Annotated in this window: 43 protein-coding genes (2 of these 43 only partly in view); 28 read left to right on the forward strand and 15 right to left on the reverse strand. The window is 55.8% G+C overall.

Annotation, left to right across the window (positions count from 1 at the left end; genetic code table 11):
• The 3 genes from H6G53_RS12635 to H6G53_RS12645 form a co-directional block, all read left to right on the forward strand.
• Positions 1–2013, forward strand: partial view of an ATP-binding protein gene (locus tag H6G53_RS12635; protein WP_190533429.1) — the 3' portion only. 450 nt of this gene lie to the left of the window's left edge; the window shows 2013 of its 2463 coding nt (coding positions 451–2463); its start codon lies beyond the left edge, outside the window; it ends in the stop codon at positions 2011–2013.
• A 240-nt stretch (positions 2014–2253) separates the two neighbouring features.
• A complete protein-coding gene (locus tag H6G53_RS12640) occupies positions 2254–3273 on the forward strand; it encodes a diguanylate cyclase (protein WP_190533432.1) in 1020 nt (339 codons plus the stop codon).
• A gap of 202 nt (positions 3274–3475) precedes the next feature.
• Positions 3476–4450, forward strand: a complete 975-nt coding sequence (locus H6G53_RS12645) for a deoxyhypusine synthase family protein (RefSeq protein ID WP_099532056.1) — start codon at positions 3476–3478, stop codon at positions 4448–4450.
• Positions 4451–4604: 154 nt separating this feature from the next.
• Here H6G53_RS12645 and H6G53_RS12650 read toward each other — a convergent pair whose 3' ends face one another.
• Positions 4605–4841 carry a hypothetical protein gene (locus tag H6G53_RS12650; protein WP_190533435.1) on the reverse strand — a complete coding sequence of 79 codons (237 nt, stop codon included), beginning with the start codon at positions 4839–4841 and terminating at the stop codon, positions 4605–4607.
• On the opposite strand from H6G53_RS12650, the gene H6G53_RS12655 reads away from it, so the two are divergent.
• From H6G53_RS12655 to grxC, 5 genes are all read left to right on the forward strand, one after another.
• Positions 4816–5217: a fasciclin domain-containing protein gene (locus H6G53_RS12655; RefSeq protein ID WP_099532054.1), complete on the forward strand. Its 402-nt coding sequence runs from the start codon at positions 4816–4818 to the stop codon at positions 5215–5217. The genes H6G53_RS12650 and H6G53_RS12655 overlap by 26 nt on opposite strands.
• 750 nt (positions 5218–5967) lie before the next feature.
• A complete protein-coding gene (locus tag H6G53_RS12660; protein ID WP_190355403.1) occupies positions 5968–6738 on the forward strand; it encodes a DUF928 domain-containing protein in 771 nt (256 codons plus the stop codon).
• Between the two features lie 150 nt (positions 6739–6888).
• Positions 6889–7410 carry a hypothetical protein gene (locus H6G53_RS12665; RefSeq protein ID WP_190533438.1) on the forward strand — a complete coding sequence of 174 codons (522 nt, stop codon included), beginning with the start codon at positions 6889–6891 and terminating at the stop codon, positions 7408–7410.
• Positions 7411–7618: 208 nt separating this feature from the next.
• Positions 7619–10705 (forward strand): phosphoenolpyruvate carboxylase, encoded by a 3087-nt coding sequence (gene ppc / locus H6G53_RS12670; RefSeq protein WP_099532051.1) that lies wholly within the window; start codon positions 7619–7621, stop codon positions 10703–10705.
• Between the two features lie 193 nt (positions 10706–10898).
• Positions 10899–11162: a glutaredoxin 3 gene (gene grxC / locus H6G53_RS12675; protein WP_099532050.1), complete on the forward strand. Its 264-nt coding sequence runs from the start codon at positions 10899–10901 to the stop codon at positions 11160–11162.
• A gap of 34 nt (positions 11163–11196) precedes the next feature.
• Here the strand turns inward: grxC and H6G53_RS12680 are convergent, their stop codons facing one another.
• Entirely contained in the window at positions 11197–12111 is a 915-nt protein-coding gene (locus H6G53_RS12680) for a CoA-binding protein (protein ID WP_190533441.1), read from the reverse strand.
• An 86-nt stretch (positions 12112–12197) separates the two neighbouring features.
• The gene (gene hpsL, locus H6G53_RS12685; RefSeq protein ID WP_190533445.1) at positions 12198–13943 is read right to left on the reverse strand and encodes a hormogonium polysaccharide biosynthesis protein HpsL; all 1746 of its coding nucleotides are present in this window, start codon (positions 13941–13943) and stop codon (positions 12198–12200) included.
• A gap of 305 nt (positions 13944–14248) precedes the next feature.
• Between hpsL and H6G53_RS12690 the strand changes: the two genes are divergently transcribed.
• From H6G53_RS12690 to H6G53_RS12700, 3 genes are all read left to right on the forward strand, one after another.
• Entirely contained in the window at positions 14249–14872 is a 624-nt protein-coding gene (locus tag H6G53_RS12690) for a tRNA-(ms[2]io[6]A)-hydroxylase (RefSeq protein WP_190533448.1), read from the forward strand.
• A 183-nt stretch (positions 14873–15055) separates the two neighbouring features.
• Positions 15056–15307, forward strand: coding sequence for a hypothetical protein (locus H6G53_RS12695; protein WP_190355451.1), 252 nt, complete (start codon positions 15056–15058; stop codon positions 15305–15307).
• 306 nt (positions 15308–15613) lie between these two features.
• A complete protein-coding gene (locus tag H6G53_RS12700; RefSeq protein WP_099534240.1) occupies positions 15614–16906 on the forward strand; it encodes a homoserine dehydrogenase in 1293 nt (430 codons plus the stop codon).
• Positions 16907–16999: 93 nt separating this feature from the next.
• On the opposite strand, the gene H6G53_RS12705 is transcribed toward H6G53_RS12700, so the two are convergent.
• On the reverse strand, positions 17000–17431 hold the full coding sequence (locus H6G53_RS12705; protein ID WP_099534239.1) for a DUF4332 domain-containing protein: 432 nt from the start codon (positions 17429–17431) through the stop codon (positions 17000–17002).
• 1139 nt (positions 17432–18570) lie between these two features.
• On the opposite strand from H6G53_RS12705, the gene H6G53_RS12710 reads away from it, so the two are divergent.
• From H6G53_RS12710 to H6G53_RS12725, 4 genes are all read left to right on the forward strand, one after another.
• A complete protein-coding gene (locus H6G53_RS12710) occupies positions 18571–23043 on the forward strand; it encodes a PAS domain-containing protein (protein ID WP_190533451.1) in 4473 nt (1490 codons plus the stop codon).
• A gap of 220 nt (positions 23044–23263) precedes the next feature.
• Positions 23264–24193, forward strand: coding sequence for a gamma-carotene 1'-hydroxylase CruF (gene cruF / locus H6G53_RS12715; protein ID WP_199309230.1), 930 nt, complete (start codon positions 23264–23266; stop codon positions 24191–24193).
• 305 nt (positions 24194–24498) lie between these two features.
• A complete protein-coding gene (gene cruG / locus H6G53_RS12720; protein WP_190355407.1) occupies positions 24499–25725 on the forward strand; it encodes a 2'-O-glycosyltransferase CruG in 1227 nt (408 codons plus the stop codon).
• A 102-nt stretch (positions 25726–25827) separates the two neighbouring features.
• A complete protein-coding gene (locus H6G53_RS12725) occupies positions 25828–26793 on the forward strand; it encodes an Hpt domain-containing protein (RefSeq protein WP_190533453.1) in 966 nt (321 codons plus the stop codon).
• Between the two features lie 45 nt (positions 26794–26838).
• Here the strand turns inward: H6G53_RS12725 and H6G53_RS12730 are convergent, their stop codons facing one another.
• Positions 26839–32109, reverse strand: a complete 5271-nt coding sequence (locus tag H6G53_RS12730) for a translocation/assembly module TamB domain-containing protein (protein ID WP_190533456.1) — start codon at positions 32107–32109, stop codon at positions 26839–26841.
• Between the two features lie 500 nt (positions 32110–32609).
• Between H6G53_RS12730 and H6G53_RS12735 the strand changes: the two genes are divergently transcribed.
• From H6G53_RS12735 to H6G53_RS12745, 3 genes are all read left to right on the forward strand, one after another.
• Entirely contained in the window at positions 32610–33227 is a 618-nt protein-coding gene (locus H6G53_RS12735) for a LysE family translocator (RefSeq protein ID WP_199309231.1), read from the forward strand.
• A gap of 353 nt (positions 33228–33580) precedes the next feature.
• The gene (locus H6G53_RS12740) at positions 33581–34504 is read left to right on the forward strand and encodes a tyrosine-type recombinase/integrase (protein WP_190533462.1); all 924 of its coding nucleotides are present in this window, start codon (positions 33581–33583) and stop codon (positions 34502–34504) included.
• A 107-nt stretch (positions 34505–34611) separates the two neighbouring features.
• On the forward strand, positions 34612–35157 hold the full coding sequence (locus H6G53_RS12745) for a hypothetical protein (protein ID WP_190355411.1): 546 nt from the start codon (positions 34612–34614) through the stop codon (positions 35155–35157).
• Between the two features lie 18 nt (positions 35158–35175).
• Here H6G53_RS12745 and H6G53_RS12750 read toward each other — a convergent pair whose 3' ends face one another.
• Both H6G53_RS12750 and H6G53_RS12755 read right to left on the reverse strand, forming a co-directional pair.
• Positions 35176–36999, reverse strand: a complete 1824-nt coding sequence (locus H6G53_RS12750; RefSeq protein ID WP_190533465.1) for a hypothetical protein — start codon at positions 36997–36999, stop codon at positions 35176–35178.
• 11 nt (positions 37000–37010) lie between these two features.
• Positions 37011–37250 (reverse strand): 2TM domain-containing protein, encoded by a 240-nt coding sequence (locus H6G53_RS12755; protein WP_099534230.1) that lies wholly within the window; start codon positions 37248–37250, stop codon positions 37011–37013.
• A gap of 209 nt (positions 37251–37459) precedes the next feature.
• Between H6G53_RS12755 and H6G53_RS12760 the strand changes: the two genes are divergently transcribed.
• Positions 37460–38095 (forward strand): hypothetical protein, encoded by a 636-nt coding sequence (locus tag H6G53_RS12760; protein ID WP_190355414.1) that lies wholly within the window; start codon positions 37460–37462, stop codon positions 38093–38095.
• Positions 38096–38253: 158 nt separating this feature from the next.
• Positions 38254–40986: a tetratricopeptide repeat protein gene (locus tag H6G53_RS12765; RefSeq protein WP_190533468.1), complete on the forward strand. Its 2733-nt coding sequence runs from the start codon at positions 38254–38256 to the stop codon at positions 40984–40986.
• Positions 40987–41022: 36 nt separating this feature from the next.
• Here the strand turns inward: H6G53_RS12765 and H6G53_RS12770 are convergent, their stop codons facing one another.
• The gene (locus H6G53_RS12770) at positions 41023–41412 is read right to left on the reverse strand and encodes a hypothetical protein (protein WP_190533471.1); all 390 of its coding nucleotides are present in this window, start codon (positions 41410–41412) and stop codon (positions 41023–41025) included.
• A 108-nt stretch (positions 41413–41520) separates the two neighbouring features.
• Between H6G53_RS12770 and glyA the strand changes: the two genes are divergently transcribed.
• From glyA to H6G53_RS12790, 4 genes are all read left to right on the forward strand, one after another.
• The gene (glyA, locus tag H6G53_RS12775) at positions 41521–42804 is read left to right on the forward strand and encodes a serine hydroxymethyltransferase (protein WP_190533473.1); all 1284 of its coding nucleotides are present in this window, start codon (positions 41521–41523) and stop codon (positions 42802–42804) included.
• Between the two features lie 545 nt (positions 42805–43349).
• Positions 43350–43892 carry a hypothetical protein gene (locus tag H6G53_RS12780; RefSeq protein WP_190355420.1) on the forward strand — a complete coding sequence of 181 codons (543 nt, stop codon included), beginning with the start codon at positions 43350–43352 and terminating at the stop codon, positions 43890–43892.
• 80 nt (positions 43893–43972) lie between these two features.
• A complete protein-coding gene (locus tag H6G53_RS12785; RefSeq protein ID WP_190533476.1) occupies positions 43973–45886 on the forward strand; it encodes an alkaline phosphatase PhoX in 1914 nt (637 codons plus the stop codon).
• 216 nt (positions 45887–46102) lie between these two features.
• Positions 46103–46813: a hypothetical protein gene (locus H6G53_RS12790; RefSeq protein WP_190355422.1), complete on the forward strand. Its 711-nt coding sequence runs from the start codon at positions 46103–46105 to the stop codon at positions 46811–46813.
• 35 nt (positions 46814–46848) lie between these two features.
• Here H6G53_RS12790 and H6G53_RS12795 read toward each other — a convergent pair whose 3' ends face one another.
• Both H6G53_RS12795 and H6G53_RS12800 read right to left on the reverse strand, forming a co-directional pair.
• Positions 46849–47316 (reverse strand): helix-turn-helix domain-containing protein, encoded by a 468-nt coding sequence (locus H6G53_RS12795; RefSeq protein WP_099534218.1) that lies wholly within the window; start codon positions 47314–47316, stop codon positions 46849–46851.
• Between the two features lie 205 nt (positions 47317–47521).
• The gene (locus H6G53_RS12800) at positions 47522–48415 is read right to left on the reverse strand and encodes an ROK family protein (RefSeq protein ID WP_190533479.1); all 894 of its coding nucleotides are present in this window, start codon (positions 48413–48415) and stop codon (positions 47522–47524) included.
• Between the two features lie 196 nt (positions 48416–48611).
• Between H6G53_RS12800 and H6G53_RS12805 the strand changes: the two genes are divergently transcribed.
• Positions 48612–49076 carry a DUF2809 domain-containing protein gene (locus H6G53_RS12805; protein ID WP_190533482.1) on the forward strand — a complete coding sequence of 155 codons (465 nt, stop codon included), beginning with the start codon at positions 48612–48614 and terminating at the stop codon, positions 49074–49076.
• Positions 49077–49088: 12 nt separating this feature from the next.
• Here H6G53_RS12805 and H6G53_RS12810 read toward each other — a convergent pair whose 3' ends face one another.
• The 3 genes from H6G53_RS12810 to H6G53_RS12820 all read right to left on the reverse strand — a co-directional run bounded on the left by H6G53_RS12810 (position 49089) and on the right by H6G53_RS12820 (position 51578).
• Positions 49089–49418, reverse strand: coding sequence for a hypothetical protein (locus H6G53_RS12810; protein ID WP_190533485.1), 330 nt, complete (start codon positions 49416–49418; stop codon positions 49089–49091).
• Between the two features lie 152 nt (positions 49419–49570).
• Positions 49571–50434, reverse strand: coding sequence for a ParA family protein (locus H6G53_RS12815; RefSeq protein WP_190533488.1), 864 nt, complete (start codon positions 50432–50434; stop codon positions 49571–49573).
• 550 nt (positions 50435–50984) lie between these two features.
• A complete protein-coding gene (locus tag H6G53_RS12820; RefSeq protein ID WP_099534213.1) occupies positions 50985–51578 on the reverse strand; it encodes a cytochrome b/b6 domain-containing protein in 594 nt (197 codons plus the stop codon).
• Positions 51579–52318: 740 nt separating this feature from the next.
• Between H6G53_RS12820 and H6G53_RS12825 the strand changes: the two genes are divergently transcribed.
• On the forward strand, positions 52319–52891 hold the full coding sequence (locus H6G53_RS12825) for a manganese efflux pump MntP family protein (RefSeq protein ID WP_190533491.1): 573 nt from the start codon (positions 52319–52321) through the stop codon (positions 52889–52891).
• Positions 52892–53330: 439 nt separating this feature from the next.
• On the opposite strand, the gene H6G53_RS19295 is transcribed toward H6G53_RS12825, so the two are convergent.
• Positions 53331–55433, reverse strand: coding sequence for a mechanosensitive ion channel family protein (locus H6G53_RS19295; RefSeq protein ID WP_190533494.1), 2103 nt, complete (start codon positions 55431–55433; stop codon positions 53331–53333).
• A 138-nt stretch (positions 55434–55571) separates the two neighbouring features.
• Positions 55572–56132 (reverse strand): NUDIX domain-containing protein, encoded by a 561-nt coding sequence (locus tag H6G53_RS12835; protein ID WP_190533496.1) that lies wholly within the window; start codon positions 56130–56132, stop codon positions 55572–55574.
• Positions 56133–56319: 187 nt separating this feature from the next.
• Between H6G53_RS12835 and H6G53_RS12840 the strand changes: the two genes are divergently transcribed.
• Both H6G53_RS12840 and H6G53_RS12845 read left to right on the forward strand, forming a co-directional pair.
• Entirely contained in the window at positions 56320–56952 is a 633-nt protein-coding gene (locus H6G53_RS12840) for a DedA family protein (RefSeq protein ID WP_190355983.1), read from the forward strand.
• A 17-nt stretch (positions 56953–56969) separates the two neighbouring features.
• On the forward strand, positions 56970–57671 hold the 5' portion of the coding sequence (locus H6G53_RS12845; RefSeq protein WP_190533549.1) for an NAD-dependent epimerase/dehydratase family protein. 264 nt of this gene lie beyond the right edge of the window; the window shows 702 of its 966 coding nt (coding positions 1–702); its start codon is at positions 56970–56972; its stop codon lies off the right edge, out of view.

The following is a 57671-nucleotide window of genomic DNA, read 5'->3' on the forward strand; positions in this document are numbered from 1 at the left end:
CCAGAAGATCCAGCAACGATTCCTGGCCGGTTCCCACCTCCCAAGCCAGGACAAACCAGAACCGACCAGCGAGCCTGGCCCCCCAGCCGCCCGCTGTTTTCCGTGGTGGACTCAGCAGGCAACTATATCCTGCCGCCTGAGCGGGCCGCGCGGGGCGATCGCGTCCCATTTTTCGACTTGCAACGTTGGTGGTCTCAAGTATGGTCACAGCGCATTTCTGAGCTGCAATTAGATGAGCAAATTATTGGTTTCATTGTATTTGAAAATGATTCGGAAGTAGATGACAGCTTCCTAGCCTATGAACAAAGTGTGCGAGTTAGTTTTTTGTTGGCTTTTTTGGTCACAGCGCTTCCCATTGGGATGATGGGTTATTTTTGGGGAAATACGATCGCGCAGCCTTTGGAGCAATTAACAGAAGCCATTCGTTTGATGAAGCAAGGTAATTTAGACCGCGCGATCGAGGTTAAGGCGAATGGTGAAATTGGCCAACTGGCGACTGAGTTTGTGGCCATGCGACACCAACGCCAACTGGCAGAACAAAAATTAGCCCGCCAAAAGCAACAGGCCGAAGCAGCCAAGCACCAAGCGGAACTAGCTAATCAGGCTAAGAGTGAATTCTTGTCGAATATGAGCCATGAGTTGCGAACGCCGCTGAATGCTGTCATTGGATTTTCGCAACTGATGAAGCGCGATATTGGCTTAACTGAGGAGCAAAAAACTAACCTGGCCGTGATTCAGATGAGCGGCGAGCATTTATTGAGACTCATTGATAACTTCCTATCAATGGCCAAGATTGAAGCGGGCAAGGCGGAACTCGTTACACAGTCGATCGAGGTGCGATCGCTCTTTAAAGAAGTCATGGCCATGTTCGAGTTGGCTACCCATCAAAAGGGATTACGCCTCGATTTTGAACTGGATTCCACCTTGCCTGCCTATGTGGTGATGGATGATGGAAAATTGCGCCAAGTGTTGGTCAATCTCTTAGGCAATGCTATTAAGTTTACGCCGGAAGGGGGCATTTCTGTGCAAGTGCAATATGCACCGCCCGATCGCCTGATGGTGGAGGTGATTGATTCCGGGGTGGGCATTGAACCGGCTGAGTTACCCAAGTTATTCCAGTCTTTTGAGCAAACCGCATCGGGGCGATCGAGCCGCGCAGGAACCGGATTGGGATTAGCCCTCAGTCGCTCTTTTATACAACTCATGGGGGGTGAAATTACGGTCAAAAGCCAGCCCAATCAGGGCACTGCTTTTCACTTTTCGATCAGTGCACCCATTGGGGAACCGAACAGCGCCAATCCCGATCCCAGACAAATTATTGGGTTAGCGCCCGATTCCCCAATTCCTCGAATTTTGATTGCTGACGATCGCCCGGAAAATTGCACCCTTTTGAGTCAATTGCTCAAGCGTGTGGGGTTTGCTGTTCGGGAAGTTCATGACGGCTATCAGGCGATTGAGGAGTGGTCTAAATGGCAGCCCCACCTAATTTGGATGGATTTACGGATGCCGCAACTTGATGGCATTTCGGCCATGAGACAAATTAAAAAACTAGCCCGCTCAAAACAGCAGTTTGTGGCTATTCTGGCCCTGACGGCCAGTGCTTTTCAGGAAGATGAAGAAGAGGTTTTAGCAACCGGTTTTGATGGATTTGTGCGCAAACCCTTCCGAGAGCAAACGATTTTGGATGCGATCGCCCATCATCTCCAGGTTCGCTATCTGTATGCCAACTTATCCACCGGTTTGGAAAGCGAGATTAGCAGCAGCTTCAGCGGGCGATCGCCCGTGGCCAGCCCTGAACTCACTGATCGCGTGAGTCAAAAACTACGGAATTTGCCAGAACCTTGGCGTAAGCAAATGCTGAAAGCCGCCCAAGAAGCGGACTTTTTTGAACTGGAATATTTAATTCATAAGTTGCCCCCGGAAGAGGCCTTAGTCATTGCTCAACTGAATCGTATTTTGCATGATTATGATTATGATCAATTACAGTCATTGTTAAGTATCAATCTGTCATGAAACCGTTACAAAATTGCCATGAGACTGTCACGAAATTTGATTGACAGCTAATTGATATTTGATTGATATTTTTAATTAGTGCTTAGTGAATTTTTTAAGTATTGTGCTTGTATTTTGCTCCTTCGCTTCATTGGCAATTAGGATAAATTCACGAATTTCATGATTCGAGTTTCACAATTCGTGAATTAAATTTGCAAATTTTCAGAAACTCGAAACCACAATCTTCAGGATGCAGAGCCGATGAACTATTCAATGATCGATCGTGTCCCCCCAGCAGACGGCCAGCACGAAGCCATCCATGAACTGGAGCACCCGCCCTGCACAATCCCGACAGTGCAAGGCAACATCCTGTTGGTGGATGATAATTTGGTGAACCTGCGAGTCTTGAGCCAGTTGCTGGTGCGGGAGGGTCACAAGGTGCGGCCGGTCAACAGCGGAGAACAGGCGCTGAAGGCGATCGCGGCCCATCGCCCAGACCTGATCTTGTTAGATATTCGGATGCCAAACCTAGATGGTTATGAAGTTTGTCAACGCTTGAAGGCTGATCGTCGATTGCAGTCTATCCCGATCATTTTTATCAGCGCGGCCAACGCTGTTCACGACAAGGTTAAGGGGTTTGAGGTGGGCGGTGTGGACTATATCGCCAAGCCCTTTCAAGAGTTGGAAGTGTTGGCAAGGGTCAACACCCATTTACAGATTTATCGACTGCAACAGGCCCTAAGTCAAAAAATCTTGGATTTGGAAAAGGCGAACGCCAAAATCACAGAGTTGAGCATTCGAGATGAGCTGACGGGACTGTTTAATCGCCGTCACTTTAATGGGCAAATGAGCCAATTATTTGAGCAGGCTCAGCGCTATCGTTCTCCCTTGAGTGTTGCGATCGGGGATGTGGATTTCTTTAAGCGAATCAACGATCGGTTTTCGCACGCGGTGGGCGATCGGGTCTTGAAAGGGGTGGCGCAAATTCTGCAAAAAAATCTGCGATCGAGCGATCTTTGTGCTCGCTATGGGGGCGAAGAGTTTGTGATTGCACTGCCGGGCATCGGCTCAGCAGATGCGGTGGCGGCTTGCAACAAAGTTCGCCAGGCGATCGAACAAGCGCCTTGGCCCAAAATTCACCCAGAACTCAGCGTCACCCTCAGCATTGGTGTTTCTGACCATTTAGCCCTGGGAGATTATGAGGCGATGATTGCAGAAGCCGATCGCTATCTCTATGCCGCCAAACATGGGGGACGAAACCGGGTTTGTGCCGCTTCTTAATGTTTCGTTGAGGCCAAGGCGGTAGGATGATCGTTTTGGATTGCAGCCCCGTTTTTTTGATCGCGCGCGATCGCCCCCTGGGCTGAAGGATGCTGGGCTTGAATCATCCTCGGTCAACGCTGGGGCAGCGCGATCGACCCTTGAACGCAAATTCCGGGGCTGCTGGTTGTGTCGCACTCTTTTGTTGAAAGGCAAGTAACCTATGGGCCCCGTCAGTCAGTTCATCAAACACCACTACCGCCACTTCAACGCAGCGGCCTTGGTGGATGCCGCTGAAGCATTTAAGGTGCATGTGGAAGCCGGAAATCCGATGTTGCTGGCCATGGCCGGAGCCATGAGCACGGCAGAATTGGGCCTGTCGCTGGCGGAAATGATTCGCCAAGGCAAAATCAACGCGATTTCTTGCACGGGGGCCAACCTGGAAGAAGATATCTTTAACCTGGTGGCCCACGATTACTATGTGCGGATTCCGAACTATCGGGACTTGACCCCAGAAGATGAACAAAAACTGCTGGACAAGCATCTGAACCGGGTCACCGATACCTGCATTCCGGAAGAAGAAGCCATTCGCCGCATGGAAAAAGCCGTGCTGGATGTGTGGAAGGCGGCCGATGCAACTGGGCAACGGAAGTTCCCCCACGAATTTTTCTATGAAGTGCTGCTGAATGGCTCCTTGAAGGAGTATTACCAAATCGATCCCAAAAATTCCTGGATGTTGGCGGCGGCTGAACGGAATTTGCCGATCTTTGTGCCCGGCTGGGAAGATTCGACCCTGGGGAACATTTTTGCGGCTCGCTGCATTGAGGGCGACATCAAAAATGTCCACACGGTGCGCACGGGCATTGAATACATGATGGCTCTGGCGGACTACTACACGAAGGTTTCGATCGAGAGCGGCCAGTCGATCGGGTTCTTCCAAATTGCGGGCGGCATTGCGGGCGACTTCCCCATTTGCGTTGTGCCCATGTTGCAGCAAGACCTGCTGCGCGAAACGCCGCTGTGGGGCTATTTCTGCCAAATCAGCGATTCCACCACCAGCTATGGTTCCTATTCGGGAGCCGTGCCCAACGAGAAAATCACCTGGGGCAAGCTGTCGATCGACACGCCCCGGTTTGTGATTGAAAGTGACGCAACGATCGTGGCTCCGTTGGTGTTTGCCTACGTGTTGGGCTGGTAACGAAGCGGCGATCGGTTACCCAATCGATCGCTCAGGTCACTTTCAGATCAATCTCCGGCCAATCTCAGATTGCTGATTGCTAAATGTCAATTGCTGATTGACAAGCAATTGGCAATCGATGTAGCTCATTCGATGTAGCCCATTGTTGCTAGATCTAGCCCTGCTCTGCTGTCTGGGGATGGCTGCCATTTCCCAAGGACAGCGGGGTGGGCCAACCATGCCCAATCGGAGGTATTAAAACTCCAAAATTGCCCACCGCCAATCGATCGGGCGATCGACGGTAGGATGATTGGGATTTAGCGGCAACCTTGGGCCCCAGCGGCTCTGCATTGCCCTGTACCTGGACTTCACCCCCATCCTTGACCATGCCCGACATTGTTGACATTGCCATTAATGCCGGTTCCTTTGAAACCCTCGTAACCGCCGTCAAGGTGGCTGGATTGGTCGAAGCCCTGAAAAGTCCAGGCCCCTTCACCGTATTTGCGCCCAACGACCAGGCCTTTGCTCAGCTCCCACCCGGCACGGTGCAAACCCTGGTGCAAAACCCCCCACAACTGGCTCGCATCCTGAAATATCACGTGGTGGCTGGTAAATACACCCAAGCAGATTTGGCCCAGATGACCCAACTGGAATCGCTCGAAGGTGCTCCGATTCCGGTGCGGGTTGGCAAAAACTTCGAGGTGAAAAATGCCACGGTGGTGGCGGCCGACATCGAAGCGGCCAATGGCGTGATCCATGTGCTCGATCGGGTAATTCTGATGGGTTAATGGGTTAGGGAGCCAGTGGGTTAATCAATGGCAAAAACAATGGCAAAAACGCGGTTTTCCGATTTCAGAATCGGCCGGAAAGGGACTGCCCCGCTCACCAAAATTCAGTTGAGTCTAAGTTGAGTCTGCCAAGCTGAATCCATCAAGTTGAGTCAAATTCGATCCAACTTTTCGATCCCGCTTGAGGCAGTCCAACTCAAGCTTGCGATTGTTTGCGACTCTTTACATTTCTTCAAAATTCCCAATAGGGGACTGCTTTCGCCAAGCTTCCCCCAAGCTCGCTTTGTGAATCGTGCTCCGCAAGGGGCGTTCCGCGCTCAGCGTAGGATTTAGCGCGATCGCTTTGGTTCCTGTTTCGCGCCCGCCCGCCGGTAAGATCAGTCAGCTCACCGTGAACTGAGTGTTGATCGGTACATAGCTGGTTTGGGGGAATGCCATACACTGAGAGACAGTTTGTTAACTGTCTAGACGGACTCGGCTTCCAGGGGCATCTATTGACTGAACGGGAATTCGCTTCCGTCCTCGCCTGGTGTTGAGTTTGCGGTTCGCAGGGCACAGCTATGGTCATGATCAATCCAGACCATGGCCCAACCGAAGCCGCGATCGGAACATGGTTCACTACTTTTTCCCGAGTATCGTTTTTAATAGAGTCTCAGGGGTAGGGAACAGCAGCCGCGAGGACAGATAACATCCAGCCCTTGTAGGTCGCTACTGCTTTTGCTTGTATCAGTCTCATAAGGGGTAGTTCTTATGGTGCCCAATCGCATGCTCTCCCGATTCTTTGTTTCCTCGGTTTTGACGGCCGGGGCGATCGCCCTTTCAAGTTTCACCGCTTCGGCAGGAATGCCTTTGGTTAACGGTCAAGCTGGCTCAGAAGGGCCCGCCGTTAGCTTTAATTCGCTCCCGAGCCAAGAAGCTGGGTTCGCTCCCCGGGGTAACCGCACCCTTCGCCACACGGTCAGTGGAGGCCGGCGCGGTGCTTGTGGTTCCTCGGCCTTGGCCCTCATGCCCTTAGTTCCAGGCCAACAGGGTGCGCTGACGGCCAGTGCTCATCCTTCGCTGTGGGTCTATGTGCCCGCTGGGATGGGCAGCACGGCTCGTTTCCGGTTGACGGACGCAACGGAAGCCGACTTGGACGAGCAAACCATCGCTCTTCCCCAGGAAGGCGGCTTGGTGCAGGTGAAGCTGCGGGATAAGGGCCAAGGCCTGACCGCTGGCAAGGCCTATCAATGGTACGTTTCGGTCACTTGCGAAACGGCCAACGGCGAAGAACCGCGCAACACCTTCGCTAGCGGCTGGATTCAACGGGTGGAAGCCAGCTCTGCGGTGGCGGAAGCAACGGCAGCTCCCGATCGGCTGACGGCGGCGGCGGCCTATGCTCGTGCGGGCATTTGGTACGACGCGGTGAGCAGCGTGATTGAAGCCGATCGCTCGGGCGATCGAGCAGCCGCTTGGCAAGCGCTGGCCACTTCGGCGGGTTTGGATCGATCGCTGATGGCCATTAACCTGCCCAGCAACTAGACCAGCAACCGGCCCCGTAACTCGTCAGATTGCCGGGTGGCAATCCTCAAGACAGTGCGTAGGCTATGATGCCTGTCGAGTCAGAATCAGGATGGAGTGTAAGCTCAATCCTGATTTTGGTTTTTAGGGCTTGTTTCTTGGAGTTGGTTGATGAACTACCTAATTGCTGTCTTTGCCGATCGCATGGGCGTGGAAGCGGCTTACACGGCCCTGGAAGCGGCAGGCTTTGACCTCAAGCAAATGGCCATTTTGGGCAAGGGCTACAAAACCGCCGATGAATTTGGCTTCATTGACCCCAGCCAGCAGGCTCGTCGCCAAATTAAGATGATGGCTTTTTGGACGATTCCCTTTGGCTTTTTGGCCGGCGTGGGATTCAGCTTGGCGACGGGGTTGCAAACCTTCACGGAATGGGCTGGCCCGGTGGGCAACCATTTGGTAGGTGGTCTGTTGGGGGCGATCGGGGGAGCCATGGGCAGCGTGACCGTTGGAGGCGGCCTGGGCCTGACGGGAGGTAACGGCGATGTGCTGGCCTATCGCAATCGACTTGATCAAGATCAATACCTGTTGGTGATCAAAAATCTTGATCTGATGCAAACCCGCCAAGCAAATGATTTAATTCGGCTGCAAAACCCGGAAACCGTACAGGGCTATACCGATTCTGGGGCCGTTTAAACGCACAATCCATCCGGGATTTCATGCACCATGTTGGCTCCTTGGGGGGAAACTGCCCACCCCCAGACCCAAACAGGATTCAGGTTTCCCGTCCCTCATCAACAACCCACCCGCTGGCGAGCTGGCGGGATGAGGATGGGTTTCTAAAGCCCCGCCTTCCTATAATCTAGGGAGCATGACCAACCTTACCGAGCCAGCCGATCGCTCTATGAGTTCGACCATCCATTCGCTCGATCGAGAAGTTGCCGCAGCCTCGGCATCAGACTTGTTTTTGCGGCATCGTCTCAAGGTGATGGAAGACCTGTGGCGGCAGGTGTTGCAACAGGAGTGCGGTCAGGAATTGGTATCCCTGCTAGATCGACTGTTGGATCTCTGCGCGCCGGACGGCCAAGCCGCTGATTTTTGCGAAGCTGATGTTTTGAAGCTGGTTGAAAACCTAGACCTTAATTCGGCAATTCGGGCTGCGCGTGCCTTTGCCCTTTATTTTCAACTGATTAATATCGTTGAGCAACATTACGAACAACGCGATCAACAACGGCAATACGAAACTGCCAGCAGTCAGCCCATTTTGACGAAGCTTTTTAGCAACCATAGCCCCTTTGACAATCCTGAATCGAAGGGTGGAATTGAAGCAAAGGTGCTGGAGCGGAGCATTCCCAAACCGGATCAGATTCCGGATAATTGCGGTACGTTCTATTGGCTATTTCCCTATTTGCAACAACTGAATGTGCCGCCTCGGCAAATTCAAAAGTTGATTGATCAATTGGATATTCAGTTGGTCTTTACGGCTCACCCAACGGAAATTGTGCGCCACACGATTCGCGATAAACAGCGGCGGTTGGTGAAGATTTTGCGGGAGCTGGATTTGGTGGAGGAAGATTTGCGCGATCGGGGGCTGAGCACCTCGATCGAGGCCCAAACCCTGCGCCAAAAACTCACGGAAGAAATTCGCCTTTGGTGGCGCACCGATGAATTACACCAATTCAAACCGACAGTGCTGGATGAGGTGGACTATGCCTTGCACTATTTTGAAGAAGTGCTGTTTGAGGTGATTCCCCAGCTCTATCACCGGTTTGATCGGGCGTTGAAATCGTCATTTCCGGGCCTGACTCCGCCCCGTTTCGATTTTTGTCGGTTTGGATCTTGGGTAGGTTCCGATCGCGATGGCAACCCTTCCGTCACGCCAGAAGTGACCTGGAAAACCGCCTGCTATCAGCGCAACTTGGTGCTGAAAAAATATCTGCAATCGGTGAAAAGTCTCAGCAGTTTGTTGAGCCTTTCTTTGCACTGGAGCGATGTGCTGCCGGAGCTGCTGGAATCCTTGGAGCAGGAGCAGGCTCGACTGCCGGATATTTACGAAAAATATGCGGTGCGTTTCCGCCAAGAACCCTATCGCCTGAAGCTGGCTTACATTGAACAGCGGCTGATTAACACCCTGGCGCGATCGAACCGGCTCTACGAAGGAGATGAATTGCACTCGGATATGTTGGAAAACAATCCGGTCAGCATCTATCGATCGGGCACGGAATTTTTGGCGGAATTGAATCTCATCCGGCGCAGTTTGCAACAAACGGGCTTAGTTTGCTCGGATTTGGAAGATCTGATCTGTCGGGTGGAAATCTTTGGGTTTAGTTTGGCCCATTTGGATATTCGCCAAGAGAGTGGCCGTCACTCAGCTGCGATCGATGAAATTACGGAATATCTGCAACTGTTGCCCAAGCCTTATCGGGAAATGGACGAGGCAGAACGAACGGCCTGGCTGGTGCAGGAATTAAGCACCCGTCGTCCTTTGATTCCGGCGGAGTTGCCCTTTTCCGACAAAACCCGCGAGGCGATCGAAACCCTGCGGGTGGTGCGACAGCTACAGCACGAGTTTGGCCCCGGAGTCTGCCAAACCTACATCATCAGCATGAGCCACAACGCCAGCGATCTGCTGGAAGTGCTGTTGCTGGCCAAGGAAGCAGGCCTCTATGACCCCGCCACCGGGTCAGGAACCCTGCGCGTTGTGCCGCTGTTTGAGACGGTGGAAGACTTGAAATGTGCGCCGTCGGTGATGGAGGGGCTGTTCTCCATGCGGCTTTACCGCGCATTGTTGGCGGGTGGCTACGATCGCCTCGATGCTGTTTTGGAAGCGGCCACCGAAGGGCAAACGGGCGCAGAATTCGCCAAAATGCGTCCCCACACCCCCACCAGCAATCAGCAAGAGGTGATGCTCGGTTATTCGGACAGTAACAAGGATTCGGGCTTCCTCAGCAGTAATTGGGAAATTCACAAGGCCCAAAAGGCGCTGCAAGGGGTGGCCGATCGCTTTGGGGTGGCCCTCAAGATTTTCCACGGGCGCGGTGGATCCGTGGGACGCGGCGGCGGCCCGGCCTACGAAGCCATCTTGGCCCAACCGGGCCGCAGCATCCAAGGCCGCATCAAAATCACGGAGCAGGGGGAAGTGCTGGCTTCCAAATATTCCTTGCCCGAGTTGGCGCTCTATAACCTGGAGAAGGTGGCTGCCGCCACGATTCAATCGAGCCTGTTGGGCACGGGGTTTGATGACATCGAGGCTTGGAATGAGATTGTGGAGTCCCTGTCGGCGCGATCGCGGGAACATTACCGATCGCTGATTTACGAACAACCGGATTTCATTGACTTTTTCCATGAGGTCACCCCGATCGAGGAAATTAGTCAATTGCAAATCTCTTCGCGACCGGCCCGCCGGGGCGGCAAGAAGGATCTCAGCAGCCTGCGGGCCATTCCTTGGGTGTTTAGCTGGACCCAAAGCCGCTTCCTGTTGCCCGCCTGGTATGGGGTGGGCACGGCCCTGCAAGACTTTGTGGATCAGGAACCGGAAGAACACCTGAAGCTGCTGCAATATTTCTACTTCAAGTGGCCGTTCTTCAAGATGGCGATCTCGAAGGTGGAAATGACGTTGGCGAAGGTGGATCTACAAATTGCCCGCCACTACACTAATGAGTTGACGCAGCCAGCCAACCGAGACCGGTTTGAGGCTCTGTTTGAGCAAATTGCCCATGAGTACATGACGACTCGGGATCTGGTGCTGAAAATTACGGGCCACGATCGCCTGTTGGATGGAGACCCGGCGTTGCAGCGGTCGGTGCAGTTGCGCAACGGCACGATCGTGCCCTTGGGCTTCCTGCAAGCGTCGTTGCTCAAGCGGTTACGCCAACACAAGCAACAGTCAGCGACTGGCATGGCGCGATCGCGCTATAGCCGCAGCGAGCTGTTGCGCGGGGCCCTGCTGACCATTAACGGAATTGCGGCCGGAATGCGGAACACTGGCTGATCGCGGCGGCTCATTCGGGTGCTGATCCCGATGCGCCTTGGCCCAATGGGGTCTGAATGGAAGGGCGATCGACCGACGGGGCGATCGCCCTTCTGGTGTCTGAAGGTGGGCTGGAGCCTGGGCTAGGTCACAAGCGATCGAGAAACTAGATACAATCCTTCATAAATCTTGAACACCACCGCGATCGCATCCTATGGCTGCCAACGTTGAAATTTATCTCTGGACAACTTGCCCCTTTTGCATTCGGGCCAAGCGATTGCTCGACCACAAAGGGGTGAAATATACGGAATATGTTCTAGACGGCGATGAGCCAGGGCGGGCCAAGATGGCGGAACGGGCTAATGGTCGGCGATCGGTTCCCCAAATTTTTATCAATAACCACCATGTGGGCGGCTGTGATGACATCCACGCCCTGGAGCAGGAAGGCAAGCTAGATGAGTTGCTGGCTGCTTCTTAGGTTGGCCGACAATCAGATCTAGCTCCACCGGTTATCACTTGGCGCTAGGGGCCTTGGCTTTGGTGTTCAGGGCCCTTTGCAATAGCTCGGGGATTTTGGAGGGGCGATCGGCCACTCTCACCTTGGCGGCCTTGAGCGCGGCGACCTTGGTGGCAACATCGGTTTTGCCCCGTTTGCCCAACTCCGTGCGCGAGGCCACGATCTGGTTGGCATGGCCGATCGAGCGGTTCACGGGGGCAAAGTGTCCGGCAATGTAGGCAATCACGGGCTTATCGATCGTTTCGGCAATGTAACGCGCGGCCCGCAGTTCCCCATCGCCGCTGACTTCGCCCAGCAGCACAATGGCCTCGGTGCGATCGTCCTCATCCAGCATTTGCAGCCACTGTAGCAACGACGATCCCACCACGCGATCGGCCCCAATGCAAGCGGCGATCGATTGGCCAAACCCAGCCCGCGTCAGTTGCAGCGCCACCTCGTAGGCCAGGGTGCTGCATCGGCTGACAATCCCGATCGACCCCGGTTGATAGCACTCGGCCGGGTGCATTCCCAACAACACCTGTCCCGGCACAATAATTCCCGGGCAATTGGGGCCGAGCACCAACGTATCGGTGGCCTCTGCCCGCCGCACCAGGCGCACCATATCCAACGGCGGCACACCGGCCGACACCATCACCACCTGGCGAATGCCGGCCGCGATCGCCTCCAAGGCCGCATCCACCGCCGCATAGGCTGGCGAAAAAACAATCACCACATCGATCGGCCCCACCGTGGCGATCGCCTCTTCTACCAAATCAAAAACGGGAATTTCATTGATCGATCGGCCCCCTTCGCCGGGGCTGACACCCGCCAGCACCTGTGTGCCGTAGTCCCGCATCAGCGGCACATGGGCGATCGCCAGCGGTTCGGCAATCCCACAAATCAAAACCTTGGTGTTGGGTGTCAGTCTCATCCACAAAGCTCCCTGACGCTCCTGCCGATTCGTTGATTCAATCCCACAAGACTGGCACAAAAATAGCGAGATGCTAAAACCAGATGCTAACCGGGAGCGGCCTTGGCGGCTCCCCGGCGACTGGTTCCATTATTGGCTGATTCCTCCAAATCATCGGTTAAATCTGCCTCTAAGTCTTCTGAATCGTCCTCGGCTTCCAAGAGTCGTTGCTTACGATCGGCGCGATCGATCTCGGGCAATCGCAACAACACCCCGATTGCGTACCAGTAATAAACCGCCACTGGATCCACATCCAACGGGTAGTAATAGGTTTGATAACTGATGAACAGCACAAACACCCAATAGCTGGCTCCGATGCCGCGCAGATTTTTTTCCTTGACCGATCGATAGGCCTTAAACGTGGTGATGGTAATCACCGTCACGAAGGCCAAAAATGCCGCAATGCCCGGAAAACCCACCTCCCACATCACCTTGGGAAACCAGGTTTCAATCAAGGTTGTGCGACCAAACACCCGCGCTGAGTTGGTGGCTCGGCCTAAGCCCGCCCCAAAGGGATTATTTTGGGCTTTTTTAAGCACAAATCCAAACTGCTCCCCAATGAATTCATCGGCCGGAGAAGCAGCCCAACGGCTGGTAAAACTATCAATTCGCTCTTGCAACACATCAGGGAATAAAACCGCTGCACCACCCAACAGCAACACCAAACCAAGGGCGATCGGCAAAAAGCGTTTTAAGTTGGTGACTTGCCCCGTTAAAACCAACAGAATGATGGTCACCACTGGCACGAGCGCCAAGGCAATTCGCTGGCCTGAAATCACCGCATTCATGAAGATGCCACCCATGGCTCCCAAGCCAATCAACCGCCACAGGGGAGATGGATCATTAAAAGCCGTCGTATAGGTAAAAAAGGCATTGGAAATTAGAAACCAAGCCCACTGCCAAGGAGCCACAAAGGTTCCCGGTAGTCGCACCATATTTTGCGATGGACTCCAAACCAAGGAGCCGCCCACAAAGCAACGAGCGTCGATCGAGGCCTTGAACAATCCCGATCCTTCCAAGTGGTCAGTGCCCGCACAGCGCCCCGTCAGCAGAAAATAATATTGCACATAGGCCAATGCACAGCAAACAATGGCTAAAACCGACGTGATTCGCGTAGCAAACAGCAGTTCTTTTTTACTGCGAATGAGATGATAGGTGCAGAAAATAATGGGAATATAACCCATGAAAACCTTAAAGCCTAAAATTCCCAAAGCAAACGGCGATTTGTCATCAGGAAAGGGCTTTTTAAGCTGCTGCATTCCATTCACGGACAGCAGCGTCATCACGGAGCAAGTTAACAAAATCAGGAGTGTGGGTTTCAGGGCGTTGGAGGCCCAGAAAGGAATTCGCATCTGCCGACACGATCGCCAAATGCCAATCAAAGCTGGCAAATAAATGCCGTCTTTGGCCAATTGCAACACCACGCTGCCACCCAAGGCATAGGTGACCGTGCCGCTGAGGGGCAAATACATTAAAAAGCCCCAAAAAGCCTGACGCGGATATTTCAAAGACAGGGACAAAACCGGAATGGCCGCACCGGCCACTACGCCCATTTTGGGATCAACGGCAACGGCAGCGATCGCCCCTAAAATCACACCCACAATGAGGGACGGCGTGAGGGATTGAATAAAGGCTTGGCGAGCTTTGGCTTGTTCCCGTTGGCGCTTTTTTAGCTCCTTGGGATCAACTTTGACCTTGGCATTTTTTCGCTTCTGATTGCGTTTTTTCTTGGTTTTGGTGTTGCGTTTTTTGGCTTTTGTGGGGCGGGCTTTGGCTTTGCGAGCGACGGCCATAGACGGGGGTGGGGAGAGTGAGGGGCGGCAGCGTGGGTTGCGGACAGGGCGGCGAACGGGCCCGATCGAGCAGGAATCGACTAGGAAACGTTTGCCATTGTATTTCGCGAATTCCGGGATGGTTTCGGGGCAGTCCCGATCGCCCGTTGCCGGTTTGAGATATTTGGGCCTCTTGGGTTGCTCAGTTGTTCAATGGCCTGGTTCACTGGATTTGTTCGCATTAATTTCGCATTGATATCGATCGCCCAGTTGATTCACTTGCTCGATCGACGGTTCCAGTTCTTTGCAATTTCCTCCCGATCGCCATGTCTTCCCCTTCTCTGCCGCCGCCGGCCATTTCTGAGTTGCCCTCGGTGCGTTTTTTGCAGCAGCCCACCTCCCAAGCTTGGGTGAACCAGGCGATCGCCCATTTGGATGAGGTGCTGATTGATCATGCCAACTGCGAGCGAAAGGCGGCCGGGGTGGCCTTGCAACTGATGGGCCAATACTCCACAAAAACGCTGCTGGTGCGCAAGCTCACCGCGATCGCCCAAGAGGAGCTGGAGCATTTTGAGCAGGTGAACCAATGGCTCGATCGCCTGGGGATTGCCCCTCGGGCCTTGGCAGCTCCGCCCTATGGGGCCACCCTGCGATCGCAAATTCGCCGCCAGGAACCCGGTCGCCTGCTGGATTCCCTGCTGGTGGCGGGGCTGATCGAAGCCCGCAGCCATGAACGACTGGGCCTGTTGGCGCAACATTGCCCCAATCCGAAGTTGGCGGCCTTCTATCGCAGCTTAATGGCTTCCGAAGCACGACATTACGGGATTTATTGGGTTTTGGCGGATACTTACTACGATCGCCCGGTGGTGATGGAACGGCTGGCAGAGTTGGCGGCGATCGAAAGCGATGTTTTGGCGACGCTGCATCCCCAAGCACGGGTTCACAGTTAGGGCGAGTTTTTAGATCCCTGCGATCGACTTGCGATCAACTTGCAATCGGCCAAAAGTCCTTGAAACCCTAATTCTGAGATCGCAAAATCCTGGGGAACCAGAGGACTGAGCACCTTACCTGCAATGGCTTGAACTGGAAAATCAGCTATGTTAAGGGGCCAGAGAAGAGCCGGAATCATCACCATGAGCCAAATAACCAATTCCCTGGATCCCCAGTCGATCGACTGTAAAACCGCCTGTGTCAATGGTTGCGTTTTGGGTGACCAATGCCCAAATCAGGAATTTGCCAAGGCTGCGACCCAATTTATTTGGGATACGCCGCTGGATAAGTTAAATGAAATTGCTGCCGCCCGATTCACCAAGCCCTTTGAATCGCAACTGCAACCGATCGACCTGAATCAAATCGACCTAGAGCAACTGGATTCGGAATCCTAGGGGCGATCGGTTGCAGTTGTCTAGCGATTGCCTGGTGATTGCCTGGCGATTGCTTGGTGATGGGTGAACCCGGGGAACCGGCCCGTTTGAGCGGGCCGCCCAATGTCAGAATATCCATGGTCAGGAATTTGACGATTTGGAAATTTGATCGATCGCGAAACTCCGAAAACTGGTGCGGGAGGTTTGCTGAGCAGGCTCGTTGAGCAAGCGGCCCCAAATCGCGATCGGGTGTTTCCTCCGTCAGTGGCTCCCGTGGGTGGCCGCCCTGACCCAGGACGAATTGTTTAGAGAAAGTTGGGAAAAGTCGTGGGTTTCAAAGTCGGTCTGTTGGGTCTCGGAACCGTTGGAGCGGGTGTGGCGCAGATTTTGCTGGACGCGACCGGCCGCAGCCCGCTCCTGCAATCGTTGGAACTCTATCGGGTGGGGGCCCGATCGCTCGATAAGCCCCGGCCGGTGGAAATTCCCCGCGAACAGCTCACAACCGATTTGCAATCGATCGTCACCGATCCCGATGTGGATATTGTGGTGGAGGTGATTGGCGGACTGGAACCGGCGCGATCGCTGATGTTGGAAGCCATCCGCCACGGAAAACATGTGGTGACCGCCAACAAAGCCGCGATCGCCCGCTTTGGCCCAGAGCTATTTGATGCGGCCAAGCAAGCGGGGGTTTATCTGATGCTGGAAGCGGCCGTGGGCGGTGGCATCCCCATCATTCAACCCCTGAAGCAATCCCTGGGGGGCGATCGCCTCAATGGAATCACCGGCATCATCAACGGCACGACTAACTACATCCTGTCGCGGATGACCGCCGAAGGAGCCGACTTTGGCGATGTGCTCGCCGATGCCCAACGGTTGGGCTATGCGGAAGCCGACCCCACCGCCGACGTGGACGGCCTGGACGCGGCCGACAAAATCGCAATCCTGGCCTCCCTAGCCTTCGGAGGCCGCATCAAGCGGGAAGCGGTGCATACGGAAGGTATTCGCAACATCACCGCCACGGATATTACCTACGCGGACAAGTTGGGCTTTGCGATCAAACTGCTGGCGATCGCCCGTCGCCAGGGGCCTGCTGTATCTCTGCGGGTGCATCCTACCCTTGTGCCCCACAGCCACCCCCTGGCCCGTGTGGACGGCGCATTCAATGCAATTTTTGTGGAAGGCCAGCCGATCGGGCAGGTGATGTTCTTTGGCCCTGGGGCCGGGTCTGGCCCCACCGCCAGCGCCGTGGTTTCCGATGTGTTGAATGTGGCGGCGGCCATGCAAGCCATGGGCGAGCGGGCCACACCGGTCATTAATCCCATGTTGGCTTGTAGCCACAGTGATTTTTGCCCCATCGCCTCACTGGATGATCTGGAAACCCGGTTCTATGTTCGCTTCCTGACGAGCGATCGACCCGGCACGATCGGCCATATCGGCAGTTGCTTTGGGAACCGTTTGGTCAGCTTGGAATCGCTGGTGCAAACGGAGGTGAACGGCGACGAAGCCCAAGTGGTGGTAGTTACCCACGCGGTGCGAGAAGGGGACTTCCGCGCCGCCCTGGCTGACATTCACGCCAGCGATGCCATTCGATCGGTCGCCAGCGTCCTGCGCGTGATTTAGCCATCGCTGCTGGAATTCGCTCTGGCATTCACTGGGAATCCACTGGGAATTCACTGGGAATTCACTGGTGACTCAAGCAATTGGGGAAGGCGATCAGGACGACGATCGCCCCACCAATTCTCGAGCCTGCAAAATCCAGCGCGTCACTTCACCCAAACCAGGACAGAGATTGCGCCGCTGCAACTCTCGCACATGCAACCGCAACACCTGCTGATGGAGTTTGTGGGCCGGTTGCTGTGCCAGTTGAACGGTGCTAATGATGCCTGAATGCAATAGCAAACCACAGTAATCTAGACCCACGCTGGGAACCCGGGCCAGATCTGCCAGGGCAACCCATTTACGCACATGGTGTTCGTGAAGCTGCAATTGGGCGGCGATCGCCCGTTGTTGATCGCGACTCGCGGCCGATCGCAGGAGCGATCGGGTATCAACCAGTCCCAATTCCTGAAGTTGCAACAAGTCCTTCGCACTCAGCCCCGGCAATTGAGCCAAGGGCCACCATTGGGCGATCGCCCGCTGAGCCATTTTAATTACGCTCCCCTATGCTGCAAAGAGTGATAATGATTCACGGGTGATGCATGGATAAATCGTCCGGTTTTGGGTGCTTCTTCCGTCTTGTTGAGAGTCCGAGGGATAACCACCGCCTTCATGCTCTCTCGATCGCAGCCAACCCCGTCACTGCTCTACCCAATGCTGCAATTTGAAGATTCGATTGCGCATTTCCGAGGCACGATCCCGATGCACATTTTCGAGCTGCAATCTCCAAGCCTCAAACAGCTTTGGCATCCTCATACTTGGGGATCGTGGATGAATAGACTTAGACTATCAGCAAATGCATCACTCCCGGATTTGCGTCAATAGGCTGAACTCAGGTCGATCGGGTCAAATCATCCGGGTTCCCGAAAATTCATTCACAAAAACGAAACAAATGCTAGCCAACCCTTGGGCAGCAGCGCCTTGAGTTAGCCCTGCTGGGTTTTTCGTTTTTGCCAGCTCAGTTGCTAACGTCTACGTCCTGCCTTGGTTTTGAGTATAGGTTTTGGAGATTGGTGATCTTTTGGAGCAATCCTGGGGCGCAATTTCACGAATTGAGGTTGTATTTTGTCTTCAATTCCACAATCCTGCCCCAAAACCCTGCCCCCATCGACTGTTTCTAGATCATTAATCAGCATTCACGGATTTTGTAATCCGATGGTTGATTAGTTTCGGGGAAAATGATCAATTTCTATGGATGCAATAATCAGTGACTATCGCTAGTGACCATGATGAATGGTAATCATTAATCGCAAATATCGATCGTGCATGGTAATCGTGGATATTTTTACGGATGATTATGATTGAGTCATGAATCAATGGTGATTAATTGCTGTCAATTTTTGCCAATTGCCGCCAGCAAATTCATGGATTTCTTTTTGCAACTAAGGTACAAACCATGACATGAAGCAAGGTCGTAAAATATTGTGTTTTGCTTGTGTTTTTGCTGAATTTTCATCATGTTTCGCTTATATTTCGCCATTGCAAGCTGATCAATTTCAAATTGATCAATTGAGGTTGACCAATTGGCTCTAGTTGCTCTTCAGATTCACCCACTGAGGTTGACCAATTGGCTCTAGTTCATCGCTAGTTGCTTCCTAGTTGCTCCTTCTCCCCATCCTGCGCCTGCCATGACTGCTTCGATTGTTCTGGAACCAGAAGTGTTCAATGCTCTTCAGCAAGAGCTAGAAACCCTGCGCCTGAAGGTTCGTCAGCAGCAAACTCAGTTTGATCGTTTAACGCAAAACCTACCGGGCGTGGTCTACCAATTCCAAGTAGACGCGGCGGGCGAAATGACGTTTCCCTATGCCTCGATCGGCTGTCGTGAGCTATTCGAGGTGGAACCGGAGGGGATGATCCAGGCGATTGAGATGTTGTCGCTGGCCGATCGGGAAACCCTGATGCAGGCTACGGAGCGATCGCGGCAAAACCTGTCGGATTTTCACTGGGAAGGGCCGTTTATGTTGCCCTCGGGGAAAGAGCGTTGGTTGCGCTTGGTGTCCCGGCCAGAGCGCTTGGCCGATGGGAGAACGCTTTGGGATGGCTTAGTGATTGATGTGACGCAACAGCGACAGGCGGAGGAGGAGTTGCGGCGCACTCAACGGTTCCTGTCGGCGGTGTTGGATGCTTTGCCGATGCCGGTGGTGGTGAAGGAGGCGGCGGAGTTACGAGTCAGCACCTTGAACCCGGCCGCCGAGCGGTTGTTTGGGGTGGCGGCGGCGGATTTGTTGGGCCGGCCCATGGATGAGCTGTTTATGCCGGAAGAGGCGGCGGAGTTGCGATCGGGCGATCGGGCGGCCTTGGCACAACGACAAATTTTGGATCAGCCGCCAATGCCCATGCGGATTGGTGGTGAGCAGCGTTGGTTACAAAGCCGCCGCATTGCCATTTGGAACGGCGATCGCCCGCAGTATCTGATGGCGATTTACGAGGATGTGACGGAGCGCTACCAATCTGAACAGGAGCTGTTGCGGCAGCAGGCGTTGCTGAAATCGCTGATTGCGGCGGCCCCGATCGGGATTGCGATTACCGACCGCCACTATCGCATTCTGGAAGCCAATCATCGCTTGTCCGAGTTGAATGGCCTCACGGTGGCCGACCACCTCGGACAAACGATGCAGGCCACCGCACCCAACCTAGCCCCTCACTTGGAACGCATCTATGAAGAGGTGTGGCAAACGGGCCAGGCCATTTCCAACCTGGAGGTGACTGGGGCCCAACTGCATCACCCCGACCCCGATCGGGTTTGGAACCTGTCCTATTTCCCGATTTGGGATCGAGAAGGAACCATCAGCGCGATCGGGACGATCGTGGTTGAAATCACTGAGCAGCGGCAGATCGAAACGGCCTTGCGCCAGGCCAACAGCCGGTTTCAACAAATTGCCGATAACCTGCCGGGCATTGTCTTCCAGTACCGACGCAGAACCGGCGACCCCCTAGGAGAATTTATCTACATCAGCTCCCGGGTGCGCGAAATCTTCCATGTGGAGCCGGATGCGATCCTGGCGGATTCGGCCGTCATGTGGGGCTGTGTGCATCCCGATGATGTGGCCATCTTCGCAGAATCCATGGAGCGAGCCGTGAACCATGGCCTGGAATGGCGACACAAATATCGAATTTTGTTGCCCTCGGGTGAATTGCGCTGGATCCAGGGCATTTCTCGCATGGTGTTGGACGAAGAAGGCACGCTACATGCCGATGGGTTGCTGCTGGACATTACCGATCGACAGTTGGCGCTGCAAAACCTAGAGCAAATGCGCGATCGGTTCCAGCGATTGGCGGACAGCATACCCGGCGTGATTTATCAGTACGAAACGTCCGGCAATGATCCCGTGGGGCGTTTTTTGTATCTCAGTCCCGGTTGCCAGGAGGTCTATGGCATTGACCCCTTACGCGGCCAAAACGACCCCCTCAGTCTCTGGACGCTGACCCACCCCGATGACTTGCTCAATGTTCAAACATCCATTCGGGTTGCCATTGAAACCCGCGCCGATTGGCAGTATGAATACCGGATCATTACCCCCCAAGGGGAAGTGAAGTGGCTCCAGTCCGCCGCGCGGGGACGGTTTCTCAAGGATGGGCGATCAATCTGGGATGGATTGATTTTGGATGTCACCGATCGCAAGGCCGCTGAAGTGGCCCTGCAACAGGAGCGATCGCTCATGCAATTGGTGTTGGATAACGTTTCCGACGGGGTGATGGCCTGTGACATGGCTGGGCGCATCACCCTCGCCAACCACACGGCCCGACAGTGGTACAACTGCAACCTGCAAGGACTCTTGCCCGAAGAGTGGATGAGCCTCTGCACCGTCTTGGAGCCGGATGGCATCACCCCGATCGCTCCGGCCCAAATGCCCTTGAGCCGGGCGATCCTAGGGGAATCGGTGCATGATTTCGAGATGGTGGTTCATGTGGCCAACGAAGACCCCCATCGAATTGTTTGCCATTCGGAACCTCTACGGGAAAGCGACGGCTACCAAATCGGGGCTATGGTTGTGATGTATGACGTGACGGAGTATTACGAAGCCCAAGAGCGGCTCCGTCGCCTCACCGAGAGCCTGCAAGAGGCCCAGCGCGTGGCCCATTTGGGTTCCTGGGAATATCACGTGGCGACCGGTGAAGTCAGTTGGTCAGAGGAAATTTTTCGGCTCTTTAACTACCCGATCGAGGAAGGTGTGCCGGAGTTTGATCAGTCGATTTCCCTCTACAGCCCCTCCTCCCAGCAACGCTTGCAGATGGCGTTTGAAGAATGCCTTAGCGACGGTCAATCCTACGATCTGGAACTCGAAGGCATCGAGCAAATTAACGGGTTATCGCGCTACTTCCGCGTCAAGGGACTGCCGGAGCGAGATGCCAATGGCCAAATCGTGCGGGTCTACGGCATTTTGATGGATATCAGCGATCTCAAACAGGCGGAGGCCATCCGTCGCCGGAGCGAAGTGCGGTTCCGTACTCTGATTGAGGCCACCTCGCAAATTGTTTGGGTCACCAGCCGCCTGGGAGAGTTTGCGGCCGATCAGCCCAAGTGGCGGGCCTTTACGGGCCAATCGCGCCAGGATTTGTTGGGCTGGGGTTGGCTGAATGCGATTCACCCAGCCGATCGCGCCGCCACGGAGGCCGCCTGGTCTCGTTCCATCATCAGCAAACAGCCCTTCACCCTGGAGCACCGGCTGCGACGCTATGACGGGCAATATCGCTACATGAGCGTGCGGGCCGTGCCGATTCTGGATGATGTGGCTAGTGTCTATGAGTGGGTGGGGGTTCACACGGATATTACCGATCGCAAGTTGGCGGAACTGGAACTGTTCGATCGCGAAGCCTTCCTGCGCACCATCTTTGACGGGGTGGAATATCCCATTTTTGTTTTGGCCGTCCTGCCCGATCACCGGTTGGAATATATCGGTTGGAATGCGGCCAGCGCCCGCTTAACCGGTCTGCACGAGTCCCGGGTCTATCACCACACCCCCACCGAAGTGTTTGGCGAAGAGTACGGAGCCATCATGGAAGCCCATTATTGGAGCTGCGTAGACCAACGCCAAACCATTGTTCAGGATGAGTATGTCACCACCCAGAAGGGGCATCTGTGGCTGCTGACCACCCTGAATCCACTGTTTGACAAGAAGGGGCGCGTTTATCGAATTGTGGCCACCTCGATCGACATCACCAAGCGTCGCCAAGCCGAAGATGCCCTCCAACAAAAGGCAGCCGACCTAGAAGCGGCGCTGCTGGATTTGCAACATACGCAAAATCAACTGATCCAAAGCGAAAAAATGTCCAGCTTGGGGCAGTTGGTGGCAGGTGTTGCCCATGAAATCAACAACCCGGTGAACTTCATCCATGGCAACCTCAGCCATGCCCATCGCTACGCGGAAGACCTGCTGGAAATTGTGCAAGCCTATCAAGAACGAATTCCCAACCCAGACCCAGACCTCAACGACCTGATTGAGGAAGTGGACTTGGAATTTGTGGCGGAAGATTTGCCCAAGCTCCTGCAATCCATGCGGGTGGGCACCGATCGAATTCGCGAAATTGTCTCCTCCTTGCGGAACTTCTCCCGACTGGACGAGGCGGATGTGAAGGAGGTGGATTTGCACGAGGGAATTGATAGCACCCTGCTGATTCTGCAAAATCGCCTGAAACCGAAGCCGGAGCATCCAGGCATTCAGGTGGCGAAGCAATACGGTGCTTTGCCGAGGGTGGAATGCTATGCCGGACAGCTCAATCAGGTGTTTATGAATATTCTGGTGAATGCGATCGATGCCCTTGAAGAGCGCGATCGCCTCCGCGACACCGAAGCCATCAAAGACCATCCGAGCCAAATCACAATCACGACCCGGGCGATCGACTCCCGTTGGGTGCAAGTTCAACTGTCAGACAACGGGCCAGGCATCGCCCCAGACATCCAACAACGACTCTTCGATCCTTTCTTTACGACCAAGCCCGTGGGCAAGGGCACAGGGCTAGGCATGTCCATCAGCTATCAAATCGTGACGGAGCGCCACGGGGGCCGCTTAATTTGCGAATCTGCACCCGGACAGGGAGCCACGTTCATCATTGAAATTCCGCACCACCAAACGGGCCCGGCGGCCCATCCGGAAACCTAGGGCTTGGCCTCTGGATTCCTTGAAGACTATCCCTTGGGCCAAGGCTTCCCGTGGGGAACAATCCCGCCGAGGTGGCCACAATCCGAGGGAGCGATCGGCCCCGGATTGGCAAAATCTCATCTTTTTTAAAAAATTCTCTTAAAGATTCGTAAACTAGTTAGACACCATCCGGGCCCGACTGGCCGGATGCGATCGGTGTCTCGAAACTTTGAGGAGTGTCATGAAGTCACTGCCCCAACAGCCGCTCTCGTTGATTGAGCGCGCTTGCCTGATAGGTCACATTATTGCCATGGCGTTTGGCCTGGCTGGGTTGCTGTACGTCTTGCCTCGTCCTGACCTGATCGCCAGCTTGCCGCCCATTGGAATCCAGTTTTTTCAATGGAGTATGGGTCAGGGGGGTGTTGGCTACATCATCCTGGGTGCAGCGGCCGTGGCCCTGTACCTGGCCCGCGTTTTGGGTTGGCAACGGATGTTGCTGTTTTTCTTGCCCTCGGTGGGCTTGTCCTTGGGTAGCGAACTGCTCGGAACCAGCACTGGCTTCCCCTTTGGCCACTATCACTACCTATCGGGGTTGGGATACAAGGTTGCGGGTTTAGTGCCGTTCACGATTCCGCTGTCTTGGTTTTATATGGGTGCGGTTTGCTACCTGCTGGTGATGGTGGGGCTGGAGCGTTTGAATTTGCCGGGACTGCTGCGCCAGGTGGGAGCCGTGGTGGGTGGCGCGGTGTTGCTGATGGCTTGGGATCTGGTGTTGGATCCGGCCATGAGCCAAACGTCGCTGCCCTTCTGGGAATTTGAGGAAATTGGCGAGTTCTTTGGAATGCCCTATCGCAACCTGTCGGGTTGGGTGGCGACGGGGATGGTGTTTATGTCGGTGGCGGCGCTGTTGTGGCGTGGTCAGCGGTTGAATTTGACCCGATCGCAACTGACGGTTCCGGTGATTGTCTATCTGGTGAATTTTGCCTTTGGGGCAGCGATTACGGTGTTTTCGCTGGATCCGGGCTTCCTGGTGCCCACGATGATGAGTGTGGCGATCGGGGTGTTGCCAGCGGTGCTGTTGTGGGCAATCGCGCCGACGGAGGCTCCCAAGGCGGAACCGGCGGAGACTGAGCCTCTGAATGCTCCCCCGCTGGAAGTGGTTGCTAAGTAGTGGTTACTCAGTAACGAACGGGAACTTGGCCGCTTTTGGCCGATCGCAACATAACCCCAATCTTCTCCCCCCAATCCCCTCTGAGCGGGTGCGGGGGGTTGTTGTTCGGTGAAGCATTCGGCCAAGCAGGCAAGCTCCAATTGGCCACAAGCCCCCTGTAAAATTCACGTTGAGAGCCTCGCGGGTGTTCACAAACCCCTCGGGCTGATGCATTTTGCCCTGCATTGCGCTTTAATATTGCGCCTTGTTTCGATCGCCCTTTGCGATCAATCCCACTGCGATCAATCCCACTGGAGAACAGCAGCATGGTGACCGGAGCGGAAACTGAGACCGGAGCGGTAGTTTGGGGGGCGATCGCCCTTGGGTTGTTATTGGTGCAGCTTCCGGCCGTTGCCATTTTGTTGGCTCGGTTAATGCAAGGCCCCGGTCGCCAACAGCCTCTGCAACCCAGGGACACCACCCACGACCAGCTCGGTTCCGTCAGCATCCTGGTGCCCACCCTGAACGAGGCGGCCAGGCTGGGGCCCTGCCTAACGGGCTTGGGGCTTCAGGGCTACGAAGTGCGGGAAATTTTGGTGATTGATAGCGACTCCACCGATGGCACGCCGGAACTGGTGAAGGCCGCCGGTCGCCAAGATCCCCGCCTGCGATTGTTGCCGGATGATCCCCTGCCGGGAGATTGGGTGGGGCGGCCCTGGGCGTTGCACACGGGATTTCGCCACAGCAACGAACAAAGCCGTTGGATTTTGGGGATTGATGCGGATACTCGGCCCAAAGCGGGCTTGGTGTCGGCGGCGATCGCGGCGGCCGAAGCGGGGGGCTATGATCTGGTTTCTTTTTCGCCGCGCTTTTTACTGCAAACGCCCGGTGAGCTGATTTTGCAACCGGCCCTGTTGATGACGCTGGTGTATCGGTTTGGGCCGGCGGGCAGCTCGATCGGGGGGCCCACTCGCACCATGGCCAATGGTCAATGCTTTTTGGTGCGGCGCGATCGGCTCGTGGACTTGGGCGGCTACAGCAGCGCTCGGGGGTCTTTTTGTGATGATGTGACCTTGGCGCGGGCGGCGGCGGCCCAGGGCATGAAGGTGGGCTTTTTGGATGGGGGCAAGCTGATCGAGGTGCGCATGTATGAAGGGGCCGCCGAAACCTGGAAAGAGTGGGGCCGATCGCTCGATCTTAAGGATGCCAGCCCCCGGGCCCAAACCCTGGGGGATTGTCTCTTTTTGTTAGCAGTGCAGGGCTTGCCCTTACCCTTGGTATTGTTATTATTCGAGCCGGCCTGTGCCAGTGCTTCCTGGTTGGTAACCGCCGCCTGGGGCCTGAATCTGGCACTGTTGCTCATCCGATTTGCCTTAAATTGGGCGATCGCACCGTCCTATAACCTCAGCGGCGCAAAGCTTCCCTGGCTTTTCTTTCTGTCGCCCTTGGCGGATCCCTTGGCCGCCCTGAGAATTGGGCTATCATCGGTGCAAACGCCGACGCAGTGGCGCGGGCGTAGCTATTCCCCAGCCGTGCCAACCAACGCGGGCTAGTTCAGCGGCATCACATCTTCCAGGGGTTTTGCCCCCCTTTTGATTGCCCTGAATCCTAGCCCGGCCGCTGCTTCCGTCCTGTCGTCGCGAGGAGTGCCGCCCGTGAGTGGTAACGAACAAGTTGTCAAGTACTTCATCATGGAAGCCAATGAGCATCTGGAGGCGATGCAGGCGGCCCTGGGGAACTTGCAAGCAGTCATCGAAGAATATGAGGAGTGCAACACCATCTACCGAGCCGCCCACACCATCAAGGGCAGTGCGGCCATGCTTGGCTTTGAGGGAATGCGCCACCTAGCTTTGTTGCTTGAAAACTGTTTTAAGTTCCTGCGCGAAAACCCTATCAAGTTAGATAACAGAGATCAGCAAGATTTCGCAAACGGTGTCGCCCTTTTGGAGAAATTGACCCGGGCCCTGGAGGGTGGCGCTTACAACGATGAGCAGGCCGTTCCGGCGGTGGACAGTCTGCGCCCATCCCTAGAAGCCCTATACGAACGAATTAAGAAGCGGGCGGCGGGCGAACCGGAAACACCTGCCCCAGCGCCTGCCCCAGCGGCTAAACCCCTGCCGGGCAATTTTGGCCCGTTGGTGATGGAAGCGCTGAAGCAAATGGTGGTGCTGTTTAAGCAACCGGCCACGCCGGAGTTGCGCGCACAGCTCGATCGCCTCTGTCAAAAGCTGCTGCAATTGGGTGATGGCTATGCCACTTGGCAAACCCTGATCCAAGCCACCCGCCGGGCGATCGCCCATCCCAAAGTGCCCTTCAATGCGATCGCCCCGATCGTGGTGCGGGATCTGAAACAGGCCACTGAGTTAATGGCCGGGGGCAAAGGCCACAGCATCACCCTGGGCCCTGAACTCCAAAAATTTGCTCCACCGGCCGCCGCAGCCGCTGCGGCCGCTCCCGCCGCGACCCCAGCCGCTCCGGCCGCTACTCCGGCCCCAGCCCCGGCCAATGGCCAAGTCAGCATCCCTCGGGATCCCAAGGGTGCTGCTCGGATTCTGATTTCCACGTTCCCCAAGGATCAACTGATGGAAATTGCCCGCTATTTGGCGGCGGCGGCTCGCTAGGTGCGCTGCAAGATGCTGGGGGTTAATCAACGGTGAACTAGCCCCCTAAAAGCGGCGCTCGAATTGCACCGAAAGACGCGACTCGCCCGCAAAGTCTGTGGAGCCGCGAATTACGGTGTCGTCGTTGAGGCGATAGTCCAAATTGAGGCGGGTGGTGTTGTTAATTTCCGAGATGATCTGAGCGATCGAAACGGAGAGATTGTTATTCAGGTCAATGCCCGCTTCAATGCCGAGGCCCAGGGCGGTGGCTCGATCGTTCCGGTTGTTGTCGCCCCGGGGCCGGGCGGTGACGGTGGTGGGATAAATCCGAAAATCCGTCAGCCCGATCGCGCTGGCAATGTTGGTTTGAATGTTGTTGAGCAACCCAGCGCCGGCCAAGTTAGCCAGCACCACGGCCCCACCACTGCGATCATCAAAGGTGTTGATCAGGCTGCCACCAATTAGGGCCAAAATTTGCGCCTCGCTGCGGGCGGGCCGACTGGTGAGGCGAATTTGATCGAGCAGTTGGCTGGCGCGACCTTGGACGGTGGCCTTGATCCGAACGGTGCGAGCGGAACCCATGGATCCAACCACACTTTCTCGAATTTCGGCGGGGTTGAAGCCGCTGGTATTGTCCGTTTGCAAAGGGTTGCGGCTGGAGTCGGGCACAAAGGCCACCATCTTCACATCCAGGTAAGGATCCAGACCCGATCGGGGGCGAAATTCCGCAAATTGAGGTTCGCCGCGCTCCAGGGTAAATTGCGTTGTGAACAGGTTAATTAAGCCCCGTTGCAGTCGAATGCGGCCACTGGGACGCGGATCGGCTAAGGTTCCGTTCAGCTCCAAACCCCCTTCCGCCAGGAAATTCAGGACAGGCAATTTCAAAATTTGCAAACCCCGGCCCAAATTCACTTGCAGGTTTTGAAAGCGAGGGCTGATCCCCACCGTGGCGGCATTGGGCGTGCTGGCCATCAGGGCCGCCGGATCCGTGGGCAAGATCACCCGACCATTGACCAGGCCCAGGCTGCCGCCGACGATCGGCTTGAGAGCCGTGCCCGTGATGCTGATTTGGCCATTCACGCCTCCTTCGTAGAGATCCCGCACATTAAGCTGCAATTGATCCAAAGCCACGTTCAGGGGGGAATCATTGGGCCCTAGGGCTTTGGTGTCGGCGATCGGCAAGATGCCCGCTAGGCGAATTTGTCCCTGGCCAAAGGCTCCGTTGATGCCGTTCACCACCAGCCGATCGCCCGTGAAGGTGGCCTGGCCGTTGATGTTGGTGATGGTTTGGGAGAGACCCTGCAACCCGATCGCCGCGTTGGCAAACTGGGCTTCTCCGGTGGCCTGGGGTTGGGCCAAGGTTCCGCCCACACTCAGCCGCACGCGCCCCTGGCCGCCCAGCCATTGGAATTGTGGAATCAGCAAGCTCGCCAACCCCAATTCCTTATCTTCCAATTCGGCATTCAGGCGCAGGCTGTCGTTATCCGGTTCCACCTTGGCAAAGGGGAGCTTTTGGGGAATGCTGCCGGTGATCGCGATCGGGTCTTTGTCTTGGCTGCCTTGCACCGCCACGGCACTGCTGAAATTCAGCCGCGCTTGGGCATAGCTAAAGTTGCTGGTGGCCGTTTCGATCGGGGTGTTGTTCAGTTTGCCGCTGTTGAGCACCACCTGCCCCACGGCCCTTGGATCATCGATCGTGCCGGCCAGGGCCGCCGTGATATTCACCCGGCCACTGAGGCGGGGCAAACCGGTGCGGCCGTAGAGTTCACGGACTTGGGGAATATTTTCCAGGGATTCGGCGGGAAAGTTGGTGAGCTGAAATTGACCCGATTGGGTTTTGCCAATTTGCCCCGCAAAGGCCAGCAGGATATCGTTGCGGCGAAATTCCAAGGGGGCTAGGGTGAGGGTGTTGTCTTGGAAGTCGCCGCGAATATCCACCTGATCCGCATTCAGGGCCACTTGAGCCAGGCTACAGGCCTCTTCCGGTAACCAACTCCAGTCGCGACCCGAGAGATTGAACTTGGCGGCAATGCCCGTTTGCACGCTGCCATTGAAGGTGAGATTGGCCCCAAATCCGCCCCGGATTCGATCGAGATTGGCGATCGGGCTGGCATTGCAGCGATCGGCGATCGACTGGTTCAGCAGGGCCTTGATTTCCGCTAACTTCCGCAACTGCTGGGAAAGGGGTTGGTCAGCCATTTCCACCGCCAAGGGAGCCACCTGGGCAGCGGCGGCATAGGTGGGCGGCCGCAGTTTTTTGGCCCATTGGGCCGCGGATTCAAAATCCGTTAGTTGCAGGATCCGAATCAGGGTTTCCAGTTTGCCGTTGCGGGCTTGCACCTGGCCCTTGAAGCGCGGGTCAGCGGCCACCACCAACTCCGCCCCCACCAGATATTCACTGTCCCCTTGGGTCAACTTGCCATCGGTCAGCACGGCGCGGTTGTTGGCATACCCAAACAGGCCGGTAAATCGATCGCCAAAGGCCACTCCCACGCCCGGTTGTTCGGCGCTGATTTGCCCCTGGGCGGTGAAGCGATCGAGGTTCAGGCGTGCTCGGGCGGCGATCGTCCCTCGGGGAATGCCGGCCGGTTCCGTGAGGGCCGCGGGCCAACGCAACCGCTCCAATTGCAAATTCGCCAGCTCGGCCAAGAAATCTCGCCCTTGGCGGCGGCCGGTGGCGGTGGCCCCTTGCCATTGCAGATCTAAGCCGGTGGGTAGAAATTGTCGATCGAGCCGCAGGGCCAGGCGATCGGACTCGCCCCGCAGGTCGATCGACAATCCCCGATGCAAGCTCACGTCTACGGGCCCACTCATCAGCAGGTTAAAGTTTGCGCCCGCCGCTTCCAGCCCCACCAAGTTGGCCGTCCCGATCGCCCGTAAACCAGCTAGAGGGCCATTAATCTGGCCGGTAAAATTCGCCCGCCCCGCCAACAGGGGCCGATCGCGAAACGCATCCCGCACCCCGGCCGGAATTAGATTAGGAACCAAACCGGGCAGGGGTTCCAAATTGACGTTTTGCACCGCCACTTGCAAATCCAGATGGCGGAGGGTGGGCAAGCCGGCCAGTTGTGGGGGAATGCTGGGAAACAAAGACCCTTCAGCCCGCAACCCGGGCCCCACAGCCCGATCGAGCCGAATCGCTTGCCCATCCCAACGGGCCGCAAAGTCGATCGGCAGCCGTTGGTTGAGGTAGTTGGCTTGGGCAACGGTTAACAAACTGGAGCGATCGCCCGGCCTCAGTTGCCCCGTCACTTGGGCCGCGATCGAAGCAGGATTGCGGGCCAGCAGGCCGGCCACGGTTCCTTGGGCCGTGACCTGGCTGCTGAGTTGTCCGGTGGCTTGGGGCACAATCCGCGCCAACTGAATGCCCGCCAATTGGGTTTGCAATTGCCAACGATCGCCCGTGGCCTGGGCGGCCCAATCCAGCTTGCCACCGGCTAAATTCTGCAAGTTGCCCGCCGCCTGGACAGCCAAACCCGTCAAGGGGCGATCTAAAGTGCCCCGAGCTTGGGCTGTGGCGGTCAATTGACCCGAGAGTTGCGGAATCACCCGCCCCACTTGCAGATTTTGCAGCCGGGCCGAACCGGCCCAAGCCCGATCGCGCAGTTGCACCGCCGTTGTGATTTGCCCGCCCAGCAGTTCCGTGCGGGCCTCCGTGTCCAGCGCGGTTAGGTTGCCGCGCGATCGCCCCGTGACGGAGACCGGCCCCGGATCCTGGGGTAAATTCAGGCCATAGGCTTGGGCGATCGGGGCCAGGGGCAAATCCTGAACCCGCCAATCGGCCGACAGCCGATCGATGCCCAACCGATCCAAGGCCCCATTCGCCAACAGACGGGCCGAACCATCGGCGGTGATTGCACCCCCGGCCGTTGGTTCAACGCGCAGCCGATCGAGCCGGGCCGCCAGGGGAAAGGCCCGCACTAACCGACTTTGCCAATTTTCAAACAGGCGAAGGGGCGAATTTTTGGGCGGTTCCGATTCTTGGCCGATCGCGGAGAAATTGCCCTGAACGCGCCGAAAGGCCAGGCGATCGACCCGTAAGCCGCCCACCGAGACGAAATTGCCGGTAATTTGCGGGCGATCGAGCGTTCCCCGTAGCCTGGCATTCACCTCCACCGGCCCCACGATCGGGAGAGGCAAGGTCTGATCGAGCGTGGTTGCCAGATCCGCCGGCCGCAATGCCTCCGCCCGCAACGTCACATCATATTGAGCCTCCAGGGTGGTTTTGAGGGGATTTTGCAGATTCAACACCGTTCCCGAAAAATCCACCGGCCCATTCGCGATCGCCTGCAAGGACCCATATTGACCTTGGGTCTGATCCAGCGTCACGACGGGCCCCCGCAACCGCAACCGGCCCGTGGCCAGGGCCATGGGCTTGGGTACGAGGGGGCTGGTGATGCGCCAATCTCGCAGTTGCAGCGTGCCCTGAAGCGCCGGAATGCTTTTCCCCAATTGATATCGCCCATCGGCCACCCCGTCCACCCGTCCCCGCTCGATCGTCATAGGGGCGGGCATGGCCTGGGCCAATCCAGTCACATCCAGGTTTTGTAGGCGCGATCGCACCGCCAACTCCTGGGTCGGAATTTTGAACTCTCCTTTGAGGTCAAACTGTCCGGGCCGCACTTGCCCCACGGTTCCCAACACCGAAAACCGCGCCAATTCCGGCTGGCCAGCACGCCACTGCTCCAAATCCGCCGAACCGGAAGCCACAATCTTCACGGGCAACGGCGGGGTCGATCGCCGGGGCCGATTCACCAAGGCCGGCGCAGGCACCAAGGTCACCTGGGCATTTTGGAACTCAAAACGACTGGGACGCAGATCAAAGGGCGGCTTAGGGCCCGACTTCAAGCGCACTTCAAATAAATTGCCGTCGTTGGTTTGCTCCACATACACCGACGGATCCCGAAAGGTAATCGCGATCGGGATGACGCGATCGCCTAGCAAATTAGGCAACTGGGCGATCGACCAAAAATCAAACCTGGCCTCAACCGCACCGGCCTTCGCCTGGTCAGGATCCTGCGCGGTGGGCAACAGGGCCGATTCCCCAAAGGTCAGCCCGCCCAAGGACAATCCCGTCAGGGGCCCCACCTTCACCGGCCGCATCAGGGCATCGCTGAGGGCCGCGGACAAAAAATCCGAAAATCGATAGTGCAGCCAATACCAACCAAACCCCAGCCCCCCGGCCACCAGCCCGATCGACCCCAAAACGGCCGCCCGTCCCACCCAACGCCACAGGGATCTTCGATTCCTTTGGGGACGGCGCGATCCGGGGGGGGATGGCTCAAGCTCGGAGGGCTGATCCGGCTCCCGATCGGGCAAATTTCCTGGCGACTGCATAGCTCTGAAACCCGGTGCAACTCCTCACCCCGTGCGAGCTAGCCATCAGCCCCGCTGCACGATTGTGCATATCATAGACGACTCATTTGGCTGGTCTTGTTGACTGTTCCAAGTTCTGGATTGCCCATGGGGTCTTGATTGGCGATCGAGGGCTGGCCTTGGTTGGGCGCAACGGGGCGATCGGCGCGGCCTAGCTGGTTTTTTGGCCTTATGGTTTAGCTTTGTGGTTTTGTATCGCAATTTATAGGCCACAATCATGATCATGGTGGCTGTTGAGCTGGTTTGCAGGGGCGATCGCGCCTGTTTGCGTTACAGTTGGTGCAATAAAGGCAAATTTTGAGTAGTTTAAGTAATTCGTATAGTTTTCATTTTAAGTAATTTATTAATTTAGAATTTCATTAAACAAATTTAGTCACTCAATCAACTTTTAAATTTGCTCAATAAGTTTGGTGCTTTAAATGAATCTTGAATGGACTAACCTATTTGCACTCTTTGGAGCAATGACGATCCTAGCCACATTACCCAGCGTTAGCGTGTTCACAGTGGTGGCGGCAGCGGCTCAAGGGGGATTCCGGCCAGGTGTTTGGACAACGCTGGGCATTGTTTTGGGGGATTTATTGTTGATTTTGCTGGCGGTTTTTGGGTTGACTCTGTTGGTTGAATCGCTGGGCAGTGCTTTCGCCATCATTCGGTATTTGGGCGGCGCTTATTTGGTGACGATCGGCTGTTTGTTGTGGCGTTCAACGGGGCGATCGACTATTCACCATGACTCCTTGAGTGAGATGGAGGAATTGGAACCCACTAAAACTATTTCTGTGCAGCCATCCAACTGGGGGCATTTCATCACCGGCTTAGCGATTACTTTGGGTGATCAAAAGGCTGTTTTGTTTTATTTAGGGTTCTTGCCAGCGTTCGTTAATTTGAAGCAATTGACAACCTTGGATATTCTAATTTTGATGGCAATTGCGGCGTTGGCAGTGGGTGGCGTTAAATTGGGATATGCCTATCTGGCAAGTCGCGCGAGGTTGCGTTTTGGTCAACGGCTGGGGATGATGATGAATCGGGTGGCGGCGGTGATCATGATTGTGGTGGGATTGGTGGTCATTTTTCGATCATAGTTTCAACCACCTGGGAGCAAGGGGCTTAAGCCCCTTGTCTTGATTGATCGGTAGCCCTTATTTTTATCGATCAATCGAATGATTTGAGTGATCATCAATCAGATCAACAGCAGATCAATTTTTTCTTTTTCGATATCCTAGATATAGCCTTTACCTAAAATAATTGGCACGCCATATCACAGATACCATGAAGCAACGGCTCGGTGGGCACTGCCCACCCTACGGGCTACTATGCTTAGTAATCGAGATAAAGGCTGTATTTGCTTAAAACTCGGTTGCTACAGGCTTTGAGAATTTAAACTTCTTTTCAAACAATTATGATGATTATGAAATAGGTTCTGGGGGAAGGTTTCATGGCGAAATTGGGTGGCACTTCTCGAAAATTGATCGGCTCACGGCCTGAACCCGATCGGGTCGATCGCCCTGATTTGCCCCTTTCGCCGGCCCATGAGCGGCTCCTGGCTCTGTGGCTCCATGGCAAAAGCCGCCACACCCGTCGCTATTACCAGCGGGAGGCCCTGCGATTTTTGGCTTTTGTGGATTGCCCGATCGAGCAGGTGAGCGCCATTGATGTGCAGGGGTTTTTGGATGAGTTGGAGCGCGATCGATTGGCTCCGAGCAGCATGGGCCGCTCGATCGCGGCGATTAAATCCCTGCTGCGGTTTGCGCATCAAATGGGCCTGGCTCCCGACAATCCGGCGGTGGCTTTTAAAGTCCCCAGCACGAAAGACACCCTTTCAGAGCGGATTTTAAGTGAAGCTCAGGTACAAGAAATGCTGGCAGCAGAACCCCAGCTCCGAAATCGATTAATGTTGCGATTGCTCTATGCGGCCGGGGTGCGGGCTAGTGAGCTTTGTGGACTGTGTTGGCGAGATTTGCAACCCCGAGGGGATGGGGGCCAAGTAACGGTCTATGGCAAGGGCAACAAAACCCGCGCGGTGTTGCTGCCGCCAACCCTTTGGCAAGAACTCCAGGCCTATCGCGAGTCGATCGAGCCGTTGCCCCATCGCCAAGACCCGATCTTTCGGAGTCGCAAGGGGGGGCATCTGGATCCCTCGCAACTGATGCGAATTGTGCGATCGGCGGCCCAGCGAGTGGGCATTGAGGCCAATGTTTCGCCCCACTGGTTGCGCCACGCTCACGCCAGCCACAGCCTCGATCGGGGTGCGCCGATTCACCTGGTGCAAGCCACCCTGGGCCATGCCAGCATTGCCACCACGGGCCGCTATCTCCATGCCCGCCCCCAGGACAGTTCCGGGCGCTATCTGGATCTTTAAGGATTGGGAATCATTACTCTGCAAACTCTTCGTCGCAAACCATTCGTCCATTGCATCCTTTCGGGAACCCGTGGCAAGATGGGGCTGATCTTTGGAGCCATTGGCCCGTGACTCGTGGGCGGCCGTCTGAGAAGCGATCGAGCACGATGCAAGACTGCGATCGATTAGGAGCAAAGCAAATGAAGACCACCACTTGGGCTACTGTGATCGGCTCGGCGATCGCCGCCACGGTTTTGAGCGTGGGCCCCGCCCTGGCCCAGTCGGCTGACTATGGCGATCGGGTCATTGTGCCGGGGCCAAACGACCCCTTGGGCAGCGGCACGGTACAGACCGGTACGCCCGGCAGTCGTTCATCGGCCGCCATTCCGATCACCACCATTCCCCAAGCCTTTGACGCAACGTTTTATCGCCACAACCCCCCAACCCACACCGATCAAACGATTTGGGGACAGTTGCAGGTCATCCTAGGGCTGCCGTTCCCCGAAAAGGGCACTAATGCCGACAGCCGCAACATCAGCCGCTTGTATTACGAAGTGCTGCAACGCCAAAGCCTGTCGGATCCCTGGATTCGGACACAGGACTTGCCGAACCCTTACAACGGGTCGCTGCTACAAATGCAACGATCGACCGGCGACGGCCAAAGCTCGCCCTAGGTTTGGTCACGAAATCGGTCACTCAACCCGATCGCCCTGCCACTGTTCCAACACCCGCATCAACTGCTGGCTCACCTCGGCCGCGTAGGCTCGACTATCCAGGCAGCGCGGAGGCTGGGCCAAGGCTCGGGTCAGGTGTTGGCGAATTGATTGCCGCAGGGTTGGATCCGCCGCCAAACGCCCCGCCAGAGCCAGGTAATCTGCCTCTGAGCGGGCAACCCAATCTCCCAAACCCACATCGCGCAAAATGGCAGCCCCTTGGCGCGATCGAAACCAGTCGCTTTCGCGGGCCACCACCGGCAACCCCACCTCGATCGCATCCACAATGGAATTCGCCCCACCAAAGGGAAACGAATCGAGATAGATATCAGCCAATTGCAACACCGCTTTCACATCGGCCCGGCTGGGCAGTTGGTCAAACACAATGGCTCGATCGGGATTGACCCCGTGGGCGGCCAAAGTTTCCCGTAAGCGCCGCCAAAATTGCACCTTGGGATAGTTGCGCTTCCAACTGGCTCCAAAGGGACAAAGCAAGAGATAACTATCAGGAAACTGGGCCAGCAGTTTCGCCCAAGTTTCCCGTTGTTCGGGGATAGTTTTATATAAATTGGCTCCCGAAACAAAGGCGATCGCCCCCTCAGGAATCCCCACACTGGCCCGATCGATGACTAATCGCGGTGTGGCGGCTTCCAAGGAATAGTCAAAACAGTGGGCCGGCCCCGACACACAGAGCAATTTTTCCTGATAATGGGCGGCGGCGCTGGCGGTTTCCGTGAGCTGACCGGATAGGTAGTAATCCATATGGGTCATGCCGCTGGTGACGGGGGAAGAGACGGAATGGATTTGCACCCGCGCCAACCGATGGGCCCCAATCATCAACACCCGATGTAGGGAATTGGTGACGATCGTGGCCACCAACAACAAATCCAAATCATCTTGCCGAATTCGGGCCACCTGTTGTTTTAAATCGCCCACCAGCGGCACGATCGCATCTCCCGATCGGCGTTGTTGATAGGCATCCAGCAGATCTGGATCGCGATCAATGACATACAAAATCACTTCAAACCGATCGCGATCGAGCCATTCAAACACCGGAAAGGTTGTGAAGGTTTCCGGATGAGATAAATAATTGGTTTTCAGAATTCCGAGTCGAATCTTGGGGCGATCGGGCGGTCGGGGCGCAAAGTCATATTCCAATTGATGGCCCGCTAAACGCAGGGAAAATTCCAAGATCGAAGCCCGTTTGGCAAAGGTTGATCGCAAATTTCGATCGCAAAAATAAAGCGGGACAAGGTTCGCCAAATTACTAAACGTCAGGGCGATTTTTTGCCATTGTGCCGATTGTGGATAGCGGAAAATTTGTTCATGTAAATAGTCCACCAGGGCGATGGTGAAGTTGGCATAGCGATCGACCTCGCCCAATTCTCGAAAAAAGCAGGGAAAGGCCAAGCAATAGTCAAAAAAGGGTTCGATCGCCCAAGGCGGCAGTTGCAACCCATGCAGATCGGGCAACCAGGTTTCGGCCCGTTGATAGAGGGCGATCGCCCAAACCGCTTGGAGGCGGGGAGCTGGCCAAGTGGCGGCCAATTCCCGCTCGATCGGCTCCAGCCACTGGCGTTCCTCGGGGGTCAAGGCCTCATAGCGCAAGTTGCAATCCCAAAGGGCCGCTTGGGCGGCGCGGCCGGTTTCCCATTGGGTCGCCATGGCTGCGTCCGGCGTGGCCAGCCACTGTTCCGCTAATTGACGACGCAGATCCCGCAATTGGGCCAGGGGTTCCGGCGCAAAGGGCTGACGATCCCAATGATCCAGGGCTTGTTCGATCGCCTCTAGCAGCGCAGTCATGGGCAACCCATCTAAGCGGAATAGTCCGCGATCGCGAAGATATAAACCCCATGGAGGGTCAAGGCTCCCAACCAGCCCAGGGTGACCCAAACGGCCCAAGGATCACTCGCCCGGTTCAGGGTTTCAAAAAACCACAGACCCGAGTTACTGGCGGCAAAAATCGCCACGTGGGTCGCAAAGGTCATCCGATCGTCGAGTTTGCGATATTCAGGATCGGCGCGATCGGGTTCACGGGGCCAACGGGGAGGCATAGGACAGTTACCGGGTTGCGATTTGGGACGGAAAACCGGTTCTCATTCTGCCATGGTCTGCCGGGGTGATCGCGGTTGGGGTGAATCAACGGTCGGCTGCAACCGGTTGAGGGGGCGATCGCCTGGCGGCATCAGGACTGTTCTCACCGCTGCCCAAACCTGGATGATGGAATGATGGTTGGTGCAAGGGGTCGATCGAGGTTTGGACAATGAAGCAATCCAAGAAACAAAACAAGAAACAAAACTTCTCAAGTTTCACGCTCTCTCAGGCCTATCAACATTTAGGGTTGGTGATGCTCAAGCCTTGGGCGATTGATTTTGTGCCGAAGGAACCGAGCCAATTTTTTCTGCAACGGCTCGATCGACTGCAACAAACGTTTGATCTTCGTGCCTATGAAAAGTCTAAGGAGTTGTTGATTGATGCGGTTTGTGAGGAAGCGCTTTACCCTAATTCGGCGCTGAAAATTTGGAAGGGAGCCGCCCTCAGCAGTGATGATCTGACGGGCAATGTGGATTATTTAATGACCGATCGCAAGGATTATCTTGATCGCCCCTATCTCTGCATTGTGGAGGCGAAGAAGGATGATTTTGAGCAGGGGTTGGCGCAATGTTTGGTGGAAATGGCGGCTTGCCTGTGGAACAATCGCCAGGTGGGTCAAGAAATCCCGGTGTTTGGCATTGTGACTAATGGCGAAACTTGGCGGTTTTATCGCTTAGATCCGGATCAACAGGTTTATGAATCTGCTCCCTACGCGATCGGGAGTTGGCCGATCGTTTTGGGTTGTTTGCATCGGGTTTTTCAGTGGTGTTTGGCCCACAGTCAGGGGGCGATCGGGGAGGGTTGATGGTCGAAATCCTTGAGGCGGAATGGGCCCAAACAATAACTATTTGACCGATCGAACCAGGCCAAGCGTCATCTAATCTGCAAAGGCAGGACGCTGGGCGATCGACAAGGCTATGGTGGGTTGCAGGACGATCAATCCCGTTCGGGGTGAATTGAGCTATGCGTGGACTCTGGTTGGGCGGGTTGGTGTGGCTGTTGGGCGCAATCCCCGCGATCGCCCTGCCCCAGCCGGTTCGATCGGCACAACCCGCCCAGTCGCCTACGGATTTGCCCTCCAAACCAGCGGCCGATCGGCTGTTGCAACAGGGAATTCAACAATACCGAACCGGTCAGTTTCGGGCGGCCCTTCAGTCCTGGGAAGCCGCACTACAGATTTATCGCGCCCTTCGGTCTCAGAGCGGGGAAGCATCGGCTCTCGGTAATTTGGGCAATGCCTATAATGCTTTGGGTCAATACCAACGCGCCATCGAGTATCACGAGCAGTCCCTAGCGCTCGATCGCCAACGGGGCAATCTCCAGGGAGTCGCCCAGTCAATCCATAACCTGGGCAATGCTTATCAATCCCTCGGAGACTATCAACGCGCCATTACCTATTACGAACAATCTCTGGCGATCGAGCGTCAACTGGGCAATCAATCCGGTCTGGCCGATTCCCTCGGCAGTTTGGGCAATGTCTATAACCGTTTGGGACAATATCAACGTGCCATTACCTATTACGAACAAGCCCTAGAAATTGACCGCGAGATCGGCAATCAACGAGGAATTTCTGCAACTCTGGGAAGTTTGGGATTAGCCTACCAATCCTTGGGAAGCTATCAGCGTGCCCTTGATTATTATGAGCAATCGTTAGTCCTCAATCGCCAATTGAGTGATCGCCAGGGAGAAGCGATTTCACTCGGTAGTCTTGGCACTATTTACAATCTACTGGGTCAATATCAGCGATCGATCAATTATCAAGAACAAGCCCTGGCGATTAAGCGCGAAATTGGCGATCGCAACGGAGAAGCTATTTCTCTAAGTAATCTTGGTCAAATTTACAATTCTCTCGGTCAGCAGCAACGATCGATTGATTATCAAGAACAAGCCCTGGCGATTAAGCGCGAAATTGGTGATCGCAACGGAGAAGCCATTTCTCTAAATCATTTAGGCAATATTTATAACAATCTGGGTCAGCATCAGCAAGCGATTAATTATTACGAGCAAGCCTTAGCCATTCAGCGGGCGATCGGCGATCAAGAAAGTGAAGCCGTGGTTTTGAGCAGCTTGGGCAACAGTTACTATGACCTTGGGCAATATCAACGCGCCATTACCTATCACGAACAATCCTTAGCGATTAAACGCAAAATTGGCAACCAATCAGGAGTCGCTTACTCCCTGACTGTCCTCGGAATGGCTTACCACGCTCTTAATCAATATCAGCGTGCCATTGAATATTACGAACAGTCCTTGGCGATCGCCCGAGCCATTGGAGATCGCGAGGTGGCAGCCATGACATTCAGCAATCTTGGTTTTGCCAATTTCTATACCAATCGCTTGGCAGAATCCGCCAAAGCGTTGCAGTCCAGCTTAGATCTGTTGGAAGCAATTCAAGCTGATTTGGGCCAGAACGATCGCGATCGCACCTCACTTCTAGAAACCCAACAAAATGTTTATCAAGCTTTGCAACAAACCTTGATCGCCATGAATCAAGCGACTGAAGGGGTTGTCGTTGCCGATCGTGGTCGGGCCCGCTCCCTACTTTCCTTTTTGCAGTCTAATCCTGAATCTAAAAATTCATCTCTTACGGCTGCTGAAATGCAGTCGATCGCCCAACAGCAAAAGGGCACAATTATTCACTATTCCGCCGTTTGGGGAGAGCTATATATTTGGGTGATTCCGCCTCAGGGGGCGATCGCCTTTCGGAAAGTTCCCTTACCCGAATCCGCAAAAGGTCTGGGTCAAACGGCTGAAGCTTTGCGAAACAGTGCGGTTACCCTGCGATTAATCAGTATGCGGGGCAATGATCAAGGCCTGAGTGATCTTGCGAATCAATTACGAGGAACGGGCAACGAACGGATTACTGAAAATCCCACAGATTTACGACAAGGCTATGACCTGTTGATCAAGCCGATCGCTGATTTATTACCCACAGAAACGGGCAGCAAATTGATCATCATTCCCCATCGTGAATTGGCGGTGGTTCCCTTTGCGGCCCTGCGGGATGAGTCGGGCAAATTTTTGATCGATCGCCACACTCTGGCCTTTGCGCCTTCGGTGTCGGTGTTGGCGGAAGCGGCCCGCCGTCCCCAAACCAGCAACGGCCCGGCACTGGTTGTGGGAAATCCCAATCCGATGCCGGACAATTTGAACCCGTTGCAGGGCGCAGAGGCGGAGGCCCGGGCGATCGCCCAAATCCTGAATGCCACGCCTTTAATTGGGGCCCAAGCCACCGAATCGCAGGTGAAAGAACGGATCGATCGCGCGGGTCTGCTGCATTTTGCGACCCATGGGGTTGTGCCCAGAACGGTTGATGGCGGGTTGGAAAGTTGGTTGGCTCTGGTTCCCGGCGGCAATGAGGACGGGCGATTGACGATCGCGGAAATTTTCGATCGCAACTTGCAAGCGCGGCTAGCGGTGCTGAGTGCTTGCGACACGGGCCGAGGAACCGTCAGCGGTGAAGGGGTGATCGGTTTGGCACGGGCGTTTCTCAAGGCCGGTGTGCCGACGGTGGTGGCGAGTCTCTGGAAAGTGCCGGACGAACCCACGGCGCTGATGATGCAAGCGTTCTATGCAGAGCGAGCAGCGGGCAGTGATCCGGCGGTGGCGTTGCGATCGGCCATGTTGCAGGTGCGGGAGCAATATCCCGGGCCCCAAAACTGGGCGGCCTTCGTGGCGATCGGGGATACGAACTAACCCTGAATCATGGCTGCATCATTGCTGCCAAATCAGTCATGACTGATGATCCTGATCAAGGTGAGTGCTTAATTTGGAACGAGGCTCACCATAACCTTCTAGGTAGGCGGGATTTGTTGATAGGTCTTCAGGCCCATCAACAACACCCACAAATGGTTGAAAAGCATCCCAAGCTGATTGCGTTTCTGATGATTGGGCTTGAGCCGATCGCCTGCCCAACGATCGCACCAGTTGCCAGATCAACATCAGCCGATCGCGCCAGGACAGTTGTTCGGCTTGCTCACTTAAAGATTTCCACGTCACCATGATCGATCGCCCCCCGTCTGGGCTGATGAAACTGCTGATTGCATTTTTGATTCCATTATGGATCGATCGCCCCGCCGTCCAATCGGCCGTATGATGATTGGCTTGGGGTGTTTTCGCCACAGTTAGCTGATCGCGCTCGCAACCCGAAACCCGAGCCAGATCGATCGCGCGACCCTCACTCGCCCCAGCCCTTTCAACCCCCACGCAACAAGCAAGGAAACTGACATCGTGACTCGCACGAACCTGGATTTTTTGGCCGAATCCGATCCCCTCGTGGCCGAAATTATCGGTCTCGAGTTACAGCGCCAGCGCGACCACCTGGAACTGATTGCCAGCGAAAACTTCACCTCGGCGGCGGTGATGGCGGCCCAAGGCTCGGTGCTGACCAACAAATATGCAGAAGGCCTGCCCGCCAAGCGCTACTACGGCGGCTGTGAATTCGTCGATCGGGTGGAGCAGTTGGCGATCGATCGCGTTAAGGAACTGTTCGGCGCGGCTTGGGCCAACGTGCAACCCCACTCGGGCGCGCAAGCCAACTTCGCCGTGTTCCTGACCCTGCTGCAACCGGGCGACACGATCATGGGCATGGACTTGTCCCATGGTGGCCACTTGACCCACGGTTCGCCGGTAAATGTGTCCGGTAAGTGGTTCAACGTGGTGCAGTACGGCGTGAGTCCCGAGACCGAGCAACTGGACTTTGACCTGATCCGCAAGCTGGCGATCGAACACAAGCCCAAGCTGATTATTTGTGGCTATTCCGCCTATCCTCGGACGATCGACTTTGCCCAATTCCGGGCGATCGCCGACGAAGTGGGCGCATACCTGATGGCGGACATCGCCCACATCGCCGGGTTGGTGGCCGCTGGCCTGCATCCCAACCCCCTACCCTACTGCGATGTGGTGACCACCACCACCCACAAGACCCTGCGCGGCCCTCGCGGTGGCTTGATCCTGTGCCGCGATGAGGAGTTGGGCAAGAAGTTTGATAAGTCGGTGTTCCCCGGCAGCCAAGGCGGCCCCCTGGAGCATGTGATTGCTGCCAAGGCCGTAGCCTTTGGGGAAGCCCTGCGCCCGGACTTCAAGACCTACGCTGCCCAGGTGATTACCAATGCCCAGGCTATGGGTGCTCAGTTGCAGGCGCGTGGTCTGAAGCTGGTGTCTGGCGGCACGGATAACCACTTAGTGCTGGTGGATCTGCGCTCGATCGAGATGACCGGCAAGGAAGCCGATCGCCTATTGGGTGAAATCAACATCACCGCCAACAAGAACACCGTGCCCTTCGATCCCCAATCGCCCTTTGTGACCAGCGGCATCCGGTTGGGTTCGCCGGCCATGACCACGCGCGGCATGGGTGCGGCGGAATTCACGGAAATCGGTGACATCATCGCCGAGCGGTTGATCAACGCGGCCGATGCGTCAGTTGAAGATGCCTGCCGCGATCGGGTGGCAGCCCTGTGCGATCGCTTCCCGCTCTATCCCCATCTGCGGGTGGCGCTGCCAGCCCTGGCTTAGAAGCTGTCGGGCAGCACTTGCCAAGCACCAGCAGTTGAGGGGGCAAGGGGTCTGAGAGCCTTGTCCTTGCTGATTGGTTGAGCAAGTCGCGTATCAATCTTAGTTTTTTTAAAAGGGGCAAGGCCAAAGGTCTGCCCTTTTTTCTTGGAAATTTTTTTGGGGGGGGTTAATTGAATATCTGTAAATCCGTAGATTTTAAAAATTCTAACTTTCTAAGCTTTTAGTTCTTGATTTTTCCTTAACAGCTTGGTAACTGCTAAAAATTTTCTAAAAGATTGAAAAATGCAAGATCTCAAAATGAGTTGATTTTGGTTTTTTTCAAAAAGACAATTTAAAGAATTAAGGTTTCTTAAGGGCAAAAGATCCCAAAAGTTAATCAAAATCCAGTTTCCACTTAACCCTGTCTTTACTGAATAAACCTAGCGTAAAGAGCGTCTATGGCTCTTTGCGGAAGCCGACATGGTGGATGTTGGTTTCTTGGCAAATGGGTCTCGTGCGTCGCTGAATTTATGAGCTTGGCTAGGTTTGCATTGGCCTCAGTTTGCATGGCTGTTCTGAATCCCGTCGCGATCGGGCCTTGGAACTTTGGGAGCGGACTGACTTTGATTGATCAGCCGGCCCTGGCCAACCCCCCCAACCTAACTCTCGAATTGCCGATTTATACCCTGACCGAACAGCGCGATTTAGTGGCCCAAGCCGAACGGATGGCCCAAGCGGCGATCGCGCGGGAATTTCAGCAAAAACCGGCCCTTTCGATGGTTCAGGTTGTGGTGTTGGGCAATCGCCATGGAAATTTAGTGCCCATTTTGACGGTGAGTGTTACCCGATCGCAGTGGCAACAAAACCCACGGGTCAGCGCCTGGACGCAATATTATGCGTCCGGTCGCTTGCTGCAACGGCCGGATCCTCAGCCAGCGGAGCCGCCTGATTCTGTGGTGGCGGCGCAACCGGCTAACCCAACGCAGTCGGGGCAACCGGAAACGGGCCCTCGGGGTGTGGGTGGTCGCGGCGCAACCATTGATCAGGCTTGGGATACGGGTCAAATGACGCGATCGCAAGCTCAGGACTATCTCAGCGACCTCGATTAGGACAGCGGCGAAGACAGCGGCCTCAGCCCCTTCATCAGCCTGTTTCCACCACTCGCATCGCCAGGACTAGGAGAAGACCCGTGATTCACGACAACGGCATCAGCAATCGATCGAACAACCGCCCCTTTGAAGACATTTTGCGCGCCCGCTTGTCCCGCCGAAACCTCTTGGCCCGCAGCGCCATGTTGGGAGCCAGCGGCTTTTTAGCGGCCCTGGCTGGCGACAAACTGCTGGCCCAAGGAGCCGCAGCGGCCACGGGAGCTAACCCCGAAGCCGGTCTGGCCGGTGGGGAATTGTTGGCCCAAGCGCGGAAATTGGTGGACTTCCCGATCGTCCCTGCTGCGGCAGGCTCGGGCCCGGTGCCGGCCATCTCCTCCGCCTATGAGTACGACATTCTGATTCCTTGGGGCAGTCCCTTGCAGGGCCCCGGCCAAGGCCCCAACTACAATGGGGATCCCAACCGTCGCCCCAGCTCGGCCGAACAGGCCCAGCAAATCGGTATTGGCCACGATGGGATGTGGTATTTCCCGTTGGATCAAGGCAATGACAATGGGATGTTGGCCATTAACCACGAGTACGGAACCAACAGCCACGTCATTGGCAAAAACTTGCCCACCAGCCTGGAAGATGTGCGGGTTTCACAGCACGCCCATGGGGTTTCGGTGGTGGAAATTCGGCGGGTACGGGGAGCCAAGTGGCAAGCAGTGCCCAGCCCCCGATCGCGCCGGATCCATGTGAACACCCCCGTCACCTTCAGCGGCCCCGCTGCCAACAGCCCCCTGCTGCGCACCGCTGCCGGTAACCCGCCCTTGGGAACCCTGAACAACTGCGCCAACGGTAAAACCCCTTGGGGCACTTACCTGACCTGCGAAGAAAACTTCAACGGCTACTTTGGCGACAGCACCTACAACGCCCAAACCAAAACGGGCACTTGGAAAACGACCAACGCCCAAAAGCGTTACGGCTTTGCGGCGGCTGGTGCTGGTTATGGCTGGGAACTGTTTGATAAGCGTTTTGACCTGGCCAGCGCTGAACATGCCAATGAAGAAAACCGCTTCGGTTGGGTAGTGGAAATTGACCCCATGAACCCCAACCAAACCCCCGTCAAGCGCACCGCCTTGGGTCGGATTAAGCATGAAGGGGCTGAAGTGGTGGAAGGTCGCGGCGGCCGGATTGTGGTCTACATGGGCGACGACGAGCGCTTTGACTACATCTACAAGTTCGTTTCGGCGGACAACTGGCGATCGATGCGGGCCCGTGGGGTCAGCCCCTTGGACGAAGGCAAGCTCTATGTGGCCAAGTTCAATGACAACGGCACGGGCAGTTGGCTGGAGCTAAACATCAGCAACCCGGCCCTGCGCGGCAAATTCAGCGATCAGGCGGAAGTGTTGACCTATGCCCGGTTGGCGGCGGATGCCCTGGGAGCAACGCCGATGGATCGCCCCGAGTGGATTACGGCTGCGGCGAATGGGCGGGTTTATTGCACCCTGACCAACAACACCCAGCGCAAAGACACGCAGGTGAATGCGGCGAATCCCTTGGGCCCCAACCCCGATGGCCACATCATCAGTTGGCGCGACAGCGATGATTACACGGGCACTAGCTTCACTTGGGATATTTTCATCCTGGCGAAGGATACCCACGGCAACGGCGATGAGCGCACGTTCAGCAGTCCCGATGGTCTGTGGGCGGATCCCGATGGCCGTCTGTTCATTGAAACCGATGGTGCTCAGAAGAAGGGCCTGAATGATCAGTTGTTGGTGGCCAACCTGGAAACGGGTGATATTCGCCGCCTGTTGACGGGGGTTACGGACTGTGAGGTGACGGGCATTACGGTTACGCCCGATCGCCGCACGATGTTTGTGAATCTGCAACACCCTGGGGATGGGAACCCGGCGAAGACCAATTTCCCAGCGCCCCAAGGTAGCGGTCGGATTCCTCGCGATTGCACGCTGGTGATTCGCAAGAAGGACGGCGGCATCATTGGTTCGTAGGCTGGTGAATTCGTCAGTTTCTAGGTTCCAATTGGATTCTTAGGTGTAGGGGGCGATCGATTCCCGATCGCCCTCTGTCATTGCAACCCACCACGAGACGTTCAAGACCATAAAACAAGCTGTTGATGAACCCTCACAGCGCGATCGCACCGGAAATTACCAGGCGATCGCGCTGTTGTTATGCTGGGCGATGGCGCTTGTTTTTGAGGTTGGTTCATGGCCGATCCCGCATCTTTTGGTGTTTCTCAGGTTGTTCCTCAGGTTTGTCTCGATCGCTTCAATGAGGCAGCCCGGTTGGCCGGCGAAGGAGACATTGCCAGCGCCCTTGCCCAATATGAAGCGGTGTTTGCAGACCTGGGCAACCAACCTTCAGGGGTGGTGACCGGACCATTTTTGGCGCTGGTGGAACTGCGCAAGGCCTATTGCCTAATGAGCCTGCGGAACTATGCAGCGGCTCAGGCAATTTTCCAATCACTTGATCGGGGTATGGCCGGGCAGTTGGAAACGGCGGAAATTTTTGATTTCTATCTGGCCTATGGCAATACGTTGGGGCATTTGTCTTTGCTGGAGGAAGCGATCGATCGCTTTGCCCATGCCATGAACGTGGCCACGGAGTATTTACGGGATGCCGAGCGATTTCGCACGGTTTGGTATTGGGTTTTGTATTGGGAAAAATATCACGGCGCTTGGGAGGCGCTGGATGAGCATTGCGCCGATGTGAATGGTTTTGGGCTAGAAAACCAGGATCCGCAATTGCAAATTATGGCGCTGGAGTTTCGGTGTTATGCCGATCGGGCGTTGGGACGATTGGCGGCGGCCCGGCAAGGGGCGGAGGGAATTTTGGCTTGGAAACAGCAAACTCAGGCGGATCCTGCTGAAATTGCCCAATGGGAAGCGTTTTTAGCGTCGCTGGTTCAACCCGATTAACAACTGTTGATTAACCTCTCTGTTGGTGTTGTTCGTTAATGTTGCTTCCCGTTGGTGCGGTGGTTGCTCGGTTTCCCCTCTTGGAGTCGTTGCAAATATTCCCAACCCCGCTGGGGCCAGACCCGATCGCGCCCGGTGCGTTCGGCAATCCATTGGGCCACCTTGGGCCCCGACCAAGGGCCCCCGTCGGGAGCCGGTTGATCCAGCAATTGCGCTAATTCCTGTTGTTGCTCCGTGGTCAGGAGCGATCGAGCCGATCGATGGCGTTGGCTGGGTCGCCGGTCGATCGCATTGGGGCCCAGTTGGTTATAGCGACGAACCAACTCCTTGGCATAGTCATAGCTCAAGTCCACCACTCGGGCCGCTTGGGTAATGGTCCAGCCTTGGGCAATTAAATAGAGCAGGTGCCATCGGCGGGCCTCGGTGGCTTCCTTGGCTTGACGGTAGCGATCGCGCAGGCGATCGAGGCTGAGATGGGGGTTCAGCGTGACGCGCGGCGGCATAGGAACGACCTGGGATCGTCAATCAAGCGATCAAAAAACAGCAAATCAGGGGGCCAAGCGATTGACCTGAGCCAGCACAACCACCCTGGGCTTGCGGTGTCTAGCCAAGGCCCGGCGGTCGTATCCCCACTTTGCTCTTCTGGCTGGCAGGGTCGAATCCGGACGCTTTTGATTCACCCGACCCGATCGCCCCGATCGACGCACTCTAGAGGGCCAATCGCTGCCAAGCCAACCGGGCCGCTCCGGCCATGCCTGCCTGATTGCCCAATTCCGCCACCACAATTTGCAATCCTTCCCGGGAGGAGGGCAGCACCCGCCGGTTCACTTCCGCTTCCATGGCCGGGAAAAACCACTGGGCCCCGGCGCTGATGCCACCGCCAATCACCACGGCTTCGGGTGTGAAAATGTAGATTAGGCTGGCTAATCCGGCTCCCAAGTCTCGGCCGTAGGCGGCCCAAAAGGCGATCGCCTCTAGATCGCCCGCCGCGGCCTTGGCCGCCACCTGGTGAGGTTCCAGACCCGTGCGCCGCCGCACCGCCTGCACGGAGGTGTATTGCTCCAATGATCCTTGATTGCCGCTGTTGCAAGGGGGCCCATCGGGATTGAGGGTAATCAGACCCAATTCCCCGGCGGCTCCGGTGCGGCCCGCGAACAGTTCGCCCCCCAAAATGACGGCTCCGCCTACGCCCGTGCCCAGGGTCAACACCAGCAGGTCTTGGAATTGGCGACCGGCCCCTAACCAGGCTTCTCCTAAGCCAGCGCAGTTGGCATCGTTGGCCAAAATGGTCGATCGGCCCGTGGCCGCTTCCATCCAATCGGCTAAGGGCACATCGTGCCAGCCTTCTAGGTTGATGGCGACTCGAGCAATTCGGCCGGCCGCATCGGCGGGGCCCGGCGTGCCAATCCCGATCGCGATCGCTCCTCGATCGGGGTCGAGTTGCTGAATGGCGGCGGCGATCGCCTCCGTGACTGCTGTGGGTGTGGCCGGCTGGGGAGTATCAATCACCAACGAAGCCAAGCAATCACCCGTGGCCATATATCGTCCCAACTTGATGGCCGTGCCGCCCAAATCTACCCCGATTACCGTTGCCGAACCCATGACTCTGTACCAAAACTCCGCCGCGCTATTTTGGCATCTCGGTTAGCGGCGCGATCAGGTCAAAAGCTTGGGCAACGGTCAGCAACCCCAAAAAGGGCAGCAATCAGCCATCTTAATGCAAGATTACTAAACTAATCTTGCATTCAAGAACGCTAAATTGGGGGTCGAAACCCCATTACGTGACCCAAACCCTTCGATGGCGACTCCAACCGCTTCTAGACCCCAAAATCGTCGCCAAAATCGTTGGCTATTGGCCGGCATTCTGGGGATACTCACGGCCCTCGGGTTGGGAACCAAGCGCTATCACGGCCCCTTGGAAAGTTGGGTGCAACATCACCTGGGCGATGTGTTGGTGATGATTTTTCTGATTGGGGTGGCCCGTTGGCTGTGGCCCCGGCGATCGGCTGGGGTGCTAAGTGCTTGGGTGATGGCGATCGCGATCGGGATTGAACTACTGCAACTGTGGCATCCACCGATGTTGCAAGCGATTCGCGCCACCTTCCTAGGGCAAATTATTTTTGGCAGCTACTTCGACTGGTGGGATTTTGTCCACTACGGCCTTGGGGCCTTGCTGGGCTACGGAGGATTGCGGTGGCTCGATCGCTGGGGCCAGGAACAACCCCAAGTGGCCCCGCCCGATCTCCCCTCGATCGATCAGTGACAAGTAACGGCGCTAGCGGCGCGATCGCAGCCGGCTTTGCTGCCATTGTTGCAATCGTTCAATCCATTGCCCCCCATCTTCCTTGGCTTGGTTCAGGAGATGAACGATCGCCGCTTCCACAATCGTTTCCTTATAGGGGGCGTTGCTTTTGCCCAGGGCCAATTGCAGTTCCAAATGGAAGCGATCGAGTTCGTCCAGCACCGACTCCCGCACTTGAAAAGTAGCCCGGCGCAAACTGGCCGCTTGGCCCTTGGGTGCGGGCGGCAGCGAATCCGTCTCGGATTCCGTGGGTTGCAGATATTGCGCTAACAACTGATCGCCGGCCGTGGGTTCTGAAGACATGGTGGATTGCAGAGTTGGGGATTTGAACCGAGAAGTAGATGGGGAAAATCAGGGGAATTGATCAGATCAATCAGTCGATCAGTTGATTGGTCTATTCGTTAATCAGTCGATCAGTTGCAGCATCCATCGAGGAGATGAGTAGCAGCGATCGATCAGGTTGGATTGGTGGGTGAGGGACGATCGACCAAAACCGTCGCGATCGCTTCATAACCCTGCAACACAACCGATCGGCGTTGGCGAGCAAGTCCCGATCGCAACAATTTTCCATCGACCGTGAGCTTGGGGAAACAAGCCGATCGAGGAATGGGCGGGAACAGGGCGATCGCGCCTCGGCTGGCCAGGGCCCAATCTTGCAATCCCGCCAACACCTGATCACACCAAGGGGCCCGTCGTTCGCTCATGGTGGGCAACACCCCCACAACCCGCAAATTGGGATTGAGCTGCGATCGCACACTGGCCACCGTTTCCATCAGAGCCAACAAACTGCGCAAGGCCAAGGGTTGGCATTGTACCGGAATCAACAACCCATCCGCCGCCGCTAACGCACTCAGCGTCCAAAACCCCAGTCCCGGCGGACAGTCCAGCAACACCAGAGGGCTTTGGGTTTGGGCGGGAGAGGTTGCCAAAAATGGTTTGGGTTGTTGCTCATCAAGCTTGCCCAGCAGTGGCCAAGATTGCGCCAGGGCCTGACGCAGCCGCAACAACCCTTCGGGCGATCGAGCCAAGGCCACCGCCGCCGACTCCAAATCCAAACCACCCGGCAACAGCCATCCCCGATCGCCCGCCGCCACTAGTCGATCGCCGATCGCCCCCTGTCCTTGCAACGTTGTCGCGATCGAGGGTGAATCCGTCGCTCTCAACAGGGCCGTTAGGTGTGCTTGGGGATCCAAGTCCACCATCACCACGGGCGATTCCACAGGCGATCGAGCCGCCAACAGTTCCGCCAAACAAAGCACCGTTGTGGTTTTGCCCACGCCCCCTTTGGGATTCACGATCGCGATCGTTGTGCTTGCCACCGGTTTTGCCCACATCCCAGACCACAGGCGAATTCTACCGCTTCACTCACCATCTTGCTCGCTGGTCAACCATTCAGCCACTCAAGAATAAAAGAATTTGAATTAATGAATTCACAACGTCTCAAGAATTTCAAAATATAAATTCATAAGAACATAAACATTCAGATTGTCAACTTGTTAAAAACTCAAAAATGATTTTTGGTAAATCCATCAAAACAGACCCGTCAGAACCAGCCCCAAAACAGACCTATCCCCCCAACGGAGCCTGACCTCGCCGCCAGTTAGCCCCAAGGCACTCCAGAAACTAGAAGTTGCGATACAAAATTGCGGTCTATGCCATCCCAAACCCGACCCTTGAATCGCCCATGCCCCAAATACAAGCAGATAAGGTGTTTAGGGTCTGTCATAACAAGGGGCTTAAGCCCCTTGTCTCCCCCGATCTGCCAACGGTGGAATCAGGGTTTCAGGTAATTTGACGACAGGCCCTAGACCCTTTGTCCCTCGTTTAATACCGAATTTCTCAGCGCTTCCTCTCCTCAAAAGAAACGGCTTAACGTCGCCAAATGCCTTGAACTTGTGACCACCAAGCTTGGGGCCGATCGCTCGATCGCACCTGCCAGCTCAACATCGATCGAATCAGGGGCCAACCACCCGATCGCAACGCCGCCGCCACATGCAGCCCCAAACACAACACCATCACCACCCAAGCCGCCAAATGTACGGAATACCAAACATGGTGAAATTCCCCGGCCGGCAGCCATTCCTCCTTAATTTGTCGGCCGGAAACCACCGCCAGCCCTGCCGCCAACAACATCAACGTATTCGCCAGGCGATGGAGCGATCGCTTGGCTTGGCCCGCCTGTTGATTGCCCAGTTGTCGCAGCGCCGCGATCGAAAGCAACCGATGAGCACCCAAATAAAAGCTGTATAGCGCCAGCGGCAACAACATCACCAGGAAAAACAGACCGAATGTGCCGTGCAAGCCTTCAATGTCCGCGATCGGGGGCAACGGCAACCGTCCCCACCGGCCATCGTAAGTGTTGTAGGTCAGGGCCGCCGTCACAATCGCCCCAATCCCCAAGCTGGCACTGATGCCATGCAAAAACCGCAATAACGAAGGTTGATAGGGCTGAGCCTTGGCCATGAATTTTCCTCTCAAGTCATCCTGACTAACTGAAAAAGATTGTCGTGCAAAACCATCTCACTGGTTGAATGCCGTTCCAATAGTTTAAGGAATTCCAGAAGAAATGAGTTGTGGAATGGGCTGCGTAACGATAAAAAATCATCACTCGCTGAGAGGCAAGGTTAAGGATCAAGAGAACACCCCAATAGCATTTTGGAGCACTTGCAATCCCTCAAGAAATTACAGGAGATAGGGTTCAAAATTTTAACTTAAGATTCAAGTTTAATTCATTTTCTATTCATTATTATTTCATTTTTTAATCAATATAAATTCATCACTGCTGATCTTAAAAATTATCGCACTACTACCATAACAGGTTAAATCACGCCATAATTGCTTGAAATGCTCTGCCAGTTCATTTTCTAATCTAGTTCTCTAATTGAAATTAAGAGACATTATTAATCTGAAGAAGAAAAGCATGATTATCTTGCTCAAAATCTTTTTCTAATGGACTTAATTTTATCAGCCCACTGAAGCAAACTTGAATCAGAAAAAATGAATTAAAAATGAATTAAAAATAGACCAATAAAAATGAATTGAATATGAAACAAAGAAATCAAAAGTTTGTCTATAATGACACTGTTTCAGAACAGAGATAAAAATTTCCGATTTTATGATTGATGAATGATCTCTGATGAAGAATCAAGCATTTTTATAAACATCCCTGATACCCAACTCAACTCAATTCCCCAACAACCGCCATGGACATTTTAACGGCAGCTTCTTTAGGGCTAGGACTATCAGCAGATGCCTTCGCGGTCTCTGTTTCCAGCGGCTTATCCATGAAGTATGCTCGCTGGCACAAAGCCATCAAAATTGCTCTGTTTTTTGGTGGGTTTCAAATGTTGATGCCGATCTTGGGTTGGGGTCTGAGCCTGACCTGGCGATCGACCATTGAAGCCTACGATCAGTGGATTGCCTTCTTGTTGTTGGTGGCGATCGGGGCCAAGACCATTCGCGAAGCCCTGGGTAATGATGACGACAACCCCAGCGAGCAAGCCTGCAACCCCGCTGACACTAGAATGCTCACGGGCCTCGCGATCGCCACGAGCATCGATGCTCTGGCGGCAGGTGTGGGGCTGACGGTGGTAAACACGCCCATCTTGCAAGTGGCCGGCGTGATTGGCCTCATCACCTTTGCAGTCTGCTTGGCGGGGGTCTTTTTAGGGAAGTCCTTTGGCTGCCGACTCTACTCCCACGTGGGCAAGGTAGAGATTGTGGGCGGTGCGATTCTGATTTTGCTTGGCTTCAAAATGTTACTAACTGCGGGATGATTCGGCAAAGTGGCCATCATTATGTCAATAATTGAAATGGTATAGCAGGTATCAAGAACCTGTAGTTTGGGGAAGCTAATCTCGATTAGCTCCCCTCTTTTTATTTCAGAAAGCAGCTTTTCCTTCCTAAATAAACCTTGTTTCGTCAAATCTGGGTTCTAGCTGCCCAAATTGTCTACTACGAAAGCTTCACAGTTGCCTAACAGTTCTATAGCCGTTTAGGGTGACGTTCGCAACTAGGCCTAAACTCTGGCCCACAACAGGATTGCGGCGGAGGGAACCTGGCTTGGCGGGATGCAAATGGGTGCAAAAAAGAAGCGATCGCCTATCAGAGACGATCGCACGGGGGCAAGGGTAATTATTGCAACCTATTCAAGTACAACCAATACGGACAAGACCTGTCTCAATCAGACTGGCACAAGTCCCTAGGCACGGGGGCCTAACTGGTTTTGGCCGACGGGTCGATCGGGCCCGCATCCAGATCAGCTCCCGGATTGGGCGCGGAAGCGGTCATTCCATCCGCAATCGGGGCCGGGTCGCCGCCATCCTGATCGCGGGAAGCATGGGCATGGTGCGTGCCCTGGCCGTTACTGTCGGACTTTGGTGATTTGGTTGTGGTGGTTGTGGGGTCTGGGTTTCGGGACTGGGACTGCTGGGCCAGGGTGTCACGCTCCGCATTGTCGCGCTCCTCTGCCCGATCGCGCGCCCCATTGTCCTCCATTTCCAAAGGCACAATTGGAGCAGGTGGATCGGTTTGACCCATCAGGCCAATTTGGGCCGCATTAAAGGCAATTGCCACGCGCCGCCGAAATTCTCGGGCCGCGCCCCACTGTTGCAAGGGAGTGGTGCGAATCCAAACCCGCACCATGGAACCACTGGCGGAAAACTCATCAATCCCCAGCACTTGGGGACGATCGAGCAAAATTTCTGACCACTGCGGATCCGCCGCCAAATCATCACTGAGCTGATTCAAAATCGCCAGGGCTTGATCCAAGTCGGCTCCATAGGCGATCGGGATTCGCAAATCCGCTTGGGAATAGTGGTTGGACAGGTTGGCCACCGTACGGATTTCGCTGTTGGGAATCACAATCAGCCGCTGTTCTGCATCCCGCAGCTTCGTGACCCGCAGGGTGAGCGCCTCCACCCGCCCGGTCAGGTTGCCCACCGCGATCGCGTCGCCCACGGAAAATTGATCCTCCGCCAAAATCAAAAACCCGTTAATCGCATCCTTAATCAGGTTTTGGGAAGCCAGCGACAGGGCCACCCCAATTAACCCCGCCCCGGCAATCAGTGGCCCCACATCTACGCCAATGCCAGCCAGGCCAACGATCGCCCCCAAAATGACCAGCAACACGGTCAGGAAACTTTTGAGGATGCTGGATAGGGTGAGGACGCGCTGTTGCAAACGGGGGCGAGTGCGGGGAGCAATTTGGGTTCCGGCCGTGAGGATCGCCGTTGCCCGATCGACAGCGATGTAACTCAACAAAATTGCAATGTAGGTGACCAGGGTGGCCAAACCCAGCTTGAGGTAGGCCTCAAGGGCATCAAAGATTCGGGCCTGGAGCCAGCGGGTGGCGGGAAAGTTACCCAACACCCACAAACTGGCGGTGGCCCATACGGAAGGCTGGGCAATTTGAATCAGAATCCGCCCGATCGCCAGCCAATGGTCTCGGCGCTGGCGTTGCAACCAAGCGGCCAGGGGAAAACTGTCGTTGGGTTTCGGGTCAACGGGCGGGGTGCTGTGGCTGAGTCGATCGAGCCGTTGCAGACCCCAACCCAACATCAGATGGGCCCCCAAGGCTACTAACCAAATGGCCAAGCTCGATCGCACCTGTTGCCCCAAGGCCGTCGGTTGTCGATCAGCCCGGGCCTGTTGCAAAGATTCCTCAATGGCCGTTTTCACGGAAGTGGCATAGATTCGGGGCTGGGTGAGCTGGGTTCCCGCATCCAGGGCCGTCACCGTCATGATGTAGCGACCATTGACCAAAATTCGAGGCGCATCAACCAAGGCCGTAGCAGGCAAGGCCGTAGTGGGCAAGGGCGCAGCCGGGGTCGCCGGAGCAACAACGGCGGGAGCCGACCCCGAGCCGGGAACCGCCGCATTGGAATTGGGAGCCGCAGCGGGGGCAGACGCGCTGAGTTCGATCGTGACCGCCAACGATCCCTTGGGGTCGCTGAGGAAGCGATCGCCCGCTCCCTGTAGCTGGGTGGTGATGGTGGCAGTCCGCCGAGCCAACTCCTTGGGGGGAGCCGCAATCTGGAATACTGGCCGCCCATCAAATTCAATCCATGCGGCTTGGGGGCGATCGGCCTCAGCTCCCACCCAAGGAGCAGCCCAAGGCTGAATGAAGCTATTGGCCCAGTTGGTTTCCAGGGTCGAGCCAGCCGCCGCAGGAGCCTGAGCATTCAGGGGACTGCTGGCCCCCAACCAGAGGATCAGCCCCAGGACGATCGCCCCCAATGGCCAGCGTCGTCCTGCCGATCGCCCCGAGCGACGTTGGATGATGGTTCGGATTGCTCGCTGGATTGCTCTCTGGATCACGTTGGGGATTCCGATCAAGGTCGGCAATTGGAATGGACTTCAATAAATTAATCAATAATTAATATTGATCGAGGCATTGATCGAAATATTGATCGAAATCATGTTGATCGAAGTGAATCGAAATCTCGATCAGACGCTTCACTTGCTCAACTGATCGCAAGCCCGCCCGATCGCCAATAGAGCTTCATCCATCGGGCCCTGGCCCGTCACCCACTGGGGCAACTCACTCGATCGCACCCAAGCCCATTCGGAATATTCATCCTCGCTGAGTTGCACCTGGGCCGCCTGGGTTGCCGTCAGCCTCACGGCAAAGGTCAGATTCACGCTGTGTAACCCTTCCTCGGCCGGGGGTTGCGATCGCTCCGCAAATTCCGTGGAATAGGCCCCAATCCACTGCAACTGGCTGGGCAAAATTTCTAGGCCAGCTTCCTCCTTCGCCTTGCGGATGGCGGTGTGCTGGGGACTTTCGCCGGGAAACATTCGCCCACCCACCAACCACCAACCCACCCGGGGCGGCCGTCGTCGAAAGCCCAAAAGCCGTCGATCGCCCTCGCAGAACAACAAATCCACACAGGTAATCACCAAAGCGCTCAGGGCCTGGCCATAGGCGATCGCATCCAAATAGGGCCGGGGCGATCGCGTCCCCCGAGGCTCCGAATCCTGTTCCAAATCCCGTTCCGAGTAATGCGCTGGTTCCATTCGTCGGTTGCTGTCCTGAATTGGCTGTCTTGAACTGGCTATCACTGGCTATTTTGAATTGCCGGCCCCGGGCGATCGGGTGTGGATTCGCCCCAACCACCCAAAACTTCGTCACTCCATGGCCGCGATCGCCAACCCGCCGTTTAGAATGAGTTAACAAAGTTTTACACCACCCCTATCCTCCTCCATGCTCGCTTTGATTCCCGAGCTGATTACGCTCGAAACTATCGAAGCGCTCGCGCAAGAATATGGCTACTGGGCCGTATTCCTGGGAATTGCCCTGGAAAACGCCGGTATCCCCCTGCCGGGCGAAACCATCACCCTTGTGGGCGGTTTTTTGGCGGGCAGTGGCGAATTGAGCTATGGCGGCGTTCTGGGAACGGCCATCGGCGGCGCAATTTTGGGCGACAACCTGGGCTACTGGCTGGGCCGCTGGGGCGGTTGGTCGCTGTTGGTGCGGCTGGGCAAACTCTTCCGAATTGGTGAAGAGAAGCTGGAAGGCGCTCGCGAGCAATTTAGCAACAACGCCGGTAAGGCCGTGTTTTGGGGCCGGTTCGTGGCTCTGCTGCGGATTTTTGCGGGCCCCATGGCGGGCTTGGTGGAAATGCCCTATGGCAAATTTTTGGCCTATAACGCAGCCGGGGCCGCCGTTTGGGCCGGAGTCACGGTCACAGCGGCCTACTTCTGCGGGCGGCTGGTGTCCTTGGAAACCCTGATGAGCTGGGCTAGTCAGTTCACTTGGGTGGCGCTGCTGGCGATCGGGCTAGTGGTGGCCGTGTCCCTGTGGCTCGAAAACCGCAAATCCACACCATTGGGCTAGGACAGCAGGGGGCGATCGTGCGGGTATTCGTGACCGGTGCAACGGGATTTACCGGGTCTCATTTGGTGCGGGCCCTGGTGAAACGGGGCGATCGGGTGGTGGCCCTGGTGCGGCCCCGGGCGGATCGATCGCGCCTGGCCGGCCTGCCCATTGAAATCATTGAAGGCGATCTTCAGCAGCCCGCTGCCCTGGCCCAAGGGATGGCCGAAGCGGACTGGGTGTTTCACACGGCGGCCTATGTGGAATTGGGCCTGGTGGACAGCGAAAAAATGTGGCAAACCAACGTGGAAGGAACCCGCCAAGTACTGGCGGCAGCCCAGGCCGCTGGGGTGAAGCGGTTGGTTTATTGCAGCACGATCGGGGTGTTTGGCCACACCTTTGGTCAAGTGGTGGACGAAACATTCCAGCGGGTGCAGGCTCAGTTTGATTCCGCCTACGACCACACCAAATATGAAGCCCAAGTGCTGGTCGATCGCGCGGCCCAAAACGGTCTGGACACCATCAGCGTCATGCCCTCCGGCATTTTTGGTGGCGATGATCCACACTTTGGCCCCGTCCTGCGCCAATTTCTACGCGGGAAATTGCCCTTTTGGGTCGGGGGCGATCGCCCCACCGGGATTGTGCATGTGGATGACCTGGTGGCGGGCATGATCTTGGCGGCCGAACGGGGCACACCGGGCGGCTGGTATATCCTCTCGGCTGGAGAATGCCCCACGCGG

Origin of the sequence: Limnothrix sp. FACHB-406, assembly GCF_014698235.1 — a bacterium.
GTDB lineage: Bacteria > Cyanobacteriota > Cyanobacteriia > CACIAM-69d > CACIAM-69d > CACIAM-69d.

Coding starts and splice junctions, on each gene's coding strand:
- H6G53_RS12640 (WP_190533432.1), top strand. CDS start 2,254: ATGAACTATTCAATGATCGATCGTGTCCCCCCAGCAGACGGCCAGCAC.
- cruF (WP_199309230.1), top strand. CDS start 23,264: ATGAAGTCACTGCCCCAACAGCCGCTCTCGTTGATTGAGCGCGCTTGC.
- H6G53_RS12755 (WP_099534230.1), bottom strand. CDS start 37,250: ATGCCTCCCCGTTGGCCCCGTGAACCCGATCGCGCCGATCCTGAATAT.
- H6G53_RS12730 (WP_190533456.1), bottom strand. CDS start 32,109: ATGCAGTCGCCAGGAAATTTGCCCGATCGGGAGCCGGATCAGCCCTCC.
- H6G53_RS12750 (WP_190533465.1), bottom strand. CDS start 36,999: ATGACTGCGCTGCTAGAGGCGATCGAACAAGCCCTGGATCATTGGGAT.
- H6G53_RS12765 (WP_190533468.1), top strand. CDS start 38,254: ATGCGTGGACTCTGGTTGGGCGGGTTGGTGTGGCTGTTGGGCGCAATC.
- H6G53_RS12740 (WP_190533462.1), top strand. CDS start 33,581: ATGGCGAAATTGGGTGGCACTTCTCGAAAATTGATCGGCTCACGGCCT.
- H6G53_RS12650 (WP_190533435.1), bottom strand. CDS start 4,841: ATGGCAATGTCAACAATGTCGGGCATGGTCAAGGATGGGGGTGAAGTC.
- H6G53_RS12735 (WP_199309231.1), top strand. CDS start 32,610: ATGACGATCCTAGCCACATTACCCAGCGTTAGCGTGTTCACAGTGGTG.
- H6G53_RS12795 (WP_099534218.1), bottom strand. CDS start 47,316: ATGCCGCCGCGCGTCACGCTGAACCCCCATCTCAGCCTCGATCGCCTG.
- H6G53_RS12780 (WP_190355420.1), top strand. CDS start 43,350: ATGGCTGTTCTGAATCCCGTCGCGATCGGGCCTTGGAACTTTGGGAGC.
- H6G53_RS12825 (WP_190533491.1), top strand. CDS start 52,319: ATGGACATTTTAACGGCAGCTTCTTTAGGGCTAGGACTATCAGCAGAT.
- H6G53_RS12665 (WP_190533438.1), top strand. CDS start 6,889: ATGAACTACCTAATTGCTGTCTTTGCCGATCGCATGGGCGTGGAAGCG.
- H6G53_RS12810 (WP_190533485.1), bottom strand. CDS start 49,418: ATGTCTTCAGAACCCACGGCCGGCGATCAGTTGTTAGCGCAATATCTG.
- grxC (WP_099532050.1), top strand. CDS start 10,899: ATGGCTGCCAACGTTGAAATTTATCTCTGGACAACTTGCCCCTTTTGC.
- cruG (WP_190355407.1), top strand. CDS start 24,499: ATGGTGACCGGAGCGGAAACTGAGACCGGAGCGGTAGTTTGGGGGGCG.
- H6G53_RS12790 (WP_190355422.1), top strand. CDS start 46,103: ATGGCCGATCCCGCATCTTTTGGTGTTTCTCAGGTTGTTCCTCAGGTT.
- H6G53_RS12645 (WP_099532056.1), top strand. CDS start 3,476: ATGGGCCCCGTCAGTCAGTTCATCAAACACCACTACCGCCACTTCAAC.
- H6G53_RS12705 (WP_099534239.1), bottom strand. CDS start 17,431: ATGGCTCAGCGGGCGATCGCCCAATGGTGGCCCTTGGCTCAATTGCCG.
- H6G53_RS12690 (WP_190533448.1), top strand. CDS start 14,249: ATGTCTTCCCCTTCTCTGCCGCCGCCGGCCATTTCTGAGTTGCCCTCG.
- H6G53_RS12695 (WP_190355451.1), top strand. CDS start 15,056: ATGAGCCAAATAACCAATTCCCTGGATCCCCAGTCGATCGACTGTAAA.
- H6G53_RS12760 (WP_190355414.1), top strand. CDS start 37,460: ATGAAGCAATCCAAGAAACAAAACAAGAAACAAAACTTCTCAAGTTTC.
- H6G53_RS12660 (WP_190355403.1), top strand. CDS start 5,968: ATGGTGCCCAATCGCATGCTCTCCCGATTCTTTGTTTCCTCGGTTTTG.
- H6G53_RS12800 (WP_190533479.1), bottom strand. CDS start 48,415: ATGGGTTCGGCAACGGTAATCGGGGTAGATTTGGGCGGCACGGCCATC.
- H6G53_RS12835 (WP_190533496.1), bottom strand. CDS start 56,132: ATGGAACCAGCGCATTACTCGGAACGGGATTTGGAACAGGATTCGGAG.
- hpsL (WP_190533445.1), bottom strand. CDS start 13,943: ATGGCCGTCGCTCGCAAAGCCAAAGCCCGCCCCACAAAAGCCAAAAAA.
- H6G53_RS12655 (WP_099532054.1), top strand. CDS start 4,816: ATGCCCGACATTGTTGACATTGCCATTAATGCCGGTTCCTTTGAAACC.
- H6G53_RS12840 (WP_190355983.1), top strand. CDS start 56,320: ATGCTCGCTTTGATTCCCGAGCTGATTACGCTCGAAACTATCGAAGCG.
- ppc (WP_099532051.1), top strand. CDS start 7,619: ATGAGTTCGACCATCCATTCGCTCGATCGAGAAGTTGCCGCAGCCTCG.
- H6G53_RS12710 (WP_190533451.1), top strand. CDS start 18,571: ATGACTGCTTCGATTGTTCTGGAACCAGAAGTGTTCAATGCTCTTCAG.
- H6G53_RS12820 (WP_099534213.1), bottom strand. CDS start 51,578: ATGGCCAAGGCTCAGCCCTATCAACCTTCGTTATTGCGGTTTTTGCAT.
- H6G53_RS12680 (WP_190533441.1), bottom strand. CDS start 12,111: ATGAGACTGACACCCAACACCAAGGTTTTGATTTGTGGGATTGCCGAA.
- H6G53_RS12805 (WP_190533482.1), top strand. CDS start 48,612: ATGGCGACTCCAACCGCTTCTAGACCCCAAAATCGTCGCCAAAATCGT.